This is a genomic window from Allobosea sp. P4_H5 (assembly GCF_056400825.1).
Genome location: NZ_JBFUKM010000005.1, coordinates 395,445 through 452,251, shown reverse-complemented (window position 1 = coordinate 452,251; position 56,807 = coordinate 395,445). Strand labels below are relative to the sequence as shown.

Here is a 56,807-nt window from a genome sequence, read left to right as displayed (position 1 = left end):
CTGGTTGTCGATCAGCGAGCAGAAGACGGGGTCGCGGTCGAAGCGCGGAAAGCAGCCCCATACGATATGGGCACGCCGGTCGATCAGCGCGGCGATCGAGCAATTGCCGATGACGCCGAGATCAAGCGAGGCGACGCGCGGCGAGGCGGTGGTCGTCACAGTCATGCCGGTTCCTGAAATCAGTTCTGGAGAAAGGTTTCGAGCGTGAGGTCGCCGCCGTCGGCGGCAGCGAGCAGAACCTGGCGAAGTGCCGTAGGCGAGGCCAGACGATGGCGGGCGCAGGTTTGGCCATCGCCGATCCGGATCGACAGGCCCGAGGCCGCATTGACCGCGGCAAAGCCATCCTCGTCGGTGACATCGTCGCCGACGAAGACCGGCGTGCGGCCGGCATAGGCGTCCTGCTGCATCAGCCAGGTAATGGCGCCGCCCTTGCTTGCGCTCGCCGGGACCAACTCAGCGACAGCCTTGCCGCGCTGGAGGCGCATCGTCGGGCCGATCTCGGCGGCGAGGCCTTCCATCAGTGCGAGCGCTTCGTCTGCGAGCGCAGGCGCAAGCCGCCAGTGCAGCGCGATCGATTGGCGCTTGTCCTCGATGATGACGCCGACATTGGAGTTGGCGAAGCGAACCATAGCGCGGAGCGCAGCGTGGAGTGCTTCGGCGGGAGCGGCGACCGGCGCATCCTCACTGCCAAGGCGGATCTGGGCGCCATGCAGACCGGCAGCGTCGAAGCGATAGGGCGCCATCATCTTGTCGAGCAGCGCCACGGGGCGCCCGGAGACCAGCGCCAGTGCGCCGCCTAGCCGCTGGCGCAACGCGTTCAGGGCTTCAGGCAGGCGCCGGTCGATCCGCACATCCTCCGGCGAGGGCGCGATCTCGACCAGGGTTCCGTCGAAATCGAGGAACAGCGCGATCTGCCCGGTGACGGCAACGGCTTGTGCGGGAGGTTCAGCGACCCCGGGACTCAGCATCTGTGACATGACGACCTGGTTAGAGGGTGAAACGGGCGAAAGGACGACAATCGTGGAAGCGTCCCCTCCTCGCCACATTCGAGGTTCAGTTTGGCGCGAGGTCGCCATGATCCGGTCACGGCGGCGACGCGAAGCAGCCGGCAAAGCCGGCGTCACACGAAACATTACGCCTGCCCGCGCGTTCTGTTCCCGCGCCTTTGCGGCAGCGTCAGCAAAATGTGAGGCATCATGCGTCTTGTCGTCGTGTCCAACCGCGTCACCATGCCCGAACGCGGCGAAAAGGTGGCGGCAGGTGGCCTGGCAGTCGCATTGCGTTCGGCTCTCGAGCAACATGGCGGCCTCTGGTTCGGCTGGAGCGGAGCGGTCAGCAGCGAGCCTGCGGCGCAGTTGGAGCCCGTCAAGCACGGCAAGGTCAGCTACGCCGTCACCGACCTGACCGAGGCCGAGCGCCAGAGCTATTATCTCGGCTTCGCCAACCGCGCGCTCTGGCCGCTGATGCATTACCGGCTCGGCCTGACCGAGTTCACCCGCGCCGACTATGCCGGCTATCTCGGCGTCAACCGCCGCTTCGCCCGGCTGATCATCCCGCTGCTCAAGCCCGACGACGTCATCTGGATCCATGACTACCACCTGATCCCGCTCGCGGCCGAGTTGCGGCGGCGCGGCGTCACCAACCGGATCGGCTACTTCCATCATATCCCCTGGCCGCCGGCCGAGGTGTTCGGCTCCCTGCCCTTCTCATCGACCCTGATCAGCACGATGACGGCCTACGACCTGATCGGCCTGCAGACCCAGAACGACGTCGCCAACCTGATCGGCGGGCTGGTTGCGCTCTGCGGTGCGCACCGCGACGGCAACCGGGTCAGGACCGGCCAGCGCGAAGCGGTGGTGCAGGCCTTCCCGATCGGCATGGACGTCGAGGGTTTCCGCAAACTCGCCCAGGCGTCGATCCGGGCGGCGACTCAGCCGGTCCGGGCGACGACCGCCCCTCTTGGCAGCCGCAAGCTGGTGATCGGTGTCGATCGGCTCGACTATTCCAAGGGCATCGTGCAGCGGCTGGAGGCCTTTGGGACCTTCCTGCGCAACCATCCGGAATACCGCGGCGATGTCGGCCTGCTGCAGATCGCGCCGCCCTCGCGCAGCGACGTACCCGAATATGCCGAGCTCGACCGGATGTCGGACGAAGTCGCCGGCCGACTCAACGCCGCGCTCGGCGAATTCGACTGGACGCCAATCCGCGTGGTGAAAAAGGCTTATTCGCGCAGCGCCCTCGCCGGTCTTTACCGGCGTGCGCAGGTCGGGCTGGTGACGCCGATGCGCGACGGCATGAACCTCGTCGCCAAGGAATATGTCGCGGCGCAGAATCCCGACGACCCCGGCGTGCTGGTGCTGTCGCGCTTCGCCGGCGCAGCGCAGCAGCTCGGCGAGGCGCTGATCGTCAACCCGTTCGACACCCATGAGGTGGCCGAGGCGATCCGGACCGCGCTCGCCATGCCGCTATCGGAACGGCAGCGCCGCTTCGAGCGGCTCTACGCGACGATCTCCTCGACCGACATCGACTGGTGGACGTCGCGCTATCTCGCCGCACTCTCCGGCCTCGATATCCCCAGCGGCGACATCGTGCCGCCGGGGCGGCCCAAAACGCTGCGCAGCACACGCAAATCGGGCACGAATACCAGTCCCGCACGCGCGGATATGCCTCCTCAAACCTCCCGACCGACACACGGCAAAGGCGGCCCGGCACGCGGCAAGGCCTTGCCGAACGCTCCCTCCGCTGGCTAGAAGCAGCCCGCGGGGCAGTCAACCCAGCTTGCGCTTGCGACTCAGCGGTTGCGGTGTCAGGTCTGCGGGGGGTATCCGGCTGAAACAGCCGTGGAGGCGGGCGGAGGGCTTTGTTGATGCGAGGCGCACTCGGGGGATCGGGCGTGCTGCTGCGCCGTCTCCGCGAGGTGATGGCGGCGCCGGTCAGTCCGCAGGAGCGGCTCGACAGGCTCGTCGTCGTGATCGCCGGCAATCTCGTGGCCGAGGTGTGCTCGGTCTATGTCCTGCGTGAAGATTCCTCGCTCGAACTCTACGCCACCGAAGGCCTCAACCGCGAGGCGGTCCACCTCACCACCATGCGGGCCGGCGAAGGCCTGGTCGGCCTGATCGCCAGCGAGGCGGAGCCACTCGCGCTCTCCGACGCGCAGTCGCACCCGGCCTTCTCCTACCGCCCGGAAACCGGCGAAGAGATCTATCGCTCCTTCCTCGGCGTGCCGATCCTGCGCGGCGGCGCCGTGATGGGCGTGCTCGTCGTGCAGAACCGGGCCTCGCGCGTCTACAGCGAGGACGAGGTCGAGTCGCTGCAGACCACGGCCATGATCATGGCCGAGATGATCGCCGCCGGCGGCCTGAAGGCCCTGTCGAAACCCGGCGCGACCATCGGGCTCGACCGGCCAATCCACAGCATCGGCACCACGCTCGCCGACGGCGTCGGCCTCGGCCATGCCGTGCTGCACGAGCCGCGCGTCGCGATCACCAACCTGATCGCCGAGGACCCCGGCCGCGAGGTGCAGCGGCTGGAAGCGGCGATCGCAACGATGCGGCTCGCCATCGACGAATTGATCGAGCGCGGCGACGTCGCCCATACCGGCGAGCATCGCGACGTGCTCGAAACCTTCCGCATGTTCGCGCACGACCAGGGCTGGCTGCGGCGCATGCGCGAGGTGGTGATGACCGGCCTCACCGCCGAGGCCGCGGTCGAGCGCGTGCAGTCGGACACCCGCGCCAAGATGCTGCGCCAGACCGACCCTTACCTGCGCGAACGCCTGCACGATCTCGACGACCTCGCCAACCGTTTGCTGCGCACGCTGGTCGGCAAGTCCAACGGCGTCACGCGCGAGGATTTGCCTGAGAACGCCATCCTGATCGCGCGCTCGATGGGGCCGGCGGCGCTGCTCGACTATGACCGCCGGCATCTGCGCGGGGTCGTGCTCGAGGAAGGCGGCCCGACCAGCCATATCGCCATCGTGGCGCGCGCGCTCAATATCCCGGTGGTCGGCGAGATCGCCAACGCTACCGCACTGATCCAGGCGGGCGATGCGGTCATCGTCGACGGCCAGGCCGGCGAGGTGCAGATCAGGCCGCAGCCCGACGTCGAGAACGCCTACAAGGACAAGGCCCGCCTGCGCGCCCGCAAGCAGGAGCAGTATCGCAAGCTCAAGACGCAAGCCTCGGTGACCAAGGACGGCGTCGAGATCCAGCTGCAGATCAATGCCGGCCTCCTCGTCGACATGGCCAATCTCGAGGAGACCAACGCCTCCGGCGTCGGCCTCTTCCGCACCGAGCTGCAGTTCATGGTGGCGCCGCACATGCCGACCACGGCCGAGCAGCAGGCGCTCTACGATGCCGTGCTCAAGGTCGCGAACGGCCGGCCGGTGACTTTCCGGACGCTCGACATCGGCGGCGACAAGGTGCTGCCCTATATGGAGCGGCTGGAAGAGGAGAACCCGGCACTGGGCTGGCGCGCCATCCGCATCGGCCTCGACCGCCCCCGGCTGCTGCGTGCCCAGGTGCGAGCCCTGCTGCGGGCCGGCGCCGGCAGCGACATGAAGATCATGCTGCCCATGGTGGCCACGGTGAACGAGTTCCTGCGCGCACGCACGCTGGTGCGGCGCGAGCTCGCCATGCTGGAGCGCGACGGCCGCCCGGCGCCGGCCAGCCTGAAGCTCGGCGTCATGGTCGAAGTGCCCTCGCTGCTGTTCGAGCTGCCGGAGATCGCGCGCGAAGCGGATTTCCTCTCGATCGGCACCAACGACCTGATGCAGTTCCTGTTCGCGGCCGATCGCGAGAACAAGCGTGTCTCCGATCGCTTCGACCCGCTCGGCATTGCCGGTCTGCGCGCGCTGCGCAACATCGTCGAGGAAGCCGGCAAGGCAGACTGCCCGGTCACCGTCTGCGGCGAGATGGGCGGCAAGCCGATCGAGACGCTGGCGCTGATCGCGCTCGGCTATCGCTCTTTTTCAATGTCGGCTGCCTCGGTCGGCCCGGTCAAGGCGATGCTGCGCGCACTCGACGCCGGCAAGGCGCGCCAGCGCCTCGATGCCTGGATGTCCTCTTCCGATGGCGCCGCCAGCCTGCGCCCGCTGCTCGCCGCACTCGCCGCAGAGATGAAGGTGCCGGTCTAGCGACGCTTCACTCGCCGATCGCGCACGCCTCCCTTTTTTCCGTTCAGATCGTTTCCGCATCATGTCGCTCCCGCTTCCGCAAGACCGCCTCGACTCGATCGTCGCCCGCCATGCCGCGGCGAGCGACGCCATCAATCATGCGACCGAGGCGGCCCGCGTCGTCGAATTGTCGAAGGAACTCGCCGAGCTCGACCCCGTCGTCGCGGCGATCACGGCCTGGCGCAAAGCGCAGTCCGGGCTGGAGGAGGCGCTGGCGCTGATCGACGATCCCGCCACCGACGCCGAGATGCGCGATCTCGCCTACGAGGAGCGCGACGCGGCCAGGGCCGAGATCGACGCGCGCGCCCGCGAGATCCTGATTGCGCTGCTACCCAAGGACGCCGCCGACGAGCGCGGCGTCATCCTCGAAATCCGCGCCGGCACCGGCGGCGACGAGGCCTCGCTCTTCGCCGGCGACCTCCTGCGCATGTACCAGCGCTATGCCGCCGGCAAGGGCTGGAGCGTCGACATCCTGACCGAGAGCGAGGGCACGGTCGGCGGCTTCAAGGAGGTCATCGCCGAAATCGCCGGCAAGGGCGTCTATGCGAGGCTGAAATACGAATCCGGAGTGCACCGCGTGCAGCGCGTGCCGGACACCGAGACGAGCGGGCGCATCCACACCTCGGCGGCGACCGTCGCCATGCTGCCACTCGCCAGCGAAGTCGACGTCAACCTCGACGAGAAGGATTTGCGCATCGACACGATGCGTGCCCAAGGCGCCGGTGGCCAGCACGTCAACAAGACCGAGTCGGCCGTCCGCCTCACGCACATCCCGACCGGCGTCGTCGTGCTGGTCCAGGACGAGCGCTCGCAGCACAAGAACAAGGCGCGCGCCTACGAGTTGATGCGGGCCAAGCTTTACGATCTGGAGCGCAGCCGCGCCGATGCCGAGCGCTCGGCCGACCGGCGCTCGCAGGTGGGTTCCGGTGACCGCTCAGAGCGCATCCGCACCTACAATTTCCCGCAGGGGCGCGTCACCGACCATCGCATCAACCTGACCCTCTACAAGCTCGACGAGATGATGCAGGGGCTGGTGCTCGACGAGATCATCGATGCGCTCACGGCACAGCGCCAGGCCGAGCTGCTCGCCGAGCAAGGCAGCGTGTGAAACTTTCGCCTCTCTCGCGCGTTCTGGACGCATCGATCGTTTTCATGGGGAGGATAGAGAGATGAAAGTCCTGTTCAGCGCCATTGCCCTCGCCGCCGCCGTCGCCTTCGTGCCGGCATCCGCGGGTGCGCAGGAGCGGACCGCGAAGAAGATCCTCGGCGGCCAGCCGGCAACACTCCAAAACGCCAAAACCGAGTCGCAGGCGCGGCGCGATTGTCAGCGTCAGTATCGCGGCGCTAAGGAGAGCAAGTCCGCGCTGCGGATCAAGATGAAGGAGTGCGTCCGCGAGGGGATGCAGGGCAACTGACCGGCCGCGTGCCGGCCCAAGGATACGCTTGACCGGCACAGCCAAATCGACCGACGGAAACGCGCCCGTTGCCTTGCCGGCAGCGGGCGAAAGCATGTCTGCAGCCCGGAAGGCAATCGCGCTCGTGTTGAAGCGTGGCGGCATCGCCGATTTCACCTTCGAAGCCCGTATCCTGATCGAGGACCTTGCAGGCAGCAGCGATCCGATCGACGAGGCTGCCGCCATCAGGCTCAACGATGCGCTCGCACGGCGCCTCGCCGGCGAGCCGCTCTGGCGCGTCCTCGGCGCGCGCGAGTTCTGGGGCCTGAGCTTTACCCTCTCGCCCGGCACGCTGGAGCCGCGTCCGGATAGCGAGACCCTGATCGAGGCGGCGCTCAGCCATCTCGCACCGCGCCGGCACGAGAGGCTGCGCACGCTCGACCTCGGCACCGGAACGGGCTGCCTCCTGATCGCGACCTTGCGCGAATTTCCGCAGGCGACCGGGCTCGGGATCGACCTGTCGCCGGATGCGGTCGCGACCGCGACGGGCAACGCCGCGCGCAATGGCGTCGCCGAGCGCGCCGCCTTTCGTCAGGGCAACTGGACTGCCGGGATCGACGAGCGCTTCGACCTCATCCTGTCGAATCCGCCCTATATCGGCAGCGCCGAGATCGCTGGCCTGGACCCAAATGTGCGCGAGCACGATCCGCTGCTCGCCCTCGATGGCGGCCCGGACGGGCTTACTGCCTATCGCGCCCTCGCGGCCGCCCTGCCCGGCCACCTGAAGCCTGGCGGCCTCGCCATTCTCGAGATCGGCGCCGGGCAGGAAGAGGCTGTCGTCGCGCTGATGAGGCAGGCGGGCCTCAGCCATCTCGACTCGCGCCGCGACCTCGGCGGCCATATTCGCGCCCTCGTCTTCGAGCACTGTCCCTGATCAATGCACAGCAAGCTGCGCGAATTTGCTTGGAACAGGCCGCAAAACCAGCTATGCACGCATGGTCTTGAAGACAGTGTCGACAGCACATGACCTTTGGCTGGGCCCTGCTGAGCAGACCAAGCCCTCGGATCACTGCGAGAATCGACGTTACTGACATAGCGAGACCGAGACTTCGAATGCGCGGGACAGCCATTCGGAGAGGGAGCCGGTAAGGCTCCATTGGAAAGAGCGCGTGAAGACCCATATCGGCGCAGAGCCCTTTCAGGTCGAACTTCCTACGCACGGCGTCGCAACCCGCCGCGTGTCACGACGCGCATGACGACCTCAAGGTTGCTTTGAATGAACGGAACGCGAGACAGACGCGAATGAGACCAGGTCAGAACCGGCGCATGCGCGGCCGTAGCAACAATAATAACAATAACAACAGCAACAACGGCAATCGTAAGTCACCCAACCCGCTGCAGCGCAGCTACGAGTCGAACGGCCCGGACGTCAAGGTCAGGGGCACGGCGCAGAATGTGGCGGAGAAGTATCTCCAGCTCGCTCGCGATGCGCAATCCTCCGGCGATCCGGTTGCGGCTGAGAACTATTTCCAGCACGCCGAACACTATTATCGCATTCTGCTCGCTGCCCAGGAGCAGATGACGCAGCAGTTCGGCCACAGCTTCCAGCCGAACCGCGCCTTCGTCGAAGACGCTGACGACGGCGAGGAGGAAGGCGAGGAAGACGTCAACTTCCAGGGTGGCCAACAGCAGGGCGAGCGCCAGTACAACGGCAATGGCGTGAACGGCCATGGCGGCCAGCGCCAGGAAGGCGAGGAAGGCGAAGGCGGCAGCCAGAACAACGGCCAGCGCTTCGACCGGCCTAATAATAATAACCGCCCTGAGCGCAATTTCGACCGGAACGGCCAGCGCCGCTTCGATCGGAACGATCGGAACGACCGCCAGGATCGTGGCGACCGTCCGGACCGTGGCGAACGCCAGGACCGCGGCGAGCGTCGCTTCGATCGCCCCGAGGGCCAGAACGGTTCCTACGCTCCGCGCCCCGAGGCTCAGCCCGGTGCCGAGCAGCCGGACATCGCACCCGTCCAGCCGCCGATCGAGCAGCGTCGCTTCGAGCGGCCGGAGCGCCCGGACCGTCCGCCGCGCAGCGAGCGTCCTTCGCGCCGTGACCGCGATGAGGCTCGCGCCAGCAACGCCAATGAGGAGCAGGATGTCGCCGCGGCGCTTCCGGCCTTCCTGACCACGCCGACCCGCGTGCCGATCGCAATCGCGGAGGAGCCCGCAGCTCCGGTCGTCGTTACAGCTGCCCCGGCCGAAGCCGCGGAAGGCGCGCCTGAGACTGGCGAGAAGCCAAAGCGCCGGGCGCCCCGGCGGCGCTCGCCGCGCGAGGTGATGGACGCGCTCGGCGGCGATGGCGGCGAGCCCCCGGCCGAGTGATCCCGCAAGGACATCAAGATCGTTCAGAGAGGGCCCGAAAGGGCCCTCTTTCTTTTCAGGCGACGCCGAGCGCCACCGTCTCACTGGCCTCGACCAAGGTCAGCCGCTCGCCCTCGGCCAGTGCGCCGCCAGTGATGATGCGGCAGTAGATGCCGCAATCGACGTGGCCATAGCCCTTCATAAGCGCCTTCGGGATCTGCAGGTCGCGCGCGCCTGTCACCGGATCGACATTGGTGGCAGCGCAGCGCTCGATCCGCTTGATCACCTGGAGTCGCAGGCCTGATGGCGCGGTGAGTTCGCGCCCCACCAGATCGAGCTCGGCCCAGGCCGGCAGGTCCTCGACCATGATATTGCCGCGAAAGCGCAAGGGGTCGACGGGAACGCCGAGCCGCGTCTCCAGGTCGGCGACGCTGGCGAGGTTGATGATCGAGACGAAGCCCGAGCGTGAATCGGTGAAGCGATAGCCCTCCGGCGCTGCCAGCAGGCGCGGCTCGCCGCGCAGTTCTTCCGGCATGAAGGCTTTGAAGAAGGCGCCGAGCTGTTCGCGGCCTACAGCGGTCTGCGTTGCAGCCCTCGTCTCCTGGCCGTCATGGCCGATGACAAGATCTCCGCTGCCATCGTCGTAACGCGTCCGCAGGCGTGCCAGCGACTCGTTGCGCATCAGCATCAGGTATTTGATCTTCGGCTGATGCACCGGCTCGGCCGAATCGAAGCCCGATGGGCCGTTCTCGATGGCAAAGAGCCGATCGCCAGGGAAAAAGCCGCCTGTCGGCAGTTCGGCTTGGCTCAGACGCTCGGGCGACAACCCCTTGACGGGGTAGCGATAAAGCGAAGCGATGCGCATAAGCACTGCCCTTTCGATTGCGAGGCGGCGGACCGTGCCATGCCGGTCACAACGATGCCACCACCGCAACCATCACGGTCGATGAAAGGATTGCATCGATCCGATCAATGCGGCTGCTCTGCCGCGTCTTCCGCGCCCTCGGCGATCGAGCGCTGGCAGCCCCAGCCGGAGAGCACATCATCGATGGCGTCGACAACGAAAAAGCGGGCTGCATCGCGCTCATAGCCTTCGGCGAGCAGGCTGTCGTAGTCGGTATGGCTGTGCCGAACATGACTGCCCAATGCGAGCCAGAGCGCGGTCGATGGCGGCAGCGACTTCATCTGGGCCCGGCCGGCGAGCGCCAGCACCGCCTCGGCATCGAGCAGCGGAATGCCGGGCACGAGCGCCCGCAACGCCCTTCGAATCGCCTGTTGCCGCTTTGTGCCGACCATGGCCGCAGGCTGGACGCAGGCTTTGACAAAGGTCAACGCCAAAGCAGCGCCCTCCCCCTTCCGTTGCGCGAAAGCAACACTATCTTTGGAGGCGAAGGGCTGCCCATCAGGGGGCCCTATCCCTTTGAAAGGCAGCCGGCTCCGCCGCTTCGGGGCGCGACCGGCGGGCGGAGGCAACTGAATGAACATCGAGAAATATACCGACCGGGCGAAGGGTTTCCTGCAGGCCGCGCAGACGATCGCGATGCGCGAGGGCCATCAGCAGTTCGCACCCGAGCATCTGCTGAAGGCACTGCTCGACGACAGCGAAGGCATGGCTTCCGGCCTGATCGACCGGGCCGGCGGACAGTCGCGGCAGGCCAAGCAGCTGGTCGACGAAGCCCTTGCCAAGCTCCCCAAGGTGAGCGGCGCGGGCGCCAACAGCCTGCATCTGACGCCTGCGCTGGCGCGCGTCTTCGACACGGCCGAGAAGGCTGCGGACAAGGCCGGCGACTCCTTCGTCACGGTCGAGAGGCTGCTGCTCGCGCTGGCGATCGAGAAGGACAGCGAGGCCGGCAAGATCCTGGCCAAGGCCGGTGTCGCGCCGCAGGGGCTGAATGCCGCGATCGAAGCGATCCGCAAGGGCCGCACCGCCGATTCCGCGTCGGCCGAGCAGGGTTATGACGCGCTGAAGAAATATGCGCGCGATCTCACCGCGGCGGCCCGCGACGGCAAGCTCGACCCGGTCATCGGCCGCGACGAGGAGATCCGCCGCACCATCCAGGTACTGAGCCGGCGTACCAAGAACAACCCCGTGCTGATCGGCGAGCCCGGCGTCGGCAAGACCGCCATCGCCGAGGGCCTCGCTTTGCGCATCGTCAATGGCGATGTGCCGGAAAGCCTAAAGGACAAGGAATTGCTCGCCCTCGACATGGGCTCGCTGATCGCTGGCGCGAAATATCGCGGCGAGTTCGAGGAGCGGCTGAAGGCCGTGCTCTCCGAGGTCTCGGCCGCGGCGGGCGGCGTCATCCTGTTCATCGACGAGATGCACACGCTGGTCGGCGCCGGCAAGACCGACGGTGCGATGGATGCGTCGAACCTGCTGAAGCCCGCCCTCTCCCGCGGCGAGCTGCACTGCGTCGGCGCGACCACGCTCGACGAGTACCGCAAGTATGTCGAGAAGGACGCGGCACTGGCGCGGCGCTTCCAGCCCGTCTTCGTCGACGAGCCGACGGTCGAGGACACCATCTCGATCCTGCGCGGCCTGAAGGAGAAGTACGAGCAGCACCACCGCGTGCGCATCACCGACTCGGCGCTGGTTTCGGCCGCGACGCTGTCGAACCGCTACATCACCGACCGCTTCCTGCCCGACAAGGCGATCGACCTCGTCGACGAGGCCTCGGCACGCCTGCGCATGCAGGTCGATTCCAAGCCCGAGGAGCTCGACTCGATCGACCGCGAGATCGTCAGGCTGAAGATCGAGCAGGAGGCGCTGAAGAAGGAGAGCGATGCCGGCTCGAAGGAGCGGCTGAGGCGGCTCGAATCCGAGCTCGCCGAACTCGAGGCGCGCTCGGCTGTAATCACCGCGACCTGGAAGGCAGAGAAGGACAAGCTCGGCCAGGCGGCGGAGATCAAGACCAGGCTCGACAACGCCCGCAACGAGCTCGCACAGGCGCAGCGCAAGGGCGAGTACCAGCGCGCCGGCGAGCTCGCCTATGGCGAGATCCCGCAGCTCGAGAAGCAGCTCTCCGAGATCGAGGCCAGGGGCGATGCGCCCGGCATGGTCGAGGAGGCGGTGACGCCGGACCATGTCGCGCAGGTCGTCAGCCGCTGGACCGGCGTGCCGGTCGACAGGATGCTGGAGGGCGAGAAGGAGAAGCTGCTGCATATGGAGCAGAGCCTCGCCAACCGCGTCGTCGGCCAGGCCGAAGCGGTCGAAGCCGTCTCCAAGGCGGTCAGGCGCGCCCGTGCCGGCCTGCAGGATCCGAACCGGCCGATCGGCTCGTTCATGTTCCTCGGCCCCACCGGCGTCGGCAAGACCGAGCTGACCAAGGCGCTAGCGTCGTTCCTGTTCGATGACGACACTGCGATGGTTCGGCTCGACATGTCGGAATACATGGAGAAGCACTCGGTCAGCCGGTTGATCGGCGCGCCTCCCGGCTATGTCGGCTATGAGGAGGGCGGCGCGCTGACGGAAGCGGTCCGGCGCCGGCCCTATCAGGTCGTGCTGTTCGACGAGGTCGAGAAGGCGCATCCGGACGTGTTCAACGTCCTGCTGCAGGTGCTCGACGACGGGCGCCTGACCGACGGCCAGGGCCGCACGGTCGACTTCCGCAACGTGCTGATCATCATGACCTCGAATCTCGGTTCGGAGTATCTGGTGAACCAGCCCGAGGGCCAGGACAGCGATGCCGTGCGCGATGAGGTGATGGGCGTGGTGCGCCATGCCTTCCGGCCGGAGTTCCTGAACCGGATCGACGACATCATCCTGTTCCATCGCCTGCGGCGGTCGGACATGGGCGCGATCGTCGACATCCAGATGGCGCGGCTCGGCAAGCTCCTGGTCGACCGCAAGATCGCGCTCGACCTCTCGGAAGAGGCGCGCGACTGGCTGGCGGAGAAGGGCTACGATCCGGCCTATGGCGCGCGCCCGCTGAAGCGCGTGATCCAGAAGTCGGTACAGGACCCGCTGGCGGAATTGCTGCTCGCCGGTGCAGTTCGCGACGGCGAGAGCGTGCCGCTGACGGTCGGCCCGGCCGGGCTGATGCTTGGCGAATTTCCCGCCGCGAACGAGAGCCGGCCGGCGGGTGTGGCGCTGAACTGAACCTTCTCTCAGTCACCGAAACGAAGGGCGCCGCTCACGCGGCGCCCTTTTTCTTTCTAGGGCGTCATTCTCGGCCGAAGCGAAGCGTAGAGCCAAGAATCTCAGGAGCGGAAGGCTCTCATCAATGCCTTCTCCGGCCCGAGATGCTCGGGTCAAGCCCGAGCATGACGCGCTTTGCCTCACTCCATCCTGGCCGCGGTCCGCATCACCGCGAGCGCCAGCGTCTGCGCCGCCGGGACGATGCTATCGACCTCGAGGAACTCGTCCGGCGTGTGAGCCATGCCGCCGACCGGGCCGACGCTGCACAGGGTCGGGCAGCCCTGCGCCGCCGTGAAACCGGAATCGGCGCAGCCGCCGGTGTATTCCGCCGTCACCGCGATGCCGAGGCCGGCTGCAGCGTCGCGATAGGTATCGTAGAGCACGAGCGAATCCGCCGTCTGCTCCAGCGGCACGAACTCGCCCTTGATGATCAGCTTCGCCGACGAGCCCTCGACCACCGGCGTCTCGATGATGTCGCGGATCGCCTCGACCAGCGCCTCGCGCTGCCTCGCCGTCTTGTAGCGCAGGTCGATCTCGCACCAGGCGGAGGGCGCGACGGTGTTGACGGTCTGGCCGCCGCCGATCAGCCCGACATTGACGGTGACACCGGCTTCAAGGTCGGTCAGCCCCTGTAGGCGCGGGATCTTGTGGCCGAGATCGACGATGGCCGAGATGCCCTTCTCGTAGTTGGCGCCGGAATGGGCCGCCTTGCCCAAGAACTCGGCCCGCATGAAGACGCCGCCCTTGCGGCCCGACGTGATCGACTGCTTGTGATCGCGGCCATAGTCGGTACCGGTCGGCAGACGGCTCGGCTCGGCGTTGAAGACGCAGCGCGACTCCCGCGCCGCGGCCTCGATTACCGGCCGCGAGGACGGCGAAGCGATCTCCTCGTCGCTGGTGGTCAGCATCAGCAGCGGCGCCTTGAGGCCGCCATTGGCGGCGAAGGCGGCGGCGACGAAGGCCTCGATCACGAGCCCGGCCTTCATGTCGGCGACGCCCGGCCCATAGGCGCGGCCATCGCGGAGGGTGAAGGGCCGGCGGGTCGGCTCGCCCTCGGGGAAGACCGTATCGCGATGGCCGAGCAGCAGGATCGGCCGCTGGTCGTTCGCGGTCGGGTTGGGCAGGCGCGCCTTGACCGCATCGCCATAGCGCGCATCCGGCACGATCTCGACGGAGAGGCCGTTCGCCTCATGGAAGCGGGCCAGCACCTGTCCGGCGCGGTCGACGCCGGCCTTGTCATAGGAGCCCGAGTCGGTGTCGACCATCTCGCGCAGCAGATCGATCATCCCCTGCTTGCGCTCGCCAAGCCAGGCGAGGATGCGGGCTTCTTCCTGTGTCGTATCGGTCATGATGGGCTTCCGGCTGGTGGTGTGGCAGTGAGCTTAGCCAAGCCGCGCGAGCGCCGATAGGAGAGGTACGCAAGCCCGGCAGACCTTCGGCGCGGCCGGATCATGCGGAGTTCCCGGCAACGGCGAGCCGATGGTTAAGCGAAAATTCAGCGTGATGGGACAGGCTGACAAGGGGGACTGGCCTGTCGACCGCTATCGGCCATCTTCCGAACAGCGCTCACAGGCCAATGCCCACATGCAGACCGATTCCGCCGCGACCTATCTGACGCAGCTGAGATTGCGTGTCGGCGGGGCGCTGACCTTGCTGCTCTGGCTCTTCGTGCCGGCAACCATGCTGGCTTGGCTGGCCGCCGACGGAACCGGGCCGCTGGCGCCCTTGCTGATCACGATCGGATCGGCCGCCTTCGCGACCCTGGCCTGGCGGAGCAACTCGACCGGCACGGCGACGCAAATCATCCTCTCGCTGAGCAGCACCGGCAGCGCTCTCGCCTTCACCTACGCGCTCAAGGGCGCGAACTGGCACGAGGTGAGCGACTCCGTGCTCCTGATCATGCTGACACTGTCGGCCGGCTGGTGTGCCTGGCAGCCGCTCGTCGCCACGGCGATCATGGCGCTCGGCCACGGCAGTCTCATCGGTATGCTGATCTCCCGGTCAGGCGACTCCGTGCAGGGAGATGCGCTCTTCCTCGTCGGGGTCGTCATCCAGCTCGGCCTGCTGCTCTGGATCATCCGCCAACAAAGCCGAACGCTCGCGGCCGCAGGTGACATGGCCGCGCAGGCGCGGAACGACGCCACGGTGCAGGCCGAGGAGCTGCACCAGGCGCAACTGCGGGACATGGAACGCGAAGCTGCCCGGCGCCAGACGACCCGGGACATCGTCGCCGGCTTCAACACGCAGTTCCTCGCGACGCTCGACACGGTTCTGCAGGATATCCGCGACCTGAAGGGCCGCGCCGCCTCCCTGAACGAGATCGCCGACATCGCCAATGGGGAGGTTACCGCCGTGGCCTCGACCTCGGAGGAATCCTCGCGCAACGTCTCGGACGTCGCCACCGCGACAGAACAGCTTTCGACCGCGATCACGGCGATCGATCGCCAGCTCGCCACCACCCAGGCGCTGGTCGCCGACATGAACGGCAGCGCCCGGACCACTGCCGGCTCGGTCGACGTGCTCGACCAGGCGGTGCAGCGCATCGACGGCATCGTCGCCCTGATCCGCGGGATCGCCGAGCAGACCAATCTCCTGGCGCTCAACGCGACGATCGAGGCGGCGCGCGCCGGGGACGCCGGCAAGGGCTTCGCCGTCGTCGCCGGCGAGGTCAAGAGCCTGTCCCACCAGACCGCGATCGCGACGCAGGACATCGCCGGGCAGATCGCCGAGATCAAGCAGGCGACCTCCGGCGTGGTCGAGACCATCGCCAAGCTGACCGCCGGCATGGCCGACATGGACGAGCGGACGATCTCGATCGCGGCGGCGCTGGAGGAACAGGGCCAGATGACCCATGTCATTAGCCGCAGCATCGCCGAGGTCGCGACCGGCACGGAGTACCTGGCGCAGACCACCAACAACATCCGCGGCTCGGCCAACCAGACCCATGAGGTCGCGAGCGCGGTGCTCGCCTCGACCACGGCGCTCGAAGGCAAGGCAGAAGAGCTCGAAAGCGCCGTTCACCAGTTCCTGCAGCGTGTCTCGGCTGCCTGAAGCAGGCCGGGCCGCCCGCCTGGCCGCGACGCTTAGGCAGCGATCTCGCGCGCATTGGCGCCGAGATAGGCGATGGCAGCCGCGACACCGCCCTCCCCATGCGGGATGCCTTTCGCCTGCAGTGCCATCTCGACAGCGCTCAGGCTACCCAGCACCATCGGTGCGTTGACGTGGCCCATATGGGCAATGCGGAAGGCCTTGCCGGTGAGATCGCCGATGGCGAGACCGAGCGTGACGCCGCAGACCTCTCGCGCATAGTCGGTGATGACGGTCGGATCGCCGTCGACGAGGATAGTGGTGACCGACGGGGCGCGCTGCGACGGCTCGACGACGTTGAAGCTCAGCACCTGGCCTTCGGCCCATTTCGACATCGCTGCCTGCGTCGCAGCCGCCAGCAGGGCGTGGCGTCGCCAGGCCGCTTCGAGGCCTTCGGTCAGGATCATGTCGAGCGCGGCGCGCAGGCCGAACATCAGATGCTCGGGCGGCGTGCCGCAATGCTTCATGTAGAGCAGCGGGTCCATGCGCGCGGTCCAATCCCAATAGGGCGTGCGCATGGTCGCCTGCCGGTGGGCATGCAGCGCCTTGCCGTTCGCCGCGACGAAGGCGAGGCCGGGTGGGGTCATCAGCCCCTTCTGCGAAGCAGACATCGCGACGTCGACGCCGAAGTCGTCCATATCGAACGGCATGCAGCCGAGCGCAGCGACGCCGTCGACCATATACAGCGCCGGATGGCCGGCAGCATCGATGGCGCGACGGATCGCCTGGATGTCGTTGACCACGCCGGAGGCGGTGTCGATCTGGACGGTCAGCACCGCCTTGATCGCGTGGTCCTTGTCCTGCCGCAGGCGCTCTTCCACCGCCGCCGGGTCGACCGCCGCGCGCCAGGAGCCGGCAAGCACTTCGACATCGGCCCCCATGAACCGGGCCATCTCGCCCCAGCCGATGGCGAAGCGGCCGCTGGAGAGCACCAGCACCTTGTCGCCACGCGAGAGGACATTGGTCAGCGCCGCCTCCCAGCCGCCATGGCCGTTGGCTGCGTAGAGGAAGGTCTCGCCCGTCGTGCGGAAGACAGCCTTGAGGTCGTCCAGCAGGGTTTCGGTCAGATCGACGATCGTCTTGGATGCGAGCTCCTCGGCCGGGCGCATCATCGCCTGGAGGACGCGATCGGGAATATTGGTCGGGCCCGGCATTGCGAGCAGGACCCGGCCATTGGCAACACTCATGAAGACCCCCGCCTTACGCTTCGAATCAGACGCGCTGAACAAGCAGCGATCCGACGGCGCGATGCACAAACCCTATGAACGGTGCAGAAATCGTTGCGCGCGGCCTGTCAGCGGCGCGCTTCGGCCGCCATGCGCACGGCAAAGCCAGCGAGCATCGTCGCCATCACCCAGCGCTGCACCAGCGCCCAGAACGGGCGTGTGCGCAGGAAGACGGCGATGCCGCCCGCGGCGAAGGTGATCAGCGTGTTGACGCTGACCGAGACCGTGATCTGGATGAAGCCGAGGATGATCGACTGCGTCAGCACGCTGCCTGCAGCCGGATCGATGAACTGCGGCAGCAGCGCCAGGTAGAACATCGCGATCTTCGGGTTCAGCAGACTGGTGAGGAAGCCCATCATGAAGAGCTTGCGCGGCCCGTCATGCTTGAGCTCGCGGACATGGAAGGGCGAGCTGCCGCCGGGCCGGACCGCCTGCCAAGCGAGCCAAAGCAGGTAGGCCGCGCCGGCCAGCCGCAGCGCGTCGTATGCGAAAGGCACCGCAAAGAGCAGCGCCGTGATGCCGAACGCGGCGCAGAAGACATAGAAGACGAAACCGAGCGCAATGCCTCCGAGCGAGATCAGGCTAGAGGCCGGCCCCTGCGCGATCGAGCGCGAGATCAGGTAGATCATGTTCGGCCCCGGCGTCAGGACCATGCCGAAGGCGAGCAGGATGAAGGCGATCAGGTTGCTCGTATCGATCATGGTGCGCTCCGGCCGCAAGGTGCGCGACCATGGCATTGCCGGCGAAACGCCCGCAAGGCGCAACCCATGACGCGGCTGCATCGCCGCCATCCCGCATCGGCCTCCCTGGCAGCAGGTGGCGGGAACGAGTCGCCGCCTGCCGGGTTCATGGGCATCACCTCGGGGGGATCCGCGCCATGACCTCGTTCAGCCGCCTGCTCTATTCCGGCATCGCCGGCTCCCTGCTGCTGGCGTCCCTCCTGCTGATGGCGGTCGCGATCTCACGCACTTTCACCGGCTTCCGAACCGGCGAAGGCGCGCTCGACACCATGCTCGACGGGATCGGACTGGTGATCATCGCGGTCGCCGTCGCCGATGTCGGCAAGTTCCTGTTCGAGGAGGAGGTCATCGCCGACCGCGAATTGCGGCGGCCGGCGGAAGCGCGCGGCTCCCTGACCAAGTTCATGACGATCATCATCGTCGCGCTCAGCCTGGAGTCGCTGGTGCTGATCACCAAGGCCGCGCGCGACAAGCCGGCCGACATCCTGTTCCCGTCCCTGCTGATGCTGGTCGCGGTGGCGGCGCTGGTCGGGCTCGGCCTGTTCCAGAAGCTCAGTCAGCATGCGACGGCGGCGATCCCGGACGATGTCGGGGACGACGAGGATGAAGAAGACGAACCACAGGCACGCCGCAGGAAAAGGGGCGCGAACAATTAAGAGCCATCATGCTCGGGCTTGCCCGAGCATCTCAGGCCGGAGGAGGCTCCGGTCAGCGCCTTCTCGTCATGAGCTTCCCGGGTCTGCGCTTCGCTCTACCCGGGAATGACGCGCCTCTTTTCAGCCGCGCAGCTCGACCAGCATCAGGTCAGTATCTTCAGGCTTCGCTCCCGCCGCGGTCAGCATGGCATGAGCCTGGCCGCGGTGATGGGTTTGGTGATTGAAGAAATGCATGACGAGGATGGGGGCCTGCATCGTCATTTCACTCCCGGTCAGCCCCGAGAACCACGTCACGTTCCCTGAGAGCCACTCCGGCGAGAGGTCCTCTGCCCAGCCCAGGATCGTCTCGTCGAAATCGCGGCGCGCGACCTTCAGCTCCTGCCAGTCCGCGATCATCGAGGCGGACTCGCGGTTGGGCACGGTCGGCTTCGGCGTTCCAGCAAAGCGCGAGAGCCAGGTCTGGTCGGCCCAGAGCAGATGGCAGAACGTGCCGTGGATCGAGCGGAAGAAGGCGCCCCGATCGAGACGGCGCGCCTCGTCGGTGAGCATGTCGGCAGCAGCATAAAGACTGCGGTTCTGCCAGCGATTATAGCGCGCCATGGTCGCGACATAGGCCGTGTCGATCATGGCGCGATCTCCCTTCGATCAGATGATGTTCGCCTCGCGCAGCGGCGTGCCGGCGACGATGCGCTCATGGCCGAGATCGGCGAGGTCGAGCGTAAGGTAACGACCGTTGACGATATGCTCGGCGAGACCACGGCCGACCGCCGGCGATTGCTGCAGGCCGTGGCCGGAGAAGCCGTTGGCGAGGTAGAGATTGGGCACGCCGACGGCGGGGCCAAGGATGGCATTGCCGTCAAGGCCGTTCATGTCATAGGGGCCCGCCCAGGCGCGGCCGGGCTTGATCGCCTCGAAGGCGGGCACGCGATGGGCAAGCGGCGCCCAGACATATTCCTCGAAGAAGGACCAGTCGACATCCTCGACATCGGCGTCGGTCTCGACCCACTCGCGGTCGAGTTCCTCCGGCGGCGAGGAGCCGCAGATGAACATCTGGCCCTCATTGCCGCGCTTGCCCTCAGGGCGGACATAGGCGCCGGAGGTGTCGATCAGCAGCGGGCAATTGTCGACCTCGCCCTTGCAGGTGAAGCTGTAGACATAGCGTTTCATCGACTTCACGGGGATGGCGACGCCGGCGGTCGCCGCGAGCCTGGCACCATGGGTGCCGGAGGCGTTGACCGCGGCAGCACAGGCGATGCGGCTGCCATCCGCCAGCTCGACGCCGGTGACGCGGCCGCCTTCGACGACGTAAGCGGCTACTTCGCCCTGGCGATATTCGACGCCGAGCGAGCGCGCCTTCTTGCGGAAGGCCTGCAGCAGGGCCCAGCCGTCGAACCAGCCCTCGCCGCTGACGCCATAGGTGCCGCAGAGGAGATCCGACGTGTTCAGCCAGCTGAATTTGCTGCGCAGCATTTCTGCAGCATAAAGCGCGACATCGGCGCCTTCCTGCTGCTGAAGCATTTGATTTTGCTCAAGAACCTTACGACCCTCGTCGCTGGCTACGTAGAGATAACCGCCCTCGTGCAGATCGATCGACGGCGCCTCGCCATCGACCGAGAGATGCTGACCGATATTGCGCAAAAACTCGATGCCGAAGAGTGAGACGCGAATGTTCACCGCGCTGGAGAACTGCTGGCGAATGGAGGCCGCCGAGAGGGCCGAGGCCGAGAGCCGATAGGTCGGATCCTTCTCGACGACGATCACCTTGCCCTTGAAGCCGGGATCGCTGGCGAGGTGATAGGCGACGGAGGAGCCGATCGCGGCGCCCCCCACGATGACGATGTCGGCCGAGGCTGAAGCGGAAGACATGAGTGACCTGCGCAAGCGATGGTTCGTGATCTCAGCGCATGAATGACGCCACAACCGGCGCTTGTCGAGAGGGTAGATTTTGGGACGTCCCGTCATTCCGGGGCAGGCCGAAGGCCTGAGCCTGGAACCCAGAACCGACGTCTTACCCGAAGAAGCCTGTCGTCGCCTGTGCCTTCACGACCTTCGATCGCGGTTCTGGGTTCCGGGCTCGTTGCTTCGCAACGCCCCGGAAAGACGGCTGCCGGTCAGTTCAACCCCTCGCATTCCCCGACGAGCCAATCACGGAAGGCGACCACTGACGGCAGGCTCGCCTTGGCCTCGGGATAGACGAGGTAATAGCCCTCCGGCCCTCGCACCGGCCGATCGACCGGAATGACCAGCGCGCCCGAGCGCAACTCCTCCTCGACCAGGATACGCGGCACGATGGCGACGCCGAGCCCGGCCACCGCCGCCTGCGCCACCATGGCGAACTGCTCGAAGCGCGGCCCCATCAGCGCCCGCTCCGGCGGAAGGCCCTGCTGCTCCAGCCAGTTGGCCCAGGCCCGCGGCCGGGTCGATTGCTGCAGCAAGGGCTGACGCAAGAGGTCCGCGGCCTCCCTGATACCAGCCTGCGCCACCAGCGCCGGGGCAGCGACGGGCACGACTTCCTCGCCCATCAGACGGTGCAGCCGCGCGCCGGGCCAGACCGGGAGCCCGAAATGGATGGCGGCGTCGGCGGCATCATGGGCAAAGTCGAAGGGCACCAGCTTGGTCGAGAAATTGATGGTGACGCCGGGATGAGCTTCGGTGAAGCGCGGCAAACGCGGGATCAGCCAGCGCGTGCCGAAGGTCGGCAGGATGGCGAGATGGAGCAGGCCGGCGCCACCGCGGAAGGCCATGGCGGAGAGCGTCGCCGCAGCCAATCGCGAGAGCCCGTCGCGGACCTCGGCGGCATAGGCGCCGCCGGCCGGCGTCAGGCTGACGCGCTTCTTGACGCGCTCGAACAGCTTCAGCCCGAGGCTCTGCTCGAGCAGCGCGATCTGGCGGCTGACGGCGCCTTGCGTCAGGTTGAGCTCCTCGGCCGCGCGGGTGAAGCTGCCATGGCGCGCCGCCGCCTCGAAGGCGGCGAGCGCCGAGAGCGAGGGTACCGAGAGGCGGCCGGGAACGATCTCCGATGTCATGATCTCAACTCATCAAGTCGTGAGAACATATCGATTGCGGAGAGCGGCTGGAAGAGGGCATTGTCGCTGTTGAATTGGTGGCCTTCCACCAACCGTCATCCCGGGCGACCAAAGGGAGACCCGGGATCCATGCCTGAGCCTTCCCTTATGGCGCTCAGGCATGGATCCCGGATCTCGGCTTCGCTGCGTCCGGGACGACGCGGCATTTCAACAGCTCCGCGCGGATACCGTGTGGGCCGCAGAAGATAGGCTGATGATGACGACCTCCCTTCCCAATGACGCCCTCGCCTTGCTGAAGCGCCTCGGCGTGCCCGAGAGCGCCTATGCCGGCGCCGGCCTCAGCGCCCGCTCGCCGATCACCGGCGAGACGGTCGCGACGTTGCGCGAGACCTCGCCTGCGGAAGCAGAGGCCGCGATCGGCCGGGCCCAGTCCGCCTACCTCGCCTGGCGCAAGGTACCGGCACCGCGGCGCGGCGAGTTCGTCCGCCTGCTCGGCGAGGAACTGCGCACCCACAAGGCCGATCTCGGCCTGCTGGTGACCCTGGAAGCTGGCAAGGTCACCTCCGAGGGCCTCGGCGAGGTCCAGGAGATGATCGATATCTGCGACTTCGCGGTCGGCTTGTCGCGCCAGCTCTATGGTCTCACCATCGCGACCGAGCGCCCGAACCATCGCATGATGGAGACGTGGCACCCGGTCGGCGTCGTCGGCGTGATCTCGGCCTTCAATTTCCCGGTCGCGGTCTGGTCGTGGAATGCGGCGCTCGCCTTCGTCTGCGGCGACAGCGTCGTCTGGAAGCCGTCGGAGAAGACCCCGCTGACCGCGCTTGCCGTGCAGGCGATCACCCTGAAGACGATGAAGCGCTTCGGGCCCGAGGCGCCGATCGGCCTGTCGGAGATCCTGATCGGCGGCCGCGAGCTCGGCGACATCCTGGTGCAGGACCATCGCGTTCCCATCGTCTCCGCCACCGGCTCGACCCGAATGGGCAAGGAGGTCGGCCAGAAGCTCGCCGCCCGCTTCGCCCGCGCCATTCTCGAACTCGGCGGCAACAATGCCGCGATCGTCGCGCCTTCGGCCGATCTCGACATCGCCCTGCGCGGTATCGCCTTCGCCGCCATGGGCACGGCCGGTCAGCGCTGCACCACTTTGCGTCGCCTGATCGTGCATGAGAGCGTCTACGACCAGCTCGTGCCGAAGCTCGCCAAGGTCTACGGCTCCGTGAAGATCGGCGATCCGCGCGAAGCCGGCATCCTGGTCGGCCCGCTGGTCGACGAGGCCGCCTATCAGGGCATGCAGAAGGCGCTGTCCGAGGCCAAGGCCGAGGGCGGCAAGGTCCATGGCGGCGAGAAGGTCGATGTCGGTTCCGGCGGCTTCTACGTCCGCCCGGCCCTGGTCGAGATGCCCAGCCAGTGCGGCCCGGTCGAGCGCGAGACCTTCGCGCCGATCCTCTATGTGATGAAGTACAAGACGCTGGCCGAGGCGATTTCGCTGCAGAACGCGGTCGGCGCCGGCCTGTCCTCCTCGATCTTCACCCTCGACATGCGCGAGGCCGAGACCTTCGTATCCGGCGAGGGCTCGGATTGCGGCATCGCCAACGTCAATATCGGCCCGTCCGGCGCCGAAATCGGCGGCGCCTTCGGTGGCGAGAAGGAGACCGGCGGTGGCCGCGAAGCCGGCTCGGACGCCTGGAAGGCCTATATGCGCCGCGCCACCAATACGCTGAACTACGGCACCACGCTGCCGCTGGCGCAGGGCGTCAGCTTCGACGTGGATGCGTGATCAAGATCAAGGGGAGAGCATCATGGCCGAAGCTGCGCGCAAGACCGCCCATAGCCACAAGCTGGCCGAGTTCAACTGGCAGGACCCTTTCCTGCTCGACGACCAGCTCAACGAGGATGAGCGGCTGATCCGCGACACCGCGCGCGACTATGCGCAGGAAAAGCTGATGCCGCGCGTGGCTGATGCCTATCTCGAGGAGAAGACCGAGCGCGGCATCTTCAACGAGATGGGCGAGCTCGGCCTGCTCGGTGTCACCGTGCCGGAAGAGTATGGCTGCGCCGGCGCCAACTACGTCTCCTATGGCCTCGTTGCCCGCGAGGTCGAGCGCATCGACTCCGGCTATCGCTCGATGATGTCGGTGCAGTCCTCGCTGGTGATGTACCCGATCTACGCCTATGGCGACGAGAACCAGCGCAAGAAGTACCTGCCCAAGCTCGCCTCGGGCGAATGGGTCGGCTGCTTCGGCCTGACCGAGCCGGATGCCGGCTCCGATCCCGGCGGCATGAAGACAAGGGCCGAGAAGGTCGCCGACGGCTACAAGCTGACCGGCTCCAAGATGTGGATCTCGAACTCGCCGATCGCCGACGTCTTCGTCATCTGGGCGAAGTCGGCCGCGCATGACAACCAGATCCGCGGCTTCATCCTCGAAAAGGGCATGAGGGGCCTCTCGGCGCCGAAGATTGGCGGCAAGCTCTCGCTGCGCGCCTCGATCACCGGCGAAGTGGTGATCGACGGCGTAATCGTGCCGGAAGAGAACCTGCTGCCGAACGTCTCGGGGCTTAAGGGCCCGTTCGGCTGCCTCAACCGCGCCCGCTACGGCATCTCCTGGGGCGCGATGGGCGCCGCCGAGGACTGCTTCCACCGCGCCCGCCAATACGGGCTCGACCGCAAGCAGTTCAACAAGCCCCTCGCCCAGACGCAGCTCTACCAGAAGAAGCTCGCCGACATGGTGACCGAGATCACGCTCGGCCTGCAGGGCTCGCTGCGCGTCGGTCGCCTGCTCGACGCTGGTCAGATGGCGCCGGAGATGATCTCGCTCGTGAAGCGCAACAATTGCGGCAAGGCGCTCGACATCGCCCGCCAGGCCCGCGACATGCACGGCGGCAACGGCATCTCGATCGAGTACCATGTCATGCGCCATGCGGCGAACCTCGAGACGGTCAACACCTATGAGGGCACGCACGACGTCCATGCGCTGATCCTCGGCCGGGCCGTCACCGGGCTGCAGGCGTTCTTCTGATCCTTCCTCTCGGGTCGTCCCGGGCGAGCGCAGCTCGACCCGGGATCCATGCCTGAACCGTTCCGGCATGGGTCCCGGCTCTCCGCTTCGCTGCGGCCGGGACGACGGTGTGGATTCCACTATGACTTCAGCCCCTCCCCTTGCCGGCCTGCGCGTCCTCGAACTGGCGCGCATCCTTGCCGGGCCCTGGATCGGCCAGCTCCTCGCCGATCTCGGCGCCGATGTCGTCAAGGTCGAGGCGCCCGAGGGCGACGACACCCGCAAATGGGGCCCGCCCTTCGTCGAGGGCACAGGCGACGAGCATCTCTCGGCCGCCTATTTCCACTCGGCCAATCGCGGCAAGCGCTCCATCACCGCCGATTTCCGCACGGCAGAGGGCCAGGCGCTGGTGCATCGCCTCGCCGCCCGTGCCGACGTGGTGATCGAGAACTTCAAGGTCGGCGGGCTCGTCAAATACGGGCTCGACGCGGCCTCGATGCGCAAGGCCTATCCGCGATTGATCTACTGCTCGGTCACCGGTTTCGGCCAGGACGGCCCCTATGCGCCGCGCGCCGGCTACGACTTCCTGGTCCAGGGTATGGGCGGGCCGATGTCGGTCACCGGCGAGCCTGATGGCGCACCGATGAAGGCCGGCTATGCCGTCGCCGACATCTATACCGGTCTCTATGCCACCACCGGTATCCTCGCCGCATTGCGCCGGCGCGATACGACAGGCGAAGGCGCAGTGCTCGACATGGCGCTGCTCGATGCGCAGGTCGCCGTGCTCGGCAACCAGGCGATGAACTATCTCACCTCCGGCAAGGCGCCGCAGCGCCTCGGCAACGCCCATCCCAACATCGTGCCCTACGACGTGTTCCCGGTGGCGGACGGGCACATCATCATCGCCACCGGCAATGACGGGCAGTGGCGCAAGCTCTGCGAGGCCGTCGGCGACGCCGGCTTTGCGGCTGAGCCCGACTACATCGACAACCGCTCGCGCGTCGCCAACCGCGTTGCCCTGACGGCGCGCCTCAATGCGCTGACCAGTCGCTTCGCCAAGCTCGACCTTTTGGCCAAGCTCGAGGCTGTCGGCGTGCCGGCCGGCCCGATCAATACGATCGAGGAGGTCTTCGCCGATCCGCAGGTTCAGGCCCGCGGTGTGCGCGTCGACCTGCCGAATCCGGCGGCCAGGGCAGGCTCGACCCCGACCGTCGCCTCGCCGATCGTGCTCGACGGCGTCAGGCAGGTCGCGAACCGGCCGAGCCCGCGCCTCGGCGAACATGAAGACGAGATCCTGAACGACCCGGCCTGGGGCGGAGGCGGCTGAATGGCCGGCTCACCACATGCGGCGGGCGCCGAGCGCATCGAAGGCGGTATCCGACGAGACCATAAGCAGGTCATCGAGAATAGCCTGCGCGGCCAGCAGGCGGTCGAAGGGATCACGATGTTCGCCCGGAATAGAGCCTGCCAGGCGGGCGTGCAAATTCAGAAGCGGAAGCGACTGAAATCCGTCCGCTTGCAGCGCCTCGTCGAATGTCGCGAGGACGTTTTCCACCCCTGGCAGCTTTCCGACCCGGTGCTTGGTCGCAATCTCCATCGCCGAGATCGGACTGACGTAGATCTGGTGATTACGATCGGTGATCGCGTTCATGACCGGCTTGCTCAACGTCCGGCCTCCAAGCCAGAACCAGAGCAAGGTCGAGGTATCGAGCAGCAGCCTCAATCGCCATGGCCCTCCCAGAGCCGTAACTCCTCCTCGGGAAGCGGCTCGAAGAATTCCGGCCCAACCTCGAACTGGCCCTTGAACCGCCCCGGTTTGCGCTCGGGTCGCGCCGTCTCGATCGGCACTAGCCGCGCCACCGGCTTGTCGCGGCGCGAGATCACGACCTCGCCGCCCTTCTCGACTTGCTCGATCAGGCGCGAGAGATTTGTCTTGGCTTCATGGATGGTGACGCGCGTCATCGCCGCCTCCTCGTTCAACCTGACCAACTTAGCTAATTAGGGCGGATATTTCAATGACCGGACCTCGCACAGGCGGGCAGATCCTCGTCGACCAACTCCTGATCCATGGCGCGACCGACGCCTTCTGCGTACCCGGCGAGAGCTATCTTGCCGTGCTCGATGCGCTGCACGATGCCGACATGAAGGTCACGATCTGCCGGGCCGAGGGTGGCGCGGCGATGATGGCGGAAGCTGCCGGCAAGCTGACCGGCAAGCCCGGCATCTGCTTCGTCACGCGCGGCCCCGGCGCGACCAATGCCTCGCCAGGCATCCATATCGCCGACCAGGACTCGACGCCGATGATCCTGTTCGTCGGCCAGATCGAGCGCGGCATGCGCGAGCGCGAGGCCTTTCAGGAACTCGACTACCGCGCCGTCTTCGGCACGATGACGAAGTGGGCGACCGAGATCGACGATGCCACCCGCATCCCCGAGATCATCAGCCGCGCCTTCCATGTCGCGACCGCCGGCCGGCCCGGCCCGGTGGTGATCGCGCTGCCGGAAGACGTGCTGACCGACCTCGCCGACGTCGCCGACGCACAGCCCTACCAGGTCACCGAGACGCACCCCTCGCTCTCGCAGACGATCGACCTGCAGAAGCGGCTCTGGGCGGCGAAGGCGCCGATCGCAATCCTCGCCGGCTCGCGCTGGGACTCGCAGGCGATCGCACGCTTCCAGCGCTTCGCCGAGCGTTTCGACCTGCCGGTTGCGGTCTCGTTCCGCCGGCAGATGCTGTTCCCGGCCGACCACGCGAACTTCGCCGGCGATCTCGGCATCGGCCCCAATCCGAAACTGCTGAAGCGCATCCAGGACAGCGACCTCGTCCTGCTGGTCGGCGGGCGTCTCTCGGAGATGCCGAGCCAGTCCTACACCCTGTTCGGCATTCCCAATCCGGGCCGGCCGCTGGTGCATGTCCATCCCGATCCGGAAGAGCTCGGCCGCGTCTACCGGCCGGAGCTGGCGATCAACGCCTCGCCAACCGCCTTCTGCGCCGCGCTCGAGACGGTCCATCCGCCGCAGGTGATCCCGTGGGCAGGCGCGGGCACCGAGGCGCATGACGCCTATCTCGCTTGGAGCGAGCAGCCGGCGCCGGTGCCCGGCAAGTTCCATCCCGGCGAGATGGTGACCTGGCTGCGCCGCAACATCCCGGCCGACGCGATCATGTGCAACGGCGCCGGCAATTACGCGACCTGGGTGCACCGTTTCCATCGCTTCACCAAGTTCGCGACGCAGCTCGCGCCGACCTCGGGCTCGATGGGCTATGGCGTGCCGGCGGCGATCGGCGCCAAGCGGATCTTCCCTGAGCGGACTGTGATCGCCTTTGCCGGCGATGGCTGCTTCCTGATGAACGGCCAGGATTTCGCGACTGCGGTGCAATACGACCTGCCGGTGATCGTCATCGTCGTCGACAACGGCATGTACGGCACCATCCGCATGCACCAGGAGAAGCACTATCCCGGCCGCGTCTCGGCGACGACGCTGAAGAACCCGGATTTCGCCGCCTATGCCAAGGCCTTCGGCGGCCATGGCGAGCGGGTCGAGACGACGGAGGAGTTCGCTCCGGCTTTCGAGCGCGCCGTCGCCAGCGGCAAGCCGGCGATCATCCACTGCCTGCTCGACCCCGAGGCAATCACCCCGGCGAAATCGCTATCGACCATCCGCGCCGAGGCGTTTGCATCTCAGGGCAAGGGCTGAGAGCCGCCGAACCACATCCGGCGCATCAGCCCGTCCTTCAGCACGAACTGATGGAGGAGGGCCGCGCCGGCATGGATCGCAGCGAGTGCGGCCAGGGTAGTGAAGAGCGCCTCGTGCAGGCGTAGCATCGCCTCGTAGACGGCCTTGTCCGGGCCGATCGGGTGCGGCACGGCGATCCAGCCGAAGAACAAGGTCGGGATCTGGATCGGTGCGGCCGAGACCATCAGCAGGCCGGTCAGCGGCAGCGTGAGCAGGCAAAGATAGAGCCCGGCCCGGACGATTGCCGCGGCTAGGGCTTGCCAGGCCGGCATGGTGAGCGATTGCGGCTCCGGCAGGGCCAACCGCAAGACGAGGCGCAGGAGGACGAGCGCCGCGACGCTGAGCCCGATGGATTTGTGCCATTGGTAGAGCTGGAAGCGGCTGATGAGATCGCGGGTCTCGTCGCGCATCACTTGAGCGAGCCCGAACTGCACGAGGATCAGCGCCAGCGTCAGCCAGTGCAGCGCGATGATCAGGGGATGCCAGCGTCTCGGGCGCATCGCCAAAGTCCCCGCCTCTCACCTGCCATGAAAAGCACTGTTCAGCGCAGGATCTCGCCGCGGATCGCCAGATCGACCTGATCGTCGACGATATTGACGTCGCGCCCGATGGCGAAGGCGTTGCGCGAGAAGCCGGTGGTCGCGCGGAAGGGCAGTCGCTCGCCGGGGCGCAACCCTGCTGGATCGCGCTCGGCGACCGCGCTGACATCCACCGGTTGCGTGGCGCCGCGGATCGTCAGCCGGCCGCGGATTACGAGGCTGCGACCATCGACCCGGCTGACCTGCTCGGAGACGAAGCTCGCCGTCGGATAGTGGCCGACATCGAGCATGCTCTCGCCCTTGATGAAGCCGTCGACCAAAGCGGTGCCGGTGTGGAGCGAGACCGTCTCGATCGTCATCCTTATGCGGCTGCGCTCGGGGTGGTCGAAATCGAGGGAAATGGCGCCCTCGACATGGTCGAAGATGCCCGACGCGGTCGGCACGCCGAAGCGCTTGGCGGTGAAGGAGACTTCGCCCGAACCCTGCCGCAGCGTGCCTGAGGGCTCGGCGGATACCGCCGTCGCGAGGGCGGCGGAGAGAAGCAGCGCGAGGAACGAACGGATCGCCATGATTGCCGGCCCAGCCTGCGTGGACGAGACCGGATGTCTAGACCCGCACCGCAACGCCCGCCAGAGCACGCGCGCAATCGTGTACGCAGCGGTCGCAACCGCCGGCCTGGGGCCCGGCGCAATGGTGATGCAACGGAGAGATCGAACTTTCCCGCGCGCGCCTCGTTTGAGAGATGCGGGTGCATGATCCGGTCGATTGCAGCGCTAACGCGAACAAGCGCGACGCAACCGGGCAGTGCAGGAACAGGAGGTTCGGCCATGACACGACGGGTGATCCTGGTGCTCGGCATTGCCGGCACAATCGGATTCGCGATGGCGCCGCAGGCACAGGCTGCCGGCTTCCTCGACGATCTCACCCGGGCGATCTTCGGCAATCCGACCCCGCCGGCCGCAGTCGGCATTCCGGACGGTCCGGCGATCAGGCCGAAGCCCAGCAAACCGCGCCCGGTGAATACAAGGCCGGCGGAGCCCACGGTCAAGCTCGACCCGGCCAGCGATGCCTACTGGTATCTGCGCGATCCCACGCTGCGGAAGGGCGACATTGTGGTCACCCGCAGCGGCATCGTCGTCTTCGACGGGCAGAAATCCACAGAGCACGCGACCAGTCAGTTCACGGCGCTCGACGACACCAGACGTCTGCCCAAGCTTCAGCAGCAGACCCTCGAAGCCGCGGCTGCGGGTGGACGGGCTTATTTCACGCCGTCCATCACCGCGCCGGTCGTCCCAGTGCTGGCGACGAAGGCGGATCTCGGCGCCACCGCGCAGGCTCAGTAAGTCGCGCGGCCGCCCGAGAGATCGAAGACGGCGCCAGTCGAGAAGCTGCATTTCTCGCTGGCGAGCCAGGCGACCAGCTCCGCCAGCTCATCGACGGTGCCAAGCCGCTTCAGCGGGCTCTTGCCGATCATGGTCGCGACCGTCTCGGCGCTCATCTGCTGCAGCAATTCGGTCTCGATCGCAGCCGGCGCCACCGCATTGACCAGCACACCGGTGCCGGCGAGTTCCTTGCCATGGGCCTTGGTCAGCGCGATCACGCCGGCCTTGGCGGCGCTGTAGGCCGAGAGCGTCGGCGTGCCCTCCTTGCCGGCTAGCGAGGCGATGTTGACGATGCGGCCATGACCGCGCAGCGCCATTACGGCCGCGACAACACGCGAGCAGAGGAAGGTGCCGGTCAGGTTGACCGCCTGGACCTTCTGCCATTGCGCCAGCGGCGTTTCGGCGAGCGTGGTCGAGGGGCCGGTCAGTCCGGCATTGTTGACGAGCACCGCGATCGGCCCGTGCTCGCGCTCCGTCCGGTCGAGCGCGGCCGCGACCTGCGCCTCGTCGGTGACATCGCAAGCGACGAAGGCGTGACCGCCCTCGCCCTCCTTCAGATCCCAAACGACCGGAAGGAAGCCGTCCAACGCCAATCGCTCGCAGACGGCACGGCCGATGCCCTTGGCACCGCCGGTGACGACGGCGACCTTCGCCGAATCCGCCGGGCTCACGCCGCCTTGGCCTCGTCGAGCTTGGCGGCGACGAGCTTGCGCAGGCTGCGAAGGTCCTTGACGAAGCCGCGAATGCCCTCGGCGAGCTTCTCGGTCGCCATCGGGTCCTCGTTCATGGCGAAGCGGAAGGCCTTCTCGTCGAGCGTGATCTTCTTGGCCCCTCCGGGGGATGCGACTTGCGGCGAGGCTGCCGGCGACAATTTGCGCGGGAGGTTGCCGGTCGCGCCAGCGAGTTCGTCGAGCAGGCCCGGGCCGATCGTCAGCCGGTCGCAGCCAGCCAGTTCCTCGATTTCGCCGGTGTTGCGGAAGGAGGCGCCCATGACCACGGTCTTGATCCCGAACGCCTTGTAATAAGCGTAGATGCTCTTCACCGAGACGACGCCGGGATCGGTCTCGGCGGTGTAGGGACCGCCGCCGGCCTTCACATGCCAGTCGAGGATGCGGCCGACGAAGGGCGAGATCAGGAAGGCCTTGGCATCGGCGGCCGCGACCGCCTGCGGCAAAGCGAAGAGCAGGGTCAGGTTGCAGTCGATGCCCTCGGCCTGGAGGACACGAGCAGCCTGGATGCCCTCCCAGGTCGAGGCGACCTTGATCAGGATGCGCTCGCGCCCGACGCCGCGTTCCTTGTAGGCAGCGATGATGGCGCGCGCCTTGGCGATCGTGGCTTCCGTGTCGAAGGAGAGATCGGCATCGACCTCGGTCGAGACCCGGCCGGGCACGATCTTGGTCAATTCGGTGCCGAAGGTGACGGCCAGCCGGTCGCAGACCGCCTCGACCACACCCGCACCGCCCTGGCGCTTGCCCCAGGCGATCGCCTCCTCGACGAGACCGGCATAGGCCGGCGTCTCCACCGCTTTCAGCAGCAGCGTCGGATTGGTGGTGCAGTCGACCGGCTTGAGGCGGCGCACGGCCTCAATGTCGCCGGTGTCGGCGACCACGGTGGTCATGGCGCGGAGCTGGTCGAGCTTGGAGGCGGTCATCACGTCATCCGTATGGGTTGCTGTCGGTCTGCCATCAATATGAAGCCTGCCGACCGTCATTGCGAGCGAAAGCGAAGCAACCCGGCCCTGCACCAGCCCCGGCCGGGTCGCTTCGTCGATGCTTTCGTCAGCTCTTCACCGCACCTGCGGTCAGGCCAGTGACCATGTTCTTGCGGAAGCCGTAATAGATCACCGCTGGCGGGATGGCGTAGATCAGGCCGGCCGTCATCAAGAGGTTCCAGGGCGCATCATCGGCCGAGAGGAAGAGCCCGAGGCCGACTGCGAGCGGCACCGCCTTTTCGCTGGAGAGCAGCAGGAAGGCGTAGAGATACTCGTTCCAGGCGAGCAGCAGCGCGTAGATGCCGATCACCACCATCGAGGGCTTCATCAGCGGCAGATAGACCAGCCGGAAGAGCTGCAGCGAGTTGGCGCCATCCATGATCGCGGCTTCGTCGAGCTCCTTCGGCAGCTTGTCGGAGGCCTGCTTCAGCACCCAGATCGCATAGGGCGAAGCCAGCGCCACCATGGCGAGGATCAGCGCGACGCGGGTGTTGAGCAGCCCGAACGTGCCCATCGCCTTGTACATGGGGATGGCGAGGAAGGCGGCCGGGATCAGATAGGTCGCCAGCGCGAAGTTCATGATCGAGCGGCCGCCCGGCGCCTTCAGCCGCGAGATGGCGAAGGCAGCGCAGGTCGCGATGAACAGCGTGAGCAGCCCGGTCGCGATCGCGATCATGAAGCTGTTGAACAGCTGCAGCCAGAAATTCGTCAGGTAGTAGTGCTGCTGGTTGAAGACGATCTGGAAGTTCTGCAACGTCGGCTTCTCCGGCCAGAGCTTGCCGGCGAGCATCGATTCCTGCGTCGAGATCGACAGCACGAAGAGATGGTAGATCGGCAGCAGCGTCCAGATCAGCACGGGAATGGCGATCAGGATCAGTTTGCCCTCGTCGAGAACCTTTTTCATCATTCGGCTCCCTTCGAGAGACGCTTCACCATGAACCAGACCATGGGCAGGATCAGCGGCATCGCGCAGATGATCGAGGCGATGCCGAGGTCGAGATTGTTGTTGCGCATATAGCGGATGCCGAGCGTCGCCAGCACGTGGTTGAGATCGCCCGGACCACCGCCGGTGAGCAGATAGACGCTGTTGAAGTCACCCAGCGTCCAGATCATCGAGAGCAGGGTCGAGGTGACGTAGAGCGTCGCCAGCGACGGCCAGGTGATGAAGCGGAACTGTTGCCATTTATTGGCGCCGTCGACGCTGGCCGCCTCATAAAGGTCCTGCGCGATGGCGAGCCGGCCGGTGACAAGGATCAGCGTCCAGAACGGCAGCGACTTCCAGATATGGACCATGATCGAGGAGGCGAAGGCGAGCGTCGGATCGGTCAGCCAGCCGGGGCCCTCGACGATGCCGAACCAGTGGAAAAGCTGCTGGTTGATCATGCCGTTCTCAGGGTTGAGCATCACCCGGAAGGACAGGATGGTCGGGATCGAAGGCACCGCCCAGGGCAGGATGAACAGCACCAGCATGAAACGCACCCAGGCACGCTGCTGGACGAAGAAGCCCGAGAGGAACATCGCGATGATGAACTTCAGGTTCACCGCGATGAACAGGAAGACGACGGTGTTGACCAGCGTGCGAACGAAGATCGGATCGGCGAAGAGCGCCTTGTAGGACTGCCAGTTGAGGCCCAGCCAGAGGCCGTAGGCAACCGGATAGACCACCATCACAGCGAAGACGAGAAGATAGGGTGCGAGCATGAGCACACCCCAGAACACGCGGTCGCGCGCCTGTCCGGAGGTTGCATCGCTCGAAGCGGTTGCTGGGGGAGCCATCGCTGCCGTGGTCATTCTAGTGTTCTCCCTCGAGACGCGCCCCGCCGTCGAAGACGGGTCGGCATCCCGCAGCGAGGTTGCGCTGCGGGATGCCGTGTTTGTCGGCTTGCCTTATGCCGGCGTCAGCCGGCGATCTGCTTGATGCGGGCGATCATCTCGTCGACCGCCTGCTCCGGCGTGGCCTTGTCGACCAGCACGCGGTTGACCGCCTTGGCCCAGACGTTCTCGGCGTTCACCGTGGTGAACTTGTAGTTGTAGACGAACTGGAACGGCGTGGTGCCATCCGTGTACTGCTTGTAGACGATCTTGCGGTGCGGATCCGCGCCCGTCCAGAACTCGGCCTTGGCGGCCTCGACCGTGGTCGGGAACCAGCGGCCGACCGAGCCCTCGACGAAGGGACGCAGGTTCTCGTCCTTCATCATGAAGGCCATGAATTCCTTGCCGCGCTTCTTGTTCTTGCCGTCGGCGAAGACGACGGCGGTCTTGACTGCGGCGAGGTTGGTCATCGGCGAGCCGTCCGGCTTGTTCGGGAACTCGGCCGTGCGGATGTTGTCGTAATAGTTCTTCTTGGCCTGGTCGCGCTGCTCCTGGGTGAGCGCCTGGTTGTTCATGTCGTCGAGATGCTTGGCCGCGATCGAGATCGTGGCGTTGTGGGTCAGCACCGTCGTGCGGTTGTGGAAGGCGACGTTGTTGTCGGGGTCGAGCCAGTTCACCGAGGAGGGCGGCGTACAGCCACGCTGGGAGATGTTGGCGTAGTCCTTCACCGCCTTGATCATCGCCGCCTTGTTGGCCGGCTGGTCGAGCACGATCTTGCCGTCCTCGTCGACGACCTTGGCATTGTGGGCGTTGGCGAAGGTCAGGAAGGAATAGAAGGTGTCCGAGGCGGCGACGCCCATCGGATGGCCGACGGCGTAGATGCGCTTGCCCTTGGCGCGCAGCGCGCCCTGGACCTTGTCGCACCAGAAGTCCCAATAGCCGTCCCAGCCCTTCGGGATGTCGCTTTCCTTGAAGCCGGCCTCTTCCAGCATGTCCTTCCAGTAGGTGATGTGCATCATCTGCTGCTGGATCGGGAAGGCGTAATAGGCCTTCTTGCCGGTCTTGCCGTTCATCAGGAAGGTCGTCGCCAGCGCCTGCGGCTGGAGCTGCGCCTTGAGCGGCTCCAGTGCGTCGGTGACGTCCTCGAGCTTGCCCTCGAAGGCCCACTGCCCGGTGGTGCGGAAGTCATAGGTGGTGCAGAATCCGACATCCGGCGGCGTGCCCGCCTGGACGGCGCCGACCGACTTGGTAACGCAGTCCTCGGTCGCATAAAGGGAGAGGTCGACCTTGACGCCGGTCGCCTTCTGGAACTTGTCTACGACGGCGAGCAGCGCGTCGTCCTCGCCCTTGTAGAAGCCCTTGGTGAACCAGACGGTCACCGTCTCCTGGGCAAGCGCCGCTCCGGACCAGCCGGCGGCGATTGCGGCCAAGGCTGCGCCGGCAGCCAGAGAACGCACGAATTTCATGGTATCCTCCCATTTAAAACGTTTAGATTGAGCTTTTTTGTCCTGCTCCTCATAAACACTAGTCGATGAGCCATGCAACTCACAAGCGGCTGGGTTGCACGATTTTCATGCGATGTTCGATCGGACGTGTCCTTGATCCCTTCCGCCGAACCTAGGTGAATCGGCTTTGACGGCGCAGCCCGGCCGCGTCAAAGAGGACGATGTCACGGATGTGTCATGCGCGCGGCTTACCCCGCGCCGCACGATCCATGTCCTGACGTTCGCGCGCTCTCGCCGCGCGGCAGACCTGCGGAGTTTCATATGCGCGCCCTCGCAACCACCGCCGTCCTCGCGCTCGGCCTGGCCCTGCCGGCGATCGACACCGCCGGCGCGGTCGAAGGCAAGCTCGTGCTCTATACCAGCCAGCCCAACACCGACGCCCAGCAGACGATCGACGCCTTCAAGGCGAAGTATCCCAAGGTCGAGATCAGCTTCGTCCGCGACGGCACGCCGCGCGTGATGGCCAAGCTCCGGGCGGAGATCGAGGCCGGCGCGCCGCAGGCCGACGTGCTGCTGATCGCGGATGCCGTGACCATGGAAGGCCTGAAGAAGGAAGGCCGCCTGCTCGCCCATGACAAGGCCGACGTCTCGGCCTTCCCCGCCGGCGTGCACGACCCCGCGAAGATGTGGTTCGCGACCAAGCTGATCACCACCGGCATCGTCTACAACACCAAGGCGGCGCTGAAGCCGGAGAGCTGGCTCGACCTCGCCAAGCCGGAGGCCAAGAACCAGCTCGCCATGCCGAGCCCGCTGAATTCGGGCGCCGCGATGATCCACACGATCACGCTGACCGGCAACCTGCCCGACGGCTGGAGCTTCTACGAGAAGCTGAAGGAGAACGGCACGCTCGCCGCCGGCGCCAATGGCGACATCCTGCGCCAGGTCGCCACCGGCGAGAAGCTCTACGGCATGATCGTCGACTTCATGCCGATCCGCGAGAAAGCCAAGGGCGCGCCGGTCGAGTTCGTCTTCCCGAAGGAAGGCGTCTCGGCGGTGAGCGAGCCGGTCGCGATCCTGAAGAGCAGCAAGAATCCCGAAGCCGCCAAGGCCCTGGTCGATTTCCTGATCTCCAAGGACGGCCAGGAGCTGGCGCTGAAGCAGGGCTATGTCTCGGCCCATCCGGATGTCGCCCTGCCGGCCGGCTATCCGGCCCGCGGCGCGATCAAGCTGATGCCGTTCGACGCTGCCAAGGCGCTGGCTGACGAGCCGGCCGCGCGCAAGCGCTTCAGCGCCATCTTCGAAGGCTGAGCCCGGACGAAAATCCAGCCCCAGGCGCCGACACGATGACGCTCGTAGCCCCCGCTGAGCTAAGGCAGACCGGCATCCGCCCGGTCCTGCCTGGCCTCGCCTTGCCGGCCGGCCTCGGCCTGCCGGCGCTGGTGCTGCTCTGCGCGACCCTGTTCGGCGCCCTGCCCTTCCTGCGGCTGCTCGCCGCCGCCTTCGCGCCGGGCTGGCAGTTCGCACCCGAAGCGGCGCTGGCCGAGATCTCCAGCCGCGCCGCGGTCAACGCGACCTTGCACACCTTCGAGACGGCCGGGCTTTCAGCGCTCGGTGCGCTGCTGATCGGCGGGACGGCGGCGATCCTGCTCGCCGTCACAGATGTCCGCGGCAAGCGCCCGCTCGCCTTCGCACTGGTCTTCTCGATGATGGTCGCGCCGCAGGTGGCGGCGCTGGCTTTCCTCAGCCTGTTCGCGCCGAACTCGGCTCTCCTCGGCATGCTCGGGCTGGCGCCGGTGCCCGGCACGCCCAATCCGCTGCTCGGACGCGGCGGCATCATCCTGGTGATGGCCCTGCACCATGCGCCGCTGGTCGCGATCACGCTCTGGACCGGCCTGCGCAGCGTGCCGCATACGCTGGTCGAGGCCGCGCAGATGGAAGGGGCAGCGCCCGCCACCATCGTCGGGCGCATCCTTTTGCCGGTGCTGCGGCCGCAGATCATGGCCGCGGCCCTGCTCGCCTTCGTCGCCGGCATCGGCAATTTCGGCATCCCGGCTTTGCTCGGCCTGCCGGTCAACTACCTCACCCTGCCGACGCTGATCTATCGTCGGCTGTCGAGCTTCGGCCCGGCCGGATTGCCGGACGCAGCCGCGCTTTCGCTGCTGGTGGTGCTCGTCGCCGGCCTCGGCATCATCGCCGGCCTGCTCGCAACCCGGCGCGGCGGCGGCAAGGTCGAGATCGAACGGCCGCTGCAGCCGTTCTGGCAGCTTGGAGCCGCGCGTCCCTTCGTCGCCGCTGGCCTCTGGCTGCTGATCGCGCTCAAGCTCGGCCTGCCGCTGCTGGCGCTGCTCGGCGAGGCGCTGACGCCGGCGCTCGGCGTCGCGCTCACCTGGCAGAACCTCACCTTCGACAAGTTCGCCGAAGTGCTGCTGCGCCAGGACGTGACGGTGCGCGCCTTCCGCAACTCCTTCCTCTTCGCCGGCTCCGCCGCGATCCTCCTGGCCTTCCTCTCGATCGCCTTCGCCTATGGGCTGGAGCGGCGCATGGGCAAGCTCCGGCGCGTGGTCGAGGTGGTGATCGAGCTGCCCTATGCCCTGCCCGGCGTCGTGCTGGCCATCGCCTGCATCCTGATGTTCCTGAAGCCGCTGCCACTGATCGGCGTCAGCATCTACGCCACGCCCTTCATCATCCTGTTCGCCTATGTCGCACGCTTCCTGCCGCTGGCGCTGAAGGCCCCGGTCGCGGCGATGGCGCAGATCGAGGCGCATCACGAGGAAGCCGCGAAGCTGGACGGCGTCACGCTCTGGCAGATGCTGCGCTTCATCGTCGCCCCGATCCTGGCGCCGGCAGCCGCCGTCAGCGGGCTGATGGTCTTCCTCGTCGCCTTCAACGAGCTCACCGTCTCGGCCCTGCTCTGGTCCTCCGGCACCGAGACGCTCGGCGTCGTGCTGTTCAGCCTGAAGGAAGCCGGGCTCGCCGGCGAGGCAGCGGCGGTGGCGATCAGCGCCTGCGCGGTGATCCTCGCGGTTATGCTCGGGCTCGACGCGCTCGGACGCAAACTGCCGGCCAACATCCTGCCCTGGCGGATCTGAGCAGCAGCGCTCCCACAACACAGATAAGTGCCCCCTATCACCCTCCGGACGACAGGGGGCTGGTTAAACCCAAATTAACGTTGCGGCAGGATGGTCTGCCGCATGGAGTTCGCCTTTTCATCGCAAAGCAGAGCTCGAAACCTGCCGCAAACCCTGCCGGCACCGACCAGGGACTCGTGAGCTCAATGGCCTATCGCGCAACCGGACGCCGTGAGAGCGAACCCATCGCCGAAGAGCTCAAGGTCCTTCTCGTCGAGGATTCACGGACCTATGCGCTGGCGCTCTCGCGCCGCCTCGAGACCGAGCTTCAGCTCCCCATCGTCGTTTGCCAGTCGCTCAACGAATTGCACGAGGTCGTCACCGAGGATCGCGCCGCCTTCACCCTGGCCGTGGTCGACCTCAACCTGCCCGACGCACCACGCGGTGAGGCGATCGACTTCACCGTCCAACGCCGCATTCCGACCATCGTCCATACCGGCAGCTTCGATCTCGAGACGCGCAACCGGATCATGGAGCGCGACGTCATAGACTATGTCCCCAAGGACAGCACCTTCACGCTTGAGACCGTGGTCGCCACCGCCAAGCGCGCACTCGCCAACCGGGAGACCCGGATCCTCGTCGTCGACGACACTGCCGCGACGCGCAAGCTGCTCGCCCATATGCTGAAGGTCCAGCAATACGAGGTGATCGAGGTTTCTTCCGGGGACGAGGCTCTGGTCCTTCTCAAGGACAATCCCGACATAAAGCTGGTCGTCAGCGACTATTACATGCCCGACATGGACGGCTACGAGCTGACGCGGCGCATCCGCCGCGAGTTCGCCTCCGACCGGCTGCGCCTGATCGGCGTCTCCTCGTCGAGCGACCGCATGGTCTCGGTCGGTTTCCTCAAGGCCGGCGCCAACGACTTCATCTCGATGCCCTTCATCCCGGAAGAGCTGCAATGCCGGATCGCGAGCAATGTCGAGACGCTCGAACAGCTCGAGCAGCTCCATAGCCTCGCCTCGCGCGACGCGTTGACCGGGCTGTTCAATCGCCGCCATTTCTTCGCCAATGCCGGCAGGCTGATCGAGGAGGCGCAGGCGAAGAAGCGCAAGAGCGCTGTCGCCATCCTCGACATCGACGATTTCAAGCAGCTGAACGACAGCCACGGCCACGATTTCGGCGACCAGGCACTCGCCAGCGTGGCGCGCTGCCTCGCCCAGTCTGTGGAGGGCAGCGGCCATCTGCTCGCCCGCATCGGCGGCGAGGAATTCGCCATCCTGTTCCCTGGTATCGACGCCAAGGCGGCGATGCGGCTCAGCGATCACATCCGGCTCGACGTCTCGCACGAGACCCTGACCGTGGGCGGTCAGCAGATCACGCTGACGGCCTCGATCGGCGTCGCTGAGATCGATGGTGCCGGCAATTTCGACCAACAGCTGATTGCCGCAGACCGGGCGCTCTATGCGGCCAAGCGCGAGGGACGCAACTGCGTGCGCCTCGCGGGGTAGTTCAGCCTGCCGCGGCCAGGCGCGCGCCGCCGGCTGCCGCCAGCTCACCCATCAACAAAGCGCGGCTGGCCTTCGACTCACGCACGATGAAGTCGACGACTGCCCGCACCCGGGCGACGTCCTTGAGATCGGCATGGACGAGCAGCCAGAAGGAGCGCGTGATCGAGACGCTCTCGGGCAACACCGGCACCAGCCTGAGCTCGTCGACCGCCATGAAATGGTGGATCACGCCGATGCCGGCACCGGCCGCGACGGCATTCATCTGCGCCAGCACGCTCGAGCTCTGGATATGGGCGCGCAAGCCTTTGGCGACCTCGTCGAGATAGTCGAGCTCAGGCGTGAAGATGAGATCGTCGATATAGCCGACGATGCGATGGCCGAAGAGGTCCTCGGCCGCCGTGATCTTCGGCATCGCGTCGAGATAGTCCTGCGAGGCGTAGAGGCCGAGCCGGTAGTCGCAGAGCTTGCGGGCGACGACCTTGCCCTCCTTGGGCGGGGCCAGCGTGATCGCGACGTCGGCCTCGCGCTTCGACAATGAGAGCAGCCGCGGCATCGCGATGAGCTGCAGCTCCAGCCCGGGATAGGCCTTGGCGAGGCCGGCGAACCGGGAAGCGAGGAAGGTCGAGCCGAAACCATCGGGCGCGCCGATCCGGACCGTGCCGGAGAGCGCCATGTCGGCACCGCCGATCTCGCTCTGGATCGCCAGCGCCTCGGTCTCCATGCTCTCGGCCTTGGCCAGCAACTGCTCGCCATGGCCAGTCAGCGCATAACCTTGCGGTCGCCGCTCGAACAGCTTGGCCTTGAGCGATTCCTCCAGCGAGGTGATGCGGCGCGAGACGGTCGCATGGTCAGCGCCAAGCCGGCGCGCCGCCGCGGTGAGCCGGCCCGAGCGGGCGACGGCAAGGAAGAAACGCAGGTCGTCCCAGTCGAACCGTTCCATGGCGCTCCTCCCGTATCTGTGTTTTTGCACGACGTCGGCTGATATCCGCCTATAGCCGTGCGCAAACGATAATGATAGGGGTAGCTCAAATCAGCGTCACACGACTTTAGGGGAGGACGCCATGCGTCAGATCGGTCACTTCATCGGCGGCAAGCACGTCGCTGGCACCTCGGGCCGCACGGCCGATGTCTACCAGCCGATGGACGGCTCGGTGATCGGCAAGGTCGCGCTCGCTTCCGCCGCCGAGATGCGCGCCGCGGTCGAGAACGCCGCCGAAGCCCAGCCGAAATGGGCGGCGGTCAATCCGCAGCGCCGCGCCCGCGTGCTGATGAAGTTCCTCGACCTGATCGCGCAGAACAATGACGAGCTCGCCGAACTGCTCGCCCGCGAGCATGGCAAGACCATCCCCGACGCCAAGGGCGACATCCAGCGCGGCGTCGAGGTCGTCGAGTTCTCGCTCGGCGTGCCCAATCTGATGAAGGGCGAGTTCACCGACGGCGCCGGCCCGGGCATCGACATCTATTCGCTGCGCCAGCCGCTCGGCGTCGTCGCCGGCATCACCCCGTTCAACTTCCCGGCGATGATCCCGCTCTGGAAGCTCGGCCCCGCCATCGCCTGCGGCAACGCCTTCATCCTGAAGCCGTCCGAGCGTGACCCGGGCGTACCGATGCGTCTCGCCGAGCTCTTCATCGAGGCGGGTGGCCCTCCCGGCATCCTCAACGTCGTCAACGGCGACAAGGAGGCGGTCGACGCCATCCTCGACGACCACGACATCAAGGCGATCGGCTTCGTCGGCTCGACCCCGATTGCCGAGTACATCTACGCTCGCGGCTGCGCCAACGGTAAACGTGTGCAGTGCTTCGGCGGCGCCAAGAATCACATGATCATCATGCCCGACGCCGACATGGACCAGGCGGTCGATGCGCTCATCGGCGCCGGCTACGGCTCGGCCGGCGAGCGCTGCATGGCGATCTCGGTCGCCGTCCCGGTCGGCAAGGCCACTGCCGACGAGCTGGTAAAGCGGCTCATTCCCCGCGTCGAAAGCCTGAAGATCGGCCCCTCGACCGATACTTCGGCCGATTACGGCCCGGTCGTCACCAAGGCGGCGATGGAGAAGATCAAGTCCTATGTCGACATCGGCATCGGCGAGGGCGCCAAGCTCCTCGTCGACGGCCGCGACTTCAAGATGCAGGGCTATGAGAACGGCTTCTATGTCGGCGGCTGCCTGTTCGACAACGTCACCAAGGACATGCGCATCTACAAGGAGGAGATCTTCGGGCCGGTCCTCTCCGTGCTGCGCGCCGACAGCTATGACGAAGCGCTGAAGCTGACCAACGACCACGAATACGGCAACGGCACCGCGATCTACACCCGCGACGGCGACGCTGCCCGCGACTTCGCCTCGAAGGTCCAGGTCGGCATGGTCGGCATCAACGTGCCGATCCCGGTGCCGCTGGCCTATTACACCTTCGGCGGCTGGAAGCGCTCGGTCTTCGGCGATCTCAACCAGCACGGCCCGGACTCGATCCGCTTCTACACCAAGACCAAGACCGTGACGGCGCGCTGGCCGTCTGGCATCAAGGACGGCGCAAGCTTCGTCATCCCGACGATGGGCTGAGGCCGACGGCGAAGGAGACCAGGGCATGTTCTCCCTCACCGAAGACCAGATCGCCATCCGCGACATGGCCCAGGGTTTCGCAGCCGAAACCCTGGCGCCTCATGCCGTGCGTTGGGACGAGGAAAAGCATTTCCCGGTCGAGGAGATGCGCCAGGCGGCGGCGCTCGGCATGGGCGGCATCTATATCCGCGACGATGTCGGCGGCTCCGGCCTGACGCGCCTCGACGCGGCCGTGATCTTCGAGGCCCTTTCGACGGGCTGCCCGACCGTCGCGGCCTATATCTCGATCCACAACATGTGCGCCTGGATGATCGACCGTTACGGGTCGGACGAGCAGCGGCAGAAATTCCTGCCGAAGCTCTGCAGCATGGAGCATCTGGCAAGCTATTGCCTGACCGAGCCGGGCGCCGGCTCCGACGCTGCAGCGCTCAAGACCAAGGCGGTGCTCGACGGCGACCATTACGTGCTCGACGGCCAGAAGCAGTTCATCTCCGGCGCCGGCGTCTCCGACATCTATGTCGTGATGGTCCGCACCGGCGAGGCCGGCCCGTCCGGCATCTCGACCATCGTCGTCGAGAAGGGCACGCCCGGCCTGTCCTTCGGCGCCAACGAGAAGAAGATGGGCTGGAACGCCCAGCCGACGCGGGCGGTGATCTTCGAGAACTGCCGCGTGCCCGTGGCCAACCGGATCGGCCCGGAAGGCATCGGCTTCAAGATCGCCATGGCCGGGCTCGACGGCGGCCGGCTCAATATCGGCGCCTGCTCGATCGGCGGGGCGCAGGGCGCGCTCGACAAGGCCCTCAGCTATGCCCAGGAGCGCAAGGCCTTCGGCTCACGCATCGCCGATTTCCAGGCGCTGCAGTTCAAGCTCGCCGACATGGCGACCGAGCTGGAAGCGGCCCGCACCTTCCTCTGGCGGGCCGCGGCGGCGCTCGACGAGAAGACGCCGGATGCGAGCAAGCTCTGCGCCATGGCCAAGCGGGTCGCCACCGACACGGGCTTCGAGGTCGCCAACCAGGCGCTGCAGATCCATGGCGGCTACGGCTATCTCGCCGATTACGGCATCGAGAAGATCGTCCGCGATCTCAGGGTCCACCAGATCCTGGAAGGGACCAACGAGGTGATGCGGATGATTGTGGCACGCTCGCTGGTCGGGCGGGCCGAGGGGAATTGACGGCGCGCCGTCATTCTCGGGCAAAGCGAAGCGCAGACCCGAGAATCTCCTGAAAGAGATGCTCGGGTCAGGCCCGAGCATGACGCCAAGGACAGCGGGAAGGACACGACCATGAGCACCATCGCCTTCATCGGACTCGGCAATATGGGCGGGCCGATGGCCGGCAACCTGGTCAAAGCCGGGCACAAGGTCTCCGCCTTCGACCTGTCGCAGCCATCCAAGGATGCCGCCGCTGCGCTCGGCGTCGACATCGTCGGCTCGGCCAAGGACGCGGTCGCGCAGGCCGAGATCGTCGTCACCATGCTGCCGGCCGGCAAGCATGTGCTGGGGGTCTGGGCCGACATCCTCCCGGCGGTGAAGCCGGGCACGCTGCTGATCGATTCCTCGACCATCGACGTCGAGAGCGCTCGCAAGGCGCATGCGCTCGCCGCCGAACGCGGCTGCCTCTCGCTCGACGCGCCGGTCTCGGGCGGCGTCGGCGGCGCCCAGGGCGCGACGCTGACCTTCATGGTCGGCGGCAGCGCAGACGCCTTCAAGCGCGGCGAGCCGATCCTGTCGGCGATGGGCAAGAAGGTCGTGCATTGCGGCGACGCCGGCAACGGCCAGGCGGCGAAGATCTGCAACAACATGATCCTTGGCATTTCGATGATCGCCGTCTCCGAAGCCTTCGTGCTGGCCGAGAAGCTCGGCCTGTCGCATCAGGCGCTGTTCGACGTCGCCTCGACCTCCTCCGGCCAGTGCTGGTCGCTGACGACCTATTGCCCGGTGCCGGGCCCGGTGCCGACCTCGCCGGCCAACAACGACTACAAGCCCGGCTTCGCCTCGGCGCTGATGCTGAAGGACCTGAAGCTCGCCCAGGAGGCGGCGCAGGCCGCCGGCGCCTCGACGCCGCTCGGCTCGGCGGCGGCGCAGGTCTACGGCTTGCACAATGCCTGGGGCGAAGGCGGCACCGACTTCTCCGGCATCATCCATCTGCTGCGCGGGCGCGGGAACGGCTGAGCAAGCCGTCCTGCTGCCGGCGAACGTTCGCATACGTATAATTCTGCTTTCGACCCCGTTCCGATCGGAACGAAAGCGGAGTAGGACGGGAGGCATGAACGACGCCTCCCGCCGCAAAGAACGCTCAGCCCAGACCGGCTTCGCCGCCAGCTCGCTCGATCGACGCGCCGATCTGCGCGACCGGCCGGCCGAGGTCGCCGAATTGCGGGCGCGCAGTGATGCGCGCTTCACCGTCGTCGCCGGCGAGACGCCGATCCTGTTAAGGACCGGTGCCGAAACCCAGACCGTCTGGTTCGACGAGAGCGGCGTCGATGGCCTCGGATCGGCGCAGGAAGAGGTCTTCCTCGGACTCGATCCGGATGGCGCACCGCGCTTCGGCCGGCTGATCGACCGCGAATTGCTCGACGGCCTGCGCGAGCAGGCGGTGCTCGTCGTCACAGACCTGCGCAGCGTTGCGCTGAAGCGGCTGGTGCCGAAGGATGAACTCGGCCCGCTCGGTGAGGCCAAGGCCCTGCTCGACTGGCATGCCCGCCATCGCTGCTGCGCCCAGTGCGGCGCGCCGACCAAGCTCGGCTCGGCCGGCTGGAAGCGACATTGCGAAGCCTGCGGTGCGCAGCATTTCCCGCGCACGGACCCGGTGGTGATCATGCTTGCCGTGCGCGGCGACAACTGCCTCATGGCGCGCCAGGCGCGCTTTGCGCCCGGCATGTATTCCTGCATCGCCGGCTTCGTCGAGCCGGGCGAGACCTTCGAGGACGCGGTCCGGCGCGAGACCTGGGAGGAAGCTGGCTTGCGGACCGGGACGGTGCGCTATGTCGCCTCGCAGCCCTGGCCCTTCCCGGGATCGCTGATGATCGGCTGCATTGCCGAGGCGCTGAATGACGACATCGTTCTGGACGGCACCGAGCTCGAAGCCGGCCGCTGGTTCAGCCGCGCCGAGGCGCTGCAGATGCTGGAGGGCAAGCACCCCGACAATCTGTTCTGCCCGCCGCATATGGCGATCGCCAACACGATCCTGAAGGCGTGGGCGGTGGACGGCGAGGAACCCTGACGCGCGCCCGCGCAATCCTGACGAACGAACAGCCTTTGCGGAGCCCTGGATGACGGACCCGGTCAACGCCTTCGTTCCCGGGCCGCGCGCCCATATCGCCGGCCGGCAGGGCGGGCCGCTCTCCGGACTGACTTTTGCGGTCAAAGACCTGTTCGATGTCGCCGGCTTGCCGACCGGCGGCGGCAATCACGACTGGGCCAAGGCGAACCCGATCCCGACGCGCCATGCCTGGGCGGTGCAGGCCTTGCTGGATGCCGGCGCGGATTGCGTCGGCAAGACGATAACCGACGAGGTCTCACTGGGCATTCTCGGCGAGAACGCCTTCGACGGCACGCCGATCAACAGCGCCGCACCCGAGCGCGTGCCCGGCGGCTCCTCGTCGGGCTCGGCAGCGGCCGTCGCCGCCGGCCTCTGCGATCTCGCACTGGGCACTGATACAGGTGGCTCCATGCGGGTGCCGGCGAGCTTCTGCGGAATCTACGGCATCCGGCCGACACATGGGCGGCTCGACCTCACCGGCCTGATGCCGCAGGCGCCGAGCTCGGACACGGCCGGCTGGTTCGCGCGCGACGCTGTAACCTTCGCGAAGGTTGGCGCCGTGCTGCTCGGCGAGGCTCCCGGCCCGCTGCCAACGAAGCTGCTGATTGCGGTCGATGCCTTCGGCTTCGCCGATCCCGAGGTCGCCGAGGCCCTGCAACCGATGGTGCGGAAGCTGGAGCGGATCGTCGGCGCGGCGCGCGAGGAGATCATGGCGCCGCAAGGGCTTTCGGTGTGGGCTCGGGCGCAGCGCAGCCTGCAGCCGGTCGAGGCCTGGCAGACCTTCAGACCCTGGATCGAGCAGCATAATCCGCGCATGGCCTTCAGCGTCGCGGCCGGGCTGATCGCCGGCTCGCAGGTCACCGCGAGCGAGCGCAACTGGGCAGCGTTGATGCGCGAGGAAGCGCGGGCGCGGCTACGCTACCTGCTGCCACCCGGCACGATCCTCTGCCTGCCGACGACGCCCTTTCCGGCACCGCTACGTGGCTTGCCTATACCGGAGCTGCAGCCCTTGCGCGACCGCATCACCTGCCTCTGCGCCCAGGGTGGCCTCACCGGCTCGCCCCAGCTCAACCTGCCCGGTGCTACCGTGAACGGCGCGCCGGTCGGCCTCTCGATCATCGGCGGCCGCGGCACCGACGCCAGCCTGATCGCCGTCGCCCAAGCCATGGAGGCCATCTCGTGAGCGACCTGACCCCGAACCTGCCTGACGTCGTCGCCGAGATCAGCGCCCTGTTCGAGCGCTACGAGCAGGCGCTGATCGACAAGCAGGTCGACGTGCTCGACGCCTCCTTCTGGAACAGCCCCCACACCATCCGCTACGCGCTGGGCGAGAACGGCTATGGCTTCGACGAGATTCACGCCCACCGCGTCGCGCGCCCGCCGGGCCCGGGCATCAAGGAGAAGCGGATCCGTCTGGAAATCCTGACGCTCGGCCACGACTTCGCCACGGTGAACCTCGAATTCAAGGTGCGCGGGCGCGAGATCATCGGCCGCCAGAGCCAGAGCTGGGTGCGCTTCCCGGACCTGGGCTGGAAAGTGGTCTCGGCCCATGTCTCGACGATGGAGGGGCCGCGCCCCTGGTGAGGGCGCGCCGCCTGCAGGACCGCCTTACTCCCCCGGCTCGGGGAAGCTGTCGCGGAATCCGTGCGCGGGGTAGACGCCGAGGATCTTCATCTCCTTGGAGAAGAAGGCGAGTTCGTCGAGCGCGCGACGCAGCGCCGGATCATCGGGATGGCCCTCGACGTCGCTGTAGAACATCGTCGCCGAGAAATGGCCGTCGACCATATAGCTTTCCAGCTTGGTCATGTTGACGCCATTGGTGGCGAAGCCGCCGAGCGCCTTGTAGAGCGCCGCCGGCAGATTGCGGACCTGGAAGATCAGCGTCGTCACCGTCTTGCCGGCGCCCTGGCGGGCGAATTCCGGATATTTCGAGAGCACGACGAAGCGCGTGGTGTTGTGCTTCTCGTCCTCGATATCCTCCATCAGGATATTGAGGCCGTAGACCTCGGCGGCGATGTGCGGCGCGATCGCGGCACGGGTCGGATCGCCGGCCTCGGCGACCTGGCGGGCAGAGCCGGCAGTGTCCGCGGCGACCTCGGCCTTGAGGCCGAGCTTGCGGATGATCTTGCGGCACTGACCGAGCGCGTGGATGTGGCTCTGCACCGTCTTCAGCGTCGCCAACGTCGCGCCCTCGACCGCCATCAGATGGAAGCGGATCGGCAGGAAGTGCTCGCCGATGATATGGAGGCCGGAGCGCGGCAGCAGGTGATGGATGTCGGCGACGCGGCCGGCGATCGAATTGTCGATCGGAATCATGCCGTAGCGGGCGGCGCCGTCCGAGACCGCGGCGAGCGCGTCCTCGAACGTCCGGCAAGGCAGCAGCTCGCAATCCGGAAAGACCTGAAGGGCGGCCTGCGAGGAGAAGGCTCCGGGCTCACCCTGATAGGAAACGACGACTGACATTTTAGGTCTTCAGGCTCCGGCACTGGATGTCAGGAACGCGCGGGCGCGGTCCAGATCGGGGGGCGTATCGACGCCACGCGGGACGTGATCGATGATCATCGCGTCGATGCGCATGCCGTCCTCGAGTGCCCGCAGTTGCTCGAGCTTCTCGCGCAATTCGAGCGGAGACTGCGGCAGCGCGACGAAGCGGTCGAGCGCGCGGCGGCGATAGGCGTAAAGGCCAACATGGTGGTAGAGCGGGCCGTCGCCATAAGGTGCCGTCGCCCGGGTGAAATAGAGCGCCCGCATCCGGCCGGGGGAAATCTCGCTGCCGACCAGCTTGACCACGCTCGGCGCGGTCTTCTCCTCGTCTTCGGTGATCTCGCCAGCAAGGGTCGCAATGTCGACAGCCGGGTCGGCGAGCGGTTCGACCGCAACTGCGATCGCAGCCGGAGCCAGAGTCGGAAAATCGCCCTGGACGTTGACGATGATGTCGTGCTCGCGCTTCGGATCGACGATGTCGGCGGCTTCCTTGATCCGGTCCGAGCCGGTTTGGTGCGCGGGGCTGGTCATCACCGCGCGGCCACCGACCTGCTCGATCGCCGCGAGGATGCGCTCGTCATCGGTCGCGACCACAACATCGCCGACGCGCGCTTCGATGGCACGCCGCCAGACGCGGACGATCATCGGCTCGCCCAGGATGTCGGCCAGCGGCTTGCCCGGCAGGCGCGTCGCCTGCATGCGGGCCGGGATCAGGATCAGCGGATTGGGCATTGGCTGGGGAAAGCTCGCAGGGCGGCAAAAAGTCTCAAAGCGGTGCGTGCTTATACGAGTTGCAATGCAGCGCGCAAAGCGGTTAAGCAGCGCAGACGTGCCGGCTCCCGCAAGGGTCCGGCCGCAGCGCTGTCTTGCTTCGCCGACGGGCGGGCCGGGGGTTGTGAGAGACGATGAATATCGAACTGAACAAGATCGCTGGCGCAGGGCTTTCGACCCTGCTCGTCGTGATGGCCCTGAACATGGGCGCCGGCATCGTCTTCGCCCCGAAGAAGCCGGCTGTCCCTGGCTATGATCTGCCGAGCCTCGAGCCGGCGGCTGCGAGTGGCGCGGGCGCCCCGGCGGCTGCGGTCGAGGAGCCGATCGCGGTGCGCCTCGCCAAGGCCGACGTCGCCAAGGGCGAGAAGGCCGTCGGTGCCTGCAAGGCCTGCCACACCTTCGAGAAGGGCGGCGCCAACAAGGTCGGCCCGCATCTCTACGACGTCTATGGACGCGGCGAGGGCTCGGTCGCCGGCTTCGGCTATTCGGCCGCGATGAAGGGCCGCAACGACAAGAGCTGGGACGCCGACGCGCTCGACCACTTCCTGAAGAACCCGAAGGCCTACGTCCCCGGCACCGCCATGGCTTTCGCCGGCATCGCCCGGCCTGAGAGCCGCGCCGACGTGGTCGCCTATCTCAACAGCCTCGCCGATTCGCCGAAGCCGCTGCCGAAGCCCTGATTTGGCAGCGCGCCTCGCGCCGATGTGACGTCATGAGCCGGGCCGCAAGCCCGGCTTTTGCTTGTCGACGCCATGCAATTGCCGTCACCATCGCTGTGAATGCCGGTTGCTCTGGCTTTAGCCCGACGCAACGACATAATCGGACGACGAATCGCAAGGGGTATCGCATGGCGATCCGGATCACTCGCCGCAGGCTGCTCGAAGCCGGCGGCGCGCTCGCAGGCGCGGCCGCACTGCCGGCCTCGCTCACGACGGCGCTGGCGCAGGAGAACGAGGTCCATGGCCTCTCGACCTTCGGCGAGCTGGCACTGCCGCCGGACTTCCCGCATTTCGCCTATGTGAATCCGAAAGCGCCAAAGGGCGGCTCGCTCACGGTCCAGATCAAGCGTGCCGGCGGCAATCAGAGCTTCGACACCTTCAACACGCTCAATACCTATGTGCTGCAGGGCGATGGCGCAGCCGGCATGGATGCCTGCTTCGACAGCCTGATGGCCGGCTCCGGCGACGAACCCGGCTCGCTCTACGGCCTGATCGCCAAGAGCGTCGTGGTCTCCCAGGACAAGCTGACCTATCGCTTCCGCCTGCGGCCGGAGGCGAAATTCCATGACGGCTCACGGGTCACCGCCAGCGACGCCGCCTTCTCGTTCAACCTGCTCAAGAGCAAGGGCCACCCGACCTACCGGCTGATCCTTGGCGAGATGGAATCGGCAGCCGCCGAAAGCGACGCCATCCTCGTGGTCAAGCTCACGCCGAAGCGCAGCCGCGACCTGCATCTCGTCGTCGCCGGCCTGCCGGTGTTCTCTGAGAAATACTGGTCGACCCGCAATTTCGAGGCCTCGACACTGGAGCCGCCACTTGGCTCGGGCGCCTACAAGGTCGGCAAGTTCGAACAGGGCCGCTTCATCGAGTTCGACCGGGTGCCGGACTACTGGGCCAGGGATCTGCCGGTGACTATCGGCCAGAACAATTTCGATCGTGTCCGCTGGGAGTATTTCCGCGACCGGCAGGTTGCCTTCGAGGCCTTCAAGAGCGGCGTGATCACCTTCCAGGAGGAGTTCACCTCGCGGATCTGGGCGACGGGCTATGACTTCCCGGCCATCCACGAAGGCAAGGTCAAGAAGGAGGCCCTGCCTAAGACCGAGCCGATCGGCTCGCAGGGCTGGATCTACAATCTGCGCCGCGAGAAATTCGCCGATCCGCGCATCCGCGAGGCGCTCGGCCTCGCCTTCGACTTCGAGTGGACCAACAAGAACATCATGTTCTCGTCCTTCTCGCGGGCGACCTCCTATTTCGAGAACTCGGATTCGAAGGCGGTCGGAAAACCCTCATCGGAAGAGCTCGCGCTGCTGGAGCCGTTCCGCGGCAAGGTGCCGGACGAGGTCTTCGGCGAGCCCTTCCTGCCGCCGGTCTCGGACGGTTCGGGCAGCGACCGCGCCCTGCTCCGGCGGGCCGACGAGATGTTGCGCGCCGCCGGCTGCAAGCGCGACGGCAATGTGCTGAAGCTGCCGAACGGCCAGCCCTTCGAGATCGAGTTCCTCGATTCGACCCCCGCCCTGCAGCCGCATACCCAGCCCTTCCAGGCCAATCTCAAGCGGCTCGGCATCAACGCGACCTCGCGCATCGTCGACGGCGCTCAGTACCAGCGCCGGCTCGACGAGTTCGACTTCGACATGATCAGCCGGGCGATGAGCGGCAGCGCTATCCCGAGCGACACGATGCGCGTGATCTACGGCTCGGAAGCGGCCAAGACGCGCGGCTCGCGCAATGTCGGCGGCATAGCGGACCCGGCGATCGACGCGATGATCGAGACGATCGGCAAGGCCGACAGCTATGCCGAGGTGGTGGTGGCGGCGAAATGCCTCGACCGGCTGCTGCGGGCCGGGCGCTACTGGATCCCGATGTGGTGGAACGCCAGCGAGTGGCTGGCCTATTGGGACATGTACGAGCGCCCGCAGACCAAGCCGAAATTCAGCTCCGGCGCGCCGGGGACATGGTGGTACGATCCCGAAAAGGCCAAGCGGATCGGGAAGGCATAAGCGGGAATGCTGAATTACATCGCCCGGCGTCTGGCACTGATGGTGCCGACCCTGTTCGGCATCCTGCTGATCTCTTTCGTCATCGTACAGTTCGCCCCGGGCGGGCCGGTCGAGCGGATCATCTCACAGCTCAATAATCCCAACAGCGGCGCGGCCGAACGCGTCGGCGGCGGCTCCGGCGGCGATGCCGGGGCCCAAGCGTTGGATTCAGGCTCGGCCTATCGCGGCGCGCAGGGGCTCGACCCCGCCTTCATCAAGGAGTTGGAGAAGCAGTTCGGCTTCGACAAGCCGGCGCATGAGCGCTTCCTCAAGATGCTGAAGGACTATGCCACCTTCGATTTCGGCCGCAGCTACTTCCGCGATGCGCCGGTGCTGCAGTTGATCAAGGAGAAGCTGCCGGTCTCGATCACGCTCGGCCTGTGGATGACCCTGCTCTCATACGCGATCTCGATCCCGCTCGGTATCCGCAAGGCGGTCAAGGACGGCTCGCGCTTCGACACCTGGACCAGTGCGGTCGTGATCATCGGCTATGCGATTCCGAGCTTCCTGTTCGCGATCCTTCTGATCGTGCTCTTCGCCGGCGGCTCGTTCTGGCAGATCTTCCCGCTAAGGGGGCTGACCTCGGAGAACTGGGCGCAACTCAGCCTGCTCGGCAAGATCGGCGACTATTTCTGGCACATCGCCCTGCCGGTGCTGGCGATGGCGCTCGGCGCCTTCGCGACCTCGACATTGCTGACCAAGAACTCCTTCCTCGACGAAATCCGGAAGCAATACGTGCTGACGGCGCGGATGAAGGGCCTGTCGGAGCGCGGCGTGCTCTATGGCCATGTCTTCCGCAACGCCATGCTGATCGTGATCGCAGGCTTTCCCGGCGCCTTCGTGCATGCGCTCTTCGCGGGGTCGCTGCTGATCGAGACGATCTTCTCGCTCGACGGGCTCGGGCTCCTGTCCTTCGAGGCGATCGTCAACCGCGACTATCCCGTCGTCTTCGCCAATCTCTACATCTTCTCGCTGATCGGCCTTCTCGTGCACCTGATCACCGACCTGACCTATGCCTGGGTCGACCCGCGCATCGACTTCGAATCGCGGGAGGCCTGAGGTGAGCGACACGCTTCTCGCCCCTCCGCCGGCCTTGCGCTCCGCCGAGCCCGTCGCCGCGCCTCCGCAGATGAAGCAGGGCTGGCTCAAGCTCTCGCCGATCAACCGGCGCCGCCTCGACAGCTTCAAGGCCAACAAGCGCGGCTGGTGGTCGTTCTGGATCTTCCTGACACTGTTCGTGCTGTCGCTCTTCGCCGAGTTCATCGCCAACGACCGGCCCCTGATCGTCCGCTACAAGGGCGAAACGCTGTTCCCGGTCGCGGTGAACTATCCCGAGGAGAAGTTCGGCGGCTTCCTCGCCACCACCGACTACCGCGACCCGACCATTGCCCGGGAGATCGCCGCGAATGGCTGGGCGATCTGGCCGCCGATCCGCTATTCCTATCGCACCCATAATCTCGACCTGCCGGTGCCCGCCCCTGCCCCGCCGACCTGGCTGCTCAAGGACGAGCAATGCCGCCCGATCGCGGAGCGCACCGGCGGCATGACCTGCCGCGAGCTCGAATGGAACTGGCTCGGCACCGACGACCAGGGCCGCGACGTGGTCGCGCGCCTGATCTACGGTTTCCGGATATCGATCCTGTTCGGTTTGATCCTGGCCTCGATCTCCTCGGTGATCGGCATCGCCGCCGGGGCGATCCAGGGCTATTTCGGTGGCTGGACCGACCTGATCTTCCAGCGCGTCATCGAGATCTGGACTTCGATTCCCGCGCTTTATCTGCTGATCATCGTCGCTGCGATCATCACGCCCAGCTTCTTCGTGCTGCTCGGCATCCTGCTGCTGTTTTCATGGGTGACGCTGGTCGGCGTGGTCCGCGCCGAGTTCCTGCGAGCGCGCAACTTCGAATATGTCCGCGCCGCGCGCGCGCTCGGCCTCTCCAACCGGGCGATCATGGTCAAGCACCTCCTGCCCAACGCCATGGTGGCGACGTTGACCTTCCTGCCCTTCATCCTCAACGGCTCGATCACCACCCTGACCTCGCTCGACTTCCTCGGCTTTGGCCTGCCGCCCGGCTCGCCCTCGCTTGGAGAACTGCTGGCGCAGGGCAAGGCGAACCTGCAGGCGCCCTGGCTCGGCTTGTCCGGCTTCTTCGTGATCGCGCTGATGCTGTCGCTGCTGATCTTCATCGGCGAAGCGGTGCGGGATGCCTTCGACCCGAGGAAGACCTTCGCGTGACCGCTCCCCTCCTCTCCGTCCAGGATCTCTCCGTCGCCTTCCGCCAGGGCGGGCAGGAGACGCTCGCGGTCGACAAGGTCTCGTTCGAGATCGCCAAGGGTGAGACGCTGGCGCTGGTCGGCGAATCCGGCTCGGGCAAATCGGTCTCGGCGCTGTCGATCCTGAAGCTCCTGAACTATCCGGCGGCTCATCATCCGTCGGGCAAGGTGCTGTTCAATGGCCAGGACCTGATCGCGGCCGACGAGGACGCGATGCGCAAGGTCCGCGGCAACGACATCACCATGGTGTTCCAGGAGCCGATGACCTCGCTCAACCCGCTGCAAACCATCGCGCGGCAGGTCGGCGAGATCCTCGAACTGCACAAGGGCCTGCGCGGCGAGAAGGCGCGTGCCCGCACGCTCGAACTGCTCACCCTTGTCGGCATCCGCGATGCGGCGAGCCGGCTCGACGCCTATCCGCATCAGCTTTCGGGCGGGCAACGTCAGCGCGTGATGATCGCGATGGCGCTCGCCAACGAGCCCGACCTTTTGATTGCGGACGAGCCGACCACGGCGCTCGACGTCACCGTGCAGGCGCAGATCCTGACCCTGCTGAAGGAGCTGCAGGCCCGGCTCGGCATGGCGATCCTGTTCATCACCCATGACCTCGGCATCGTCCGGCGCATCGCCGACCGGGTCTGCGTGATGCTGAAGGGCAAGATCGTCGAACAGGGGCCCGTCGCCGAGATCTTCGGCAAGCCGCAGCACGCCTATACGCAGCGCCTGCTCGCCGCCGAACCGAAGGGCCGGCCTGAGCCGGTGCCCGAGGGCGCCCCGATCCTGCTGGAGGCCGGGCCGGTCAAGGTCTGGTTCCCGGTCAAGACCGGGCTGCTGCGCCGCACGACCAGCCATGTGAAGGCGGTCGACGGCATCTCGGTCACGGTGCGCGAGGGCGAGACGCTCGGCATCGTCGGCGAATCCGGCTCAGGGAAAACCACGCTCGGCCTCGCCATCCTCAGGCTGATCTCCTCGGAAGGGCCGATCGTCTTCCTCGGCGACCGCATCGACGGGCTGAAGAGCAAGGCAATCCGGCCGAAGCGCCGGAATCTCCAGGTCGTCTTCCAGGACCCCTATGGCTCGCTCTCGCCGCGCATGTCGGTTGCCGACATCGTCGCGGAAGGACTCACTGTCCAGCAGAAGGGACTGAGCTATCAGCGCCAGCGCGAGATCGTGGCACAGGCGCTCGCCGATGTCGGGCTCGACCCGGCTACCATGGACCGCTATCCGCACGAATTCTCGGGCGGCCAGCGCCAGCGCATCGCGATTGCCCGCGCCATGGCGCTTGATCCGAAATTCGTCGTGCTGGACGAGCCGACCTCGGCACTCGACATGTCCGTCCAGGCGCAGATCGTCGACCTGCTGCGCGGCCTGCAGGCCCGGCGCAAACTCGGCTATCTCTTCATCAGCCACGACCTCAAGGTGGTCAGGGCGCTGTCGCACCGGGTGGTGGTGATGCAGAACGGCAAGGTGGTCGAGGAAGGACCGGCGGAAGAGATCTTCCAGCGCCCCCGCGAGGCCTATACGCAGGCGCTGCTCGCCGCGGCGCTCAACCTCGAGCCGGCGAACAGCGCCGCGGTGCGCGACTGATGGCGCGCGCCATCCTGATCGTGCTCGATTCCGTCGGCTGCGGCGGCGCCGAGGACGCGGCCACCTATGGCGACGAGGGCGCCGATACGCTCGGCCATATCGCCGAGGCCTGCGCCGAGGGGGGCGGCGACCGCGAGGGCCTGCGCCGCGGGCCGCTCCAGATCCCCAATCTTGCCCGCCTCGGCCTCAGCCATGCCTGCGAGGCTTCGACCGGCAGGCCGCTCGCCGGCGTGGCGCGACCGGAGGCACCGCAAGGCCGATACGGCTACGGTGTCGAGATCAGCCAGGGCAAGGACACCCCGTCCGGCCATTGGGAGATCGCCGGCTGCCCGGTCCCGTTCAAATGGGGTTATTTCACCGCGCTGGAGAATACCTTCCCGCCCGATCTCGTCGCCGCGATCATCCGTGAGGGCGCCCTGCCCGGCATCCTCGGAAACAAGCATGCCTCGGGCACGGCGGTGATCGACGAGCTCGCCGAGGAGCACATCCGAACCGGCAAGCCGATCTGCTACACTTCGGTCGACTCGGTGCTGCAGATCGCGGCACATGAGGAGCATTTCGACCTGGAGCGGCTCTATGCGCTCTGCAAAAAGGTCCGGGCGCTGGTCGACCCGCTGCGGATCGGCCGCGTCATCGCCCGGCCCTTCGTCGGCACGGCCGAGACCGGCTTCACCCGGACCGGCAACCGCAAGGACTTCGCGATCCCGCCGCCGGACGAGACCATCCTCGACCGGCTCGTGGCCAAAGGCCGGCCGGTGGTCACGGTCGGCAAGATCGGCGACATCTTCGCCCACCGGAACACCGGCGAGGAGATCAAGCCCTTCGGCAACGCCGCCATGTTCGCGGCGGCGCTGGAAGCGTTCGAACGTCTGCCCGATGGCGGCTTCTGCTTCATCAACCTCGTCGACTTCGACACCGAGTACGGCCATCGCCGCGACATACCCGGCTATGCGGCGGCGCTCGAAGCCTTCGATCGCGATCTGCCCAGGCTCGAGGCCCTGCTGCGGCCAGGTGACCTTGCCGTCATCACCGCCGACCATGGCAACGATCCGAGCTGGCCAGGATCCGACCATACGCGCGAGCACGTGCCGATCCTGGCCTTCGGGCCGGATGTGCCGGCCG

51 protein-coding genes (2 of these 51 cut by a window edge) are annotated in these 56,807 nt (G+C 66.7%); 29 read left to right on the top strand and 22 right to left on the bottom strand.

Annotation, left to right across the window (positions count from 1 at the left end; all coding sequences use genetic code 11):
- Window positions 1–165 carry the 5' end (the start) of a glycoside hydrolase family 15 protein gene (locus AC1DS0_RS13380; protein ID WP_476814815.1) on the bottom strand. 1,674 nt of this gene lie to the left of the window's left edge, so the window shows 165 of its 1,839 coding nt (coding positions 1–165); its start codon is at window positions 163–165; its stop codon lies beyond the left edge, outside the window.
- A gap of 14 nt (window positions 166–179) precedes the next feature.
- Window positions 180–968 (bottom strand): trehalose-phosphatase, encoded by a 789-nt coding sequence (gene otsB / locus AC1DS0_RS13375; protein ID WP_476814839.1) that lies wholly within the window; start codon window positions 966–968, stop codon window positions 180–182.
- Between the two features lie 225 nt (window positions 969–1,193).
- Here otsB and AC1DS0_RS13370 point away from each other — a divergent pair, with 225 nt between their 5' ends.
- The 6 genes from AC1DS0_RS13370 (at window position 1,194) to AC1DS0_RS13345 (ending at window position 8,943) form a co-directional block, all read left to right on the top strand.
- A complete protein-coding gene (locus AC1DS0_RS13370; RefSeq protein WP_476814838.1) occupies window positions 1,194–2,750 on the top strand; it encodes an alpha,alpha-trehalose-phosphate synthase (UDP-forming) in 1,557 nt (518 codons plus the stop codon).
- 116 nt (window positions 2,751–2,866) lie between these two features.
- Window positions 2,867–5,134, top strand: a complete 2,268-nt coding sequence (ptsP, locus tag AC1DS0_RS13365; RefSeq protein ID WP_476814814.1) for a phosphoenolpyruvate--protein phosphotransferase — start codon at window positions 2,867–2,869, stop codon at window positions 5,132–5,134.
- Window positions 5,135–5,195: 61 nt separating this feature from the next.
- Window positions 5,196–6,281 carry a peptide chain release factor 1 gene (prfA, locus tag AC1DS0_RS13360; protein WP_476814813.1) on the top strand — a complete coding sequence of 362 codons (1,086 nt, stop codon included), beginning with the start codon at window positions 5,196–5,198 and terminating at the stop codon, window positions 6,279–6,281.
- A gap of 61 nt (window positions 6,282–6,342) precedes the next feature.
- Window positions 6,343–6,588 carry a hypothetical protein gene (locus AC1DS0_RS13355; protein WP_476814812.1) on the top strand — a complete coding sequence of 82 codons (246 nt, stop codon included), beginning with the start codon at window positions 6,343–6,345 and terminating at the stop codon, window positions 6,586–6,588.
- Window positions 6,589–6,682: 94 nt separating this feature from the next.
- Window positions 6,683–7,501, top strand: a complete 819-nt coding sequence (prmC, locus tag AC1DS0_RS13350) for a peptide chain release factor N(5)-glutamine methyltransferase (protein ID WP_476814811.1) — start codon at window positions 6,683–6,685, stop codon at window positions 7,499–7,501.
- Between the two features lie 392 nt (window positions 7,502–7,893).
- Window positions 7,894–8,943 (top strand): DUF4167 domain-containing protein, encoded by a 1,050-nt coding sequence (locus tag AC1DS0_RS13345; RefSeq protein ID WP_476814810.1) that lies wholly within the window; start codon window positions 7,894–7,896, stop codon window positions 8,941–8,943.
- Between the two features lie 55 nt (window positions 8,944–8,998).
- On the opposite strand, the gene AC1DS0_RS13340 is transcribed toward AC1DS0_RS13345, so the two are convergent.
- Window positions 8,999–9,787, bottom strand: coding sequence for an MOSC domain-containing protein (locus AC1DS0_RS13340; protein ID WP_476814809.1), 789 nt, complete (start codon window positions 9,785–9,787; stop codon window positions 8,999–9,001).
- Between the two features lie 104 nt (window positions 9,788–9,891).
- A complete protein-coding gene (locus AC1DS0_RS13335; protein ID WP_476814808.1) occupies window positions 9,892–10,254 on the bottom strand; it encodes a DUF2293 domain-containing protein in 363 nt (120 codons plus the stop codon).
- A gap of 145 nt (window positions 10,255–10,399) precedes the next feature.
- Here AC1DS0_RS13335 and clpB point away from each other — a divergent pair, with 145 nt between their 5' ends.
- Window positions 10,400–13,021 (top strand): ATP-dependent chaperone ClpB, encoded by a 2,622-nt coding sequence (clpB, locus tag AC1DS0_RS13330; RefSeq protein ID WP_476814807.1) that lies wholly within the window; start codon window positions 10,400–10,402, stop codon window positions 13,019–13,021.
- A gap of 179 nt (window positions 13,022–13,200) precedes the next feature.
- Here the strand turns inward: clpB and AC1DS0_RS13325 are convergent, their stop codons facing one another.
- Window positions 13,201–14,409 carry a M20 family metallopeptidase gene (locus tag AC1DS0_RS13325; RefSeq protein WP_476814806.1) on the bottom strand — a complete coding sequence of 403 codons (1,209 nt, stop codon included), beginning with the start codon at window positions 14,407–14,409 and terminating at the stop codon, window positions 13,201–13,203.
- 235 nt (window positions 14,410–14,644) lie between these two features.
- On the opposite strand from AC1DS0_RS13325, the gene AC1DS0_RS13320 reads away from it, so the two are divergent.
- Window positions 14,645–16,111, top strand: coding sequence for a methyl-accepting chemotaxis protein (locus AC1DS0_RS13320; protein ID WP_476814805.1), 1,467 nt, complete (start codon window positions 14,645–14,647; stop codon window positions 16,109–16,111).
- A 32-nt stretch (window positions 16,112–16,143) separates the two neighbouring features.
- Here AC1DS0_RS13320 and AC1DS0_RS13315 read toward each other — a convergent pair whose 3' ends face one another.
- Together AC1DS0_RS13315 and AC1DS0_RS13310 are read right to left on the bottom strand one after the other, a co-directional pair.
- The gene (locus tag AC1DS0_RS13315; RefSeq protein ID WP_476814804.1) at window positions 16,144–17,334 is read right to left on the bottom strand and encodes a pyridoxal-phosphate-dependent aminotransferase family protein; all 1,191 of its coding nucleotides are present in this window, start codon (window positions 17,332–17,334) and stop codon (window positions 16,144–16,146) included.
- 107 nt (window positions 17,335–17,441) lie between these two features.
- The gene (locus tag AC1DS0_RS13310) at window positions 17,442–18,074 is read right to left on the bottom strand and encodes a LysE family translocator (RefSeq protein ID WP_476814803.1); all 633 of its coding nucleotides are present in this window, start codon (window positions 18,072–18,074) and stop codon (window positions 17,442–17,444) included.
- 176 nt (window positions 18,075–18,250) lie between these two features.
- On the opposite strand from AC1DS0_RS13310, the gene AC1DS0_RS13305 reads away from it, so the two are divergent.
- Complete coding sequence (locus tag AC1DS0_RS13305) at window positions 18,251–18,769, top strand: GNAT family acetyltransferase (protein ID WP_476814802.1); 519 nt, start codon at window positions 18,251–18,253, stop codon at window positions 18,767–18,769.
- 120 nt (window positions 18,770–18,889) lie between these two features.
- Here the strand turns inward: AC1DS0_RS13305 and AC1DS0_RS13300 are convergent, their stop codons facing one another.
- The 3 genes from AC1DS0_RS13300 to AC1DS0_RS13290 form a co-directional block, all read right to left on the bottom strand.
- Complete coding sequence (locus AC1DS0_RS13300) at window positions 18,890–19,396, bottom strand: DinB family protein (RefSeq protein ID WP_476814801.1); 507 nt, start codon at window positions 19,394–19,396, stop codon at window positions 18,890–18,892.
- A gap of 18 nt (window positions 19,397–19,414) precedes the next feature.
- A complete protein-coding gene (locus AC1DS0_RS13295; RefSeq protein ID WP_476814800.1) occupies window positions 19,415–20,635 on the bottom strand; it encodes an NAD(P)/FAD-dependent oxidoreductase in 1,221 nt (406 codons plus the stop codon).
- A gap of 245 nt (window positions 20,636–20,880) precedes the next feature.
- Window positions 20,881–21,795: a LysR family transcriptional regulator gene (locus AC1DS0_RS13290; protein ID WP_476814799.1), complete on the bottom strand. Its 915-nt coding sequence runs from the start codon at window positions 21,793–21,795 to the stop codon at window positions 20,881–20,883.
- 253 nt (window positions 21,796–22,048) lie between these two features.
- On the opposite strand from AC1DS0_RS13290, the gene amaB reads away from it, so the two are divergent.
- From amaB to AC1DS0_RS13275, 3 genes are all read left to right on the top strand, one after another.
- Complete coding sequence (gene amaB, locus AC1DS0_RS13285) at window positions 22,049–23,572, top strand: L-piperidine-6-carboxylate dehydrogenase (protein ID WP_476814798.1); 1,524 nt, start codon at window positions 22,049–22,051, stop codon at window positions 23,570–23,572.
- Window positions 23,573–23,594: 22 nt separating this feature from the next.
- Complete coding sequence (locus tag AC1DS0_RS13280; protein WP_476814797.1) at window positions 23,595–24,812, top strand: acyl-CoA dehydrogenase; 1,218 nt, start codon at window positions 23,595–23,597, stop codon at window positions 24,810–24,812.
- A gap of 121 nt (window positions 24,813–24,933) precedes the next feature.
- Window positions 24,934–26,118 carry a CaiB/BaiF CoA transferase family protein gene (locus tag AC1DS0_RS13275; RefSeq protein WP_476814796.1) on the top strand — a complete coding sequence of 395 codons (1,185 nt, stop codon included), beginning with the start codon at window positions 24,934–24,936 and terminating at the stop codon, window positions 26,116–26,118.
- Between the two features lie 9 nt (window positions 26,119–26,127).
- Here AC1DS0_RS13275 and AC1DS0_RS13270 read toward each other — a convergent pair whose 3' ends face one another.
- Both AC1DS0_RS13270 and AC1DS0_RS13265 read right to left on the bottom strand, forming a co-directional pair.
- The gene (locus AC1DS0_RS13270; RefSeq protein ID WP_476814795.1) at window positions 26,128–26,514 is read right to left on the bottom strand and encodes a type II toxin-antitoxin system VapC family toxin; all 387 of its coding nucleotides are present in this window, start codon (window positions 26,512–26,514) and stop codon (window positions 26,128–26,130) included.
- Window positions 26,511–26,753, bottom strand: a complete 243-nt coding sequence (locus AC1DS0_RS13265; protein ID WP_476814794.1) for a type II toxin-antitoxin system Phd/YefM family antitoxin — start codon at window positions 26,751–26,753, stop codon at window positions 26,511–26,513. Before AC1DS0_RS13265 ends, AC1DS0_RS13270 begins: the two co-directional genes overlap by 4 nt.
- Before the next feature lie 47 nt (window positions 26,754–26,800).
- On the opposite strand from AC1DS0_RS13265, the gene AC1DS0_RS13260 reads away from it, so the two are divergent.
- Window positions 26,801–28,486, top strand: a complete 1,686-nt coding sequence (locus tag AC1DS0_RS13260) for a thiamine pyrophosphate-binding protein (RefSeq protein ID WP_476814837.1) — start codon at window positions 26,801–26,803, stop codon at window positions 28,484–28,486.
- On the opposite strand, the gene AC1DS0_RS13255 is transcribed toward AC1DS0_RS13260, so the two are convergent.
- Window positions 28,471–29,025, bottom strand: coding sequence for a cytochrome b (locus AC1DS0_RS13255; RefSeq protein ID WP_476814793.1), 555 nt, complete (start codon window positions 29,023–29,025; stop codon window positions 28,471–28,473). The two genes, AC1DS0_RS13260 and AC1DS0_RS13255, sit on opposite strands and share 16 nt — an antisense overlap.
- A 41-nt stretch (window positions 29,026–29,066) precedes the next feature.
- Complete coding sequence (locus tag AC1DS0_RS13250; RefSeq protein WP_476814792.1) at window positions 29,067–29,633, bottom strand: YceI family protein; 567 nt, start codon at window positions 29,631–29,633, stop codon at window positions 29,067–29,069.
- 258 nt (window positions 29,634–29,891) lie between these two features.
- Between AC1DS0_RS13250 and AC1DS0_RS13245 the strand changes: the two genes are divergently transcribed.
- On the top strand, window positions 29,892–30,407 hold the full coding sequence (locus AC1DS0_RS13245; protein WP_476814791.1) for a hypothetical protein: 516 nt from the start codon (window positions 29,892–29,894) through the stop codon (window positions 30,405–30,407).
- Here the strand turns inward: AC1DS0_RS13245 and AC1DS0_RS13240 are convergent.
- From AC1DS0_RS13240 to AC1DS0_RS13220, 5 genes are all read right to left on the bottom strand, one after another.
- The gene (locus tag AC1DS0_RS13240) at window positions 30,401–31,117 is read right to left on the bottom strand and encodes an SDR family NAD(P)-dependent oxidoreductase (RefSeq protein ID WP_476814790.1); all 717 of its coding nucleotides are present in this window, start codon (window positions 31,115–31,117) and stop codon (window positions 30,401–30,403) included. The two genes, AC1DS0_RS13245 and AC1DS0_RS13240, sit on opposite strands and share 7 nt — an antisense overlap.
- Window positions 31,114–32,097: a transaldolase gene (tal, locus tag AC1DS0_RS13235; RefSeq protein WP_476814789.1), complete on the bottom strand. Its 984-nt coding sequence runs from the start codon at window positions 32,095–32,097 to the stop codon at window positions 31,114–31,116. Before tal ends, AC1DS0_RS13240 begins: the two co-directional genes overlap by 4 nt.
- A gap of 127 nt (window positions 32,098–32,224) precedes the next feature.
- A complete protein-coding gene (locus AC1DS0_RS13230) occupies window positions 32,225–33,061 on the bottom strand; it encodes a carbohydrate ABC transporter permease (protein WP_244543815.1) in 837 nt (278 codons plus the stop codon).
- Entirely contained in the window at window positions 33,061–33,948 is an 888-nt protein-coding gene (locus AC1DS0_RS13225; RefSeq protein WP_152016670.1) for a carbohydrate ABC transporter permease, read from the bottom strand. The genes AC1DS0_RS13230 and AC1DS0_RS13225 overlap by 1 nt, the downstream gene beginning before the upstream one ends.
- A gap of 107 nt (window positions 33,949–34,055) precedes the next feature.
- On the bottom strand, window positions 34,056–35,426 hold the full coding sequence (locus AC1DS0_RS13220) for an ABC transporter substrate-binding protein (protein ID WP_476814836.1): 1,371 nt from the start codon (window positions 35,424–35,426) through the stop codon (window positions 34,056–34,058).
- Between the two features lie 309 nt (window positions 35,427–35,735).
- On the opposite strand from AC1DS0_RS13220, the gene AC1DS0_RS13215 reads away from it, so the two are divergent.
- From AC1DS0_RS13215 to AC1DS0_RS13205, 3 genes are all read left to right on the top strand, one after another.
- Window positions 35,736–36,722 (top strand): ABC transporter substrate-binding protein, encoded by a 987-nt coding sequence (locus tag AC1DS0_RS13215; protein WP_476814788.1) that lies wholly within the window; start codon window positions 35,736–35,738, stop codon window positions 36,720–36,722.
- 35 nt (window positions 36,723–36,757) lie between these two features.
- Window positions 36,758–38,503 (top strand): ABC transporter permease, encoded by a 1,746-nt coding sequence (locus tag AC1DS0_RS13210; RefSeq protein ID WP_476814787.1) that lies wholly within the window; start codon window positions 36,758–36,760, stop codon window positions 38,501–38,503.
- Between the two features lie 185 nt (window positions 38,504–38,688).
- On the top strand, window positions 38,689–39,993 hold the full coding sequence (locus AC1DS0_RS13205) for a diguanylate cyclase (RefSeq protein ID WP_476814786.1): 1,305 nt from the start codon (window positions 38,689–38,691) through the stop codon (window positions 39,991–39,993).
- Between the two features lies 1 nt (window position 39,994).
- On the opposite strand, the gene AC1DS0_RS13200 is transcribed toward AC1DS0_RS13205, so the two are convergent.
- On the bottom strand, window positions 39,995–40,933 hold the full coding sequence (locus tag AC1DS0_RS13200) for a LysR family transcriptional regulator (RefSeq protein ID WP_476814785.1): 939 nt from the start codon (window positions 40,931–40,933) through the stop codon (window positions 39,995–39,997).
- 121 nt (window positions 40,934–41,054) lie between these two features.
- On the opposite strand from AC1DS0_RS13200, the gene AC1DS0_RS13195 reads away from it, so the two are divergent.
- The 6 genes from AC1DS0_RS13195 to hpxZ all read left to right on the top strand — a co-directional run bounded on the left by AC1DS0_RS13195 (window position 41,055) and on the right by hpxZ (window position 47,398).
- On the top strand, window positions 41,055–42,551 hold the full coding sequence (locus AC1DS0_RS13195; RefSeq protein WP_476814784.1) for a CoA-acylating methylmalonate-semialdehyde dehydrogenase: 1,497 nt from the start codon (window positions 41,055–41,057) through the stop codon (window positions 42,549–42,551).
- A 25-nt stretch (window positions 42,552–42,576) separates the two neighbouring features.
- Window positions 42,577–43,725: an isobutyryl-CoA dehydrogenase gene (locus AC1DS0_RS13190; protein ID WP_476814783.1), complete on the top strand. Its 1,149-nt coding sequence runs from the start codon at window positions 42,577–42,579 to the stop codon at window positions 43,723–43,725.
- A 12-nt stretch (window positions 43,726–43,737) separates the two neighbouring features.
- Window positions 43,738–44,724 (top strand): 3-hydroxyisobutyrate dehydrogenase, encoded by a 987-nt coding sequence (gene mmsB / locus AC1DS0_RS13185; protein WP_476814835.1) that lies wholly within the window; start codon window positions 43,738–43,740, stop codon window positions 44,722–44,724.
- 94 nt (window positions 44,725–44,818) lie between these two features.
- Window positions 44,819–45,775, top strand: coding sequence for an NAD(+) diphosphatase (gene nudC, locus AC1DS0_RS13180; RefSeq protein ID WP_476814782.1), 957 nt, complete (start codon window positions 44,819–44,821; stop codon window positions 45,773–45,775).
- 49 nt (window positions 45,776–45,824) lie between these two features.
- Complete coding sequence (locus AC1DS0_RS13175; protein WP_476814781.1) at window positions 45,825–46,997, top strand: amidase; 1,173 nt, start codon at window positions 45,825–45,827, stop codon at window positions 46,995–46,997.
- Window positions 46,994–47,398 carry an oxalurate catabolism protein HpxZ gene (gene hpxZ, locus AC1DS0_RS13170; protein WP_476814780.1) on the top strand — a complete coding sequence of 135 codons (405 nt, stop codon included), beginning with the start codon at window positions 46,994–46,996 and terminating at the stop codon, window positions 47,396–47,398. Before AC1DS0_RS13175 ends, hpxZ begins: the two co-directional genes overlap by 4 nt.
- A 24-nt stretch (window positions 47,399–47,422) precedes the next feature.
- On the opposite strand, the gene AC1DS0_RS13165 is transcribed toward hpxZ, so the two are convergent.
- Both AC1DS0_RS13165 and AC1DS0_RS13160 read right to left on the bottom strand, forming a co-directional pair.
- Entirely contained in the window at window positions 47,423–48,277 is an 855-nt protein-coding gene (locus tag AC1DS0_RS13165) for a prephenate dehydratase (RefSeq protein ID WP_476814779.1), read from the bottom strand.
- 9 nt (window positions 48,278–48,286) lie between these two features.
- A complete protein-coding gene (locus AC1DS0_RS13160) occupies window positions 48,287–49,030 on the bottom strand; it encodes a 3-deoxy-manno-octulosonate cytidylyltransferase (RefSeq protein WP_476814778.1) in 744 nt (247 codons plus the stop codon).
- 173 nt (window positions 49,031–49,203) lie between these two features.
- Here AC1DS0_RS13160 and AC1DS0_RS13155 point away from each other — a divergent pair, with 173 nt between their 5' ends.
- The 6 genes from AC1DS0_RS13155 to AC1DS0_RS13130 form a co-directional block, all read left to right on the top strand.
- Window positions 49,204–49,749: a c-type cytochrome gene (locus AC1DS0_RS13155; RefSeq protein ID WP_476814777.1), complete on the top strand. Its 546-nt coding sequence runs from the start codon at window positions 49,204–49,206 to the stop codon at window positions 49,747–49,749.
- Between the two features lie 167 nt (window positions 49,750–49,916).
- Entirely contained in the window at window positions 49,917–51,785 is a 1,869-nt protein-coding gene (locus AC1DS0_RS13150) for an extracellular solute-binding protein (protein ID WP_476814776.1), read from the top strand.
- Between the two features lie 6 nt (window positions 51,786–51,791).
- A complete protein-coding gene (locus tag AC1DS0_RS13145) occupies window positions 51,792–52,883 on the top strand; it encodes a microcin C ABC transporter permease YejB (RefSeq protein ID WP_476814775.1) in 1,092 nt (363 codons plus the stop codon).
- Window positions 52,837–54,060 carry an ABC transporter permease gene (locus AC1DS0_RS13140; RefSeq protein WP_476814774.1) on the top strand — a complete coding sequence of 408 codons (1,224 nt, stop codon included), beginning with the start codon at window positions 52,837–52,839 and terminating at the stop codon, window positions 54,058–54,060. The genes AC1DS0_RS13145 and AC1DS0_RS13140 overlap by 47 nt, the downstream gene beginning before the upstream one ends.
- The gene (locus tag AC1DS0_RS13135) at window positions 54,057–55,685 is read left to right on the top strand and encodes an ABC transporter ATP-binding protein (protein WP_476814773.1); all 1,629 of its coding nucleotides are present in this window, start codon (window positions 54,057–54,059) and stop codon (window positions 55,683–55,685) included. Before AC1DS0_RS13140 ends, AC1DS0_RS13135 begins: the two co-directional genes overlap by 4 nt.
- Window positions 55,685–56,807, top strand: partial view of a phosphopentomutase gene (locus tag AC1DS0_RS13130; RefSeq protein ID WP_476814772.1) — the 5' portion only. The gene runs 95 nt beyond the window's last position; only the first 1,123 of its 1,218 coding nucleotides appear in the window; the start codon lies at window positions 55,685–55,687; the stop codon falls past the right edge of the window. Before AC1DS0_RS13135 ends, AC1DS0_RS13130 begins: the two co-directional genes overlap by 1 nt.

Coding starts and splice junctions, on each gene's coding strand:
- AC1DS0_RS13190 (WP_476814783.1), top strand. CDS start 42,577: ATGTTCTCCCTCACCGAAGACCAGATCGCCATCCGCGACATGGCCCAG.
- AC1DS0_RS13175 (WP_476814781.1), top strand. CDS start 45,825: ATGACGGACCCGGTCAACGCCTTCGTTCCCGGGCCGCGCGCCCATATC.
- AC1DS0_RS13205 (WP_476814786.1), top strand. CDS start 38,689: ATGGCCTATCGCGCAACCGGACGCCGTGAGAGCGAACCCATCGCCGAA.
- AC1DS0_RS13225 (WP_152016670.1), bottom strand. CDS start 33,948: ATGACCACGGCAGCGATGGCTCCCCCAGCAACCGCTTCGAGCGATGCA.
- AC1DS0_RS13165 (WP_476814779.1), bottom strand. CDS start 48,277: ATGTCAGTCGTCGTTTCCTATCAGGGTGAGCCCGGAGCCTTCTCCTCG.
- otsB (WP_476814839.1), bottom strand. CDS start 968: ATGCTGAGTCCCGGGGTCGCTGAACCTCCCGCACAAGCCGTTGCCGTC.
- ptsP (WP_476814814.1), top strand. CDS start 2,867: ATGCGAGGCGCACTCGGGGGATCGGGCGTGCTGCTGCGCCGTCTCCGC.
- AC1DS0_RS13305 (WP_476814802.1), top strand. CDS start 18,251: ATGACCTCGTTCAGCCGCCTGCTCTATTCCGGCATCGCCGGCTCCCTG.
- AC1DS0_RS13290 (WP_476814799.1), bottom strand. CDS start 21,795: ATGACATCGGAGATCGTTCCCGGCCGCCTCTCGGTACCCTCGCTCTCG.
- AC1DS0_RS13315 (WP_476814804.1), bottom strand. CDS start 17,334: ATGAGTGTTGCCAATGGCCGGGTCCTGCTCGCAATGCCGGGCCCGACC.
- amaB (WP_476814798.1), top strand. CDS start 22,049: ATGATGACGACCTCCCTTCCCAATGACGCCCTCGCCTTGCTGAAGCGC.
- nudC (WP_476814782.1), top strand. CDS start 44,819: ATGAACGACGCCTCCCGCCGCAAAGAACGCTCAGCCCAGACCGGCTTC.
- AC1DS0_RS13255 (WP_476814793.1), bottom strand. CDS start 29,025: ATGCGCCCGAGACGCTGGCATCCCCTGATCATCGCGCTGCACTGGCTG.
- AC1DS0_RS13140 (WP_476814774.1), top strand. CDS start 52,837: ATGCCTGGGTCGACCCGCGCATCGACTTCGAATCGCGGGAGGCCTGAG.
- AC1DS0_RS13145 (WP_476814775.1), top strand. CDS start 51,792: ATGCTGAATTACATCGCCCGGCGTCTGGCACTGATGGTGCCGACCCTG.
- AC1DS0_RS13150 (WP_476814776.1), top strand. CDS start 49,917: ATGGCGATCCGGATCACTCGCCGCAGGCTGCTCGAAGCCGGCGGCGCG.
- prmC (WP_476814811.1), top strand. CDS start 6,683: ATGTCTGCAGCCCGGAAGGCAATCGCGCTCGTGTTGAAGCGTGGCGGC.
- AC1DS0_RS13275 (WP_476814796.1), top strand. CDS start 24,934: ATGACTTCAGCCCCTCCCCTTGCCGGCCTGCGCGTCCTCGAACTGGCG.
- prfA (WP_476814813.1), top strand. CDS start 5,196: ATGTCGCTCCCGCTTCCGCAAGACCGCCTCGACTCGATCGTCGCCCGC.
- AC1DS0_RS13325 (WP_476814806.1), bottom strand. CDS start 14,409: ATGACCGATACGACACAGGAAGAAGCCCGCATCCTCGCCTGGCTTGGC.
- AC1DS0_RS13280 (WP_476814797.1), top strand. CDS start 23,595: ATGGCCGAAGCTGCGCGCAAGACCGCCCATAGCCACAAGCTGGCCGAG.
- AC1DS0_RS13310 (WP_476814803.1), bottom strand. CDS start 18,074: ATGATCGATACGAGCAACCTGATCGCCTTCATCCTGCTCGCCTTCGGC.
- AC1DS0_RS13215 (WP_476814788.1), top strand. CDS start 35,736: ATGCGCGCCCTCGCAACCACCGCCGTCCTCGCGCTCGGCCTGGCCCTG.
- AC1DS0_RS13355 (WP_476814812.1), top strand. CDS start 6,343: ATGAAAGTCCTGTTCAGCGCCATTGCCCTCGCCGCCGCCGTCGCCTTC.
- AC1DS0_RS13155 (WP_476814777.1), top strand. CDS start 49,204: ATGAATATCGAACTGAACAAGATCGCTGGCGCAGGGCTTTCGACCCTG.
- AC1DS0_RS13195 (WP_476814784.1), top strand. CDS start 41,055: ATGCGTCAGATCGGTCACTTCATCGGCGGCAAGCACGTCGCTGGCACC.
- AC1DS0_RS13320 (WP_476814805.1), top strand. CDS start 14,645: ATGCAGACCGATTCCGCCGCGACCTATCTGACGCAGCTGAGATTGCGT.
- tal (WP_476814789.1), bottom strand. CDS start 32,097: ATGACCGCCTCCAAGCTCGACCAGCTCCGCGCCATGACCACCGTGGTC.
- AC1DS0_RS13300 (WP_476814801.1), bottom strand. CDS start 19,396: ATGATCGACACGGCCTATGTCGCGACCATGGCGCGCTATAATCGCTGG.
- AC1DS0_RS13160 (WP_476814778.1), bottom strand. CDS start 49,030: ATGCCCAATCCGCTGATCCTGATCCCGGCCCGCATGCAGGCGACGCGC.
- clpB (WP_476814807.1), top strand. CDS start 10,400: ATGAACATCGAGAAATATACCGACCGGGCGAAGGGTTTCCTGCAGGCC.
- AC1DS0_RS13200 (WP_476814785.1), bottom strand. CDS start 40,933: ATGGAACGGTTCGACTGGGACGACCTGCGTTTCTTCCTTGCCGTCGCC.
- AC1DS0_RS13340 (WP_476814809.1), bottom strand. CDS start 9,787: ATGCGCATCGCTTCGCTTTATCGCTACCCCGTCAAGGGGTTGTCGCCC.
- AC1DS0_RS13210 (WP_476814787.1), top strand. CDS start 36,758: ATGACGCTCGTAGCCCCCGCTGAGCTAAGGCAGACCGGCATCCGCCCG.
- AC1DS0_RS13345 (WP_476814810.1), top strand. CDS start 7,894: ATGCGCGGCCGTAGCAACAATAATAACAATAACAACAGCAACAACGGC.
- AC1DS0_RS13245 (WP_476814791.1), top strand. CDS start 29,892: ATGACACGACGGGTGATCCTGGTGCTCGGCATTGCCGGCACAATCGGA.
- AC1DS0_RS13295 (WP_476814800.1), bottom strand. CDS start 20,635: ATGTCTTCCGCTTCAGCCTCGGCCGACATCGTCATCGTGGGGGGCGCC.
- AC1DS0_RS13250 (WP_476814792.1), bottom strand. CDS start 29,633: ATGGCGATCCGTTCGTTCCTCGCGCTGCTTCTCTCCGCCGCCCTCGCG.
- AC1DS0_RS13230 (WP_244543815.1), bottom strand. CDS start 33,061: ATGAAAAAGGTTCTCGACGAGGGCAAACTGATCCTGATCGCCATTCCC.
- AC1DS0_RS13265 (WP_476814794.1), bottom strand. CDS start 26,753: ATGACGCGCGTCACCATCCATGAAGCCAAGACAAATCTCTCGCGCCTG.